Source organism: Polaromonas sp. 39-63-25 (assembly GCF_002278925.1).
Lineage (GTDB): Bacteria > Pseudomonadota > Gammaproteobacteria > Burkholderiales > Burkholderiaceae_C > Polaromonas.
Window position 1 is genome coordinate 1 of record NZ_NCJH01000002.1, and the last position, 56,326, is coordinate 56,326.

General features: G+C 64.0%; 53 protein-coding genes (1 of these 53 cut by a window edge). 26 read left to right on the forward strand and 27 right to left on the reverse strand.

Annotated features, from left to right (window positions below; all coding sequences use genetic code 11):
• Positions 1–383: 383 nt before the first annotated feature.
• Positions 384–1,682, reverse strand: coding sequence for a selenoneine synthase SenA (senA, locus tag B7X65_RS02665; protein ID WP_293592457.1), 1,299 nt, complete (start codon positions 1,680–1,682; stop codon positions 384–386).
• Positions 1,683–1,997: 315 nt separating this feature from the next.
• Between senA and B7X65_RS02670 the strand changes: the two genes are divergently transcribed.
• The 5 genes from B7X65_RS02670 to B7X65_RS02690 all read left to right on the forward strand — a co-directional run bounded on the left by B7X65_RS02670 (position 1,998) and on the right by B7X65_RS02690 (position 8,523).
• A complete protein-coding gene (locus tag B7X65_RS02670; RefSeq protein WP_293592458.1) occupies positions 1,998–3,782 on the forward strand; it encodes a hypothetical protein in 1,785 nt (594 codons plus the stop codon).
• Between the two features lie 53 nt (positions 3,783–3,835).
• On the forward strand, positions 3,836–4,864 hold the full coding sequence (gene senB, locus B7X65_RS02675) for a selenoneine biosynthesis selenosugar synthase SenB (protein WP_293592459.1): 1,029 nt from the start codon (positions 3,836–3,838) through the stop codon (positions 4,862–4,864).
• Complete coding sequence (gene selD, locus B7X65_RS02680) at positions 4,861–5,934, forward strand: selenide, water dikinase SelD (RefSeq protein WP_293592460.1); 1,074 nt, start codon at positions 4,861–4,863, stop codon at positions 5,932–5,934. The genes senB and selD overlap by 4 nt, the downstream gene beginning before the upstream one ends.
• Before the next feature lie 214 nt (positions 5,935–6,148).
• On the forward strand, positions 6,149–6,748 hold the full coding sequence (locus B7X65_RS02685; RefSeq protein ID WP_293592461.1) for a TRAP transporter small permease subunit: 600 nt from the start codon (positions 6,149–6,151) through the stop codon (positions 6,746–6,748).
• Between the two features lie 14 nt (positions 6,749–6,762).
• A complete protein-coding gene (locus tag B7X65_RS02690; RefSeq protein WP_293592462.1) occupies positions 6,763–8,523 on the forward strand; it encodes a TRAP transporter large permease subunit in 1,761 nt (586 codons plus the stop codon).
• Positions 8,524–8,810: 287 nt separating this feature from the next.
• Here the strand turns inward: B7X65_RS02690 and B7X65_RS02695 are convergent, their stop codons facing one another.
• The 6 genes from B7X65_RS02695 to B7X65_RS02720 form a co-directional block, all read right to left on the reverse strand.
• The gene (locus B7X65_RS02695; protein WP_293592463.1) at positions 8,811–9,893 is read right to left on the reverse strand and encodes a TRAP transporter substrate-binding protein; all 1,083 of its coding nucleotides are present in this window, start codon (positions 9,891–9,893) and stop codon (positions 8,811–8,813) included.
• A 181-nt stretch (positions 9,894–10,074) separates the two neighbouring features.
• Positions 10,075–11,154 (reverse strand): TRAP transporter substrate-binding protein, encoded by a 1,080-nt coding sequence (locus B7X65_RS02700; RefSeq protein ID WP_293592464.1) that lies wholly within the window; start codon positions 11,152–11,154, stop codon positions 10,075–10,077.
• 212 nt (positions 11,155–11,366) lie between these two features.
• Positions 11,367–12,185: a GTP cyclohydrolase FolE2 gene (folE2, locus tag B7X65_RS02705; protein ID WP_293592465.1), complete on the reverse strand. Its 819-nt coding sequence runs from the start codon at positions 12,183–12,185 to the stop codon at positions 11,367–11,369.
• Positions 12,182–14,077, reverse strand: coding sequence for a 1-deoxy-D-xylulose-5-phosphate synthase (dxs, locus tag B7X65_RS02710; protein ID WP_293592466.1), 1,896 nt, complete (start codon positions 14,075–14,077; stop codon positions 12,182–12,184). The genes folE2 and dxs overlap by 4 nt, the downstream gene beginning before the upstream one ends.
• A 67-nt stretch (positions 14,078–14,144) precedes the next feature.
• Positions 14,145–15,056 (reverse strand): polyprenyl synthetase family protein, encoded by a 912-nt coding sequence (locus tag B7X65_RS02715; RefSeq protein ID WP_293592467.1) that lies wholly within the window; start codon positions 15,054–15,056, stop codon positions 14,145–14,147.
• A gap of 5 nt (positions 15,057–15,061) precedes the next feature.
• The gene (locus B7X65_RS02720; protein ID WP_293592468.1) at positions 15,062–15,301 is read right to left on the reverse strand and encodes an exodeoxyribonuclease VII small subunit; all 240 of its coding nucleotides are present in this window, start codon (positions 15,299–15,301) and stop codon (positions 15,062–15,064) included.
• A gap of 239 nt (positions 15,302–15,540) precedes the next feature.
• Here B7X65_RS02720 and B7X65_RS02725 point away from each other — a divergent pair, with 239 nt between their 5' ends.
• From B7X65_RS02725 to B7X65_RS02740, 4 genes are all read left to right on the forward strand, one after another.
• A complete protein-coding gene (locus B7X65_RS02725) occupies positions 15,541–16,659 on the forward strand; it encodes an aromatic ring-hydroxylating dioxygenase subunit alpha (protein WP_293592469.1) in 1,119 nt (372 codons plus the stop codon).
• Positions 16,660–16,759: 100 nt separating this feature from the next.
• Positions 16,760–17,683 carry a DMT family transporter gene (locus B7X65_RS02730; protein ID WP_293592471.1) on the forward strand — a complete coding sequence of 308 codons (924 nt, stop codon included), beginning with the start codon at positions 16,760–16,762 and terminating at the stop codon, positions 17,681–17,683.
• Between the two features lie 37 nt (positions 17,684–17,720).
• Complete coding sequence (locus B7X65_RS02735) at positions 17,721–18,638, forward strand: sulfurtransferase (protein WP_293592473.1); 918 nt, start codon at positions 17,721–17,723, stop codon at positions 18,636–18,638.
• A gap of 51 nt (positions 18,639–18,689) precedes the next feature.
• On the forward strand, positions 18,690–21,266 hold the full coding sequence (locus tag B7X65_RS02740) for a PAS domain S-box protein (RefSeq protein ID WP_293592475.1): 2,577 nt from the start codon (positions 18,690–18,692) through the stop codon (positions 21,264–21,266).
• Between the two features lie 55 nt (positions 21,267–21,321).
• Here the strand turns inward: B7X65_RS02740 and B7X65_RS02745 are convergent, their stop codons facing one another.
• Complete coding sequence (locus B7X65_RS02745) at positions 21,322–21,804, reverse strand: hemerythrin domain-containing protein (protein ID WP_293592478.1); 483 nt, start codon at positions 21,802–21,804, stop codon at positions 21,322–21,324.
• 290 nt (positions 21,805–22,094) lie between these two features.
• Between B7X65_RS02745 and B7X65_RS02750 the strand changes: the two genes are divergently transcribed.
• Positions 22,095–23,042, forward strand: coding sequence for a sugar kinase (locus B7X65_RS02750; RefSeq protein WP_293592480.1), 948 nt, complete (start codon positions 22,095–22,097; stop codon positions 23,040–23,042).
• Between the two features lie 143 nt (positions 23,043–23,185).
• On the opposite strand, the gene B7X65_RS02755 is transcribed toward B7X65_RS02750, so the two are convergent.
• The 5 genes from B7X65_RS02755 to polA all read right to left on the reverse strand — a co-directional run bounded on the left by B7X65_RS02755 (position 23,186) and on the right by polA (position 28,576).
• Positions 23,186–23,494 (reverse strand): hypothetical protein, encoded by a 309-nt coding sequence (locus B7X65_RS02755; RefSeq protein WP_293592482.1) that lies wholly within the window; start codon positions 23,492–23,494, stop codon positions 23,186–23,188.
• Position 23,495: 1 nt separating this feature from the next.
• Positions 23,496–23,648, reverse strand: coding sequence for a hypothetical protein (locus B7X65_RS02760; RefSeq protein ID WP_293592484.1), 153 nt, complete (start codon positions 23,646–23,648; stop codon positions 23,496–23,498).
• A 112-nt stretch (positions 23,649–23,760) separates the two neighbouring features.
• Complete coding sequence (locus tag B7X65_RS02765) at positions 23,761–24,567, reverse strand: ZIP family metal transporter (protein ID WP_293592486.1); 807 nt, start codon at positions 24,565–24,567, stop codon at positions 23,761–23,763.
• A 119-nt stretch (positions 24,568–24,686) separates the two neighbouring features.
• Entirely contained in the window at positions 24,687–25,586 is a 900-nt protein-coding gene (locus B7X65_RS02770) for a dienelactone hydrolase family protein (RefSeq protein WP_293592488.1), read from the reverse strand.
• Between the two features lie 170 nt (positions 25,587–25,756).
• Positions 25,757–28,576 carry a DNA polymerase I gene (gene polA, locus B7X65_RS02775; protein ID WP_293592490.1) on the reverse strand — a complete coding sequence of 940 codons (2,820 nt, stop codon included), beginning with the start codon at positions 28,574–28,576 and terminating at the stop codon, positions 25,757–25,759.
• A 329-nt stretch (positions 28,577–28,905) separates the two neighbouring features.
• Here polA and B7X65_RS02780 point away from each other — a divergent pair, with 329 nt between their 5' ends.
• The 4 genes from B7X65_RS02780 (at position 28,906) to B7X65_RS02795 (ending at position 31,948) form a co-directional block, all read left to right on the forward strand.
• Entirely contained in the window at positions 28,906–29,271 is a 366-nt protein-coding gene (locus tag B7X65_RS02780; protein ID WP_293592492.1) for a hypothetical protein, read from the forward strand.
• A gap of 28 nt (positions 29,272–29,299) precedes the next feature.
• A complete protein-coding gene (locus B7X65_RS02785) occupies positions 29,300–30,289 on the forward strand; it encodes a homoserine kinase (RefSeq protein ID WP_293592494.1) in 990 nt (329 codons plus the stop codon).
• A 154-nt stretch (positions 30,290–30,443) separates the two neighbouring features.
• A complete protein-coding gene (locus B7X65_RS02790) occupies positions 30,444–31,232 on the forward strand; it encodes a BPSS1780 family membrane protein (protein WP_293592496.1) in 789 nt (262 codons plus the stop codon).
• Positions 31,229–31,948, forward strand: coding sequence for an iron dicitrate transport regulator FecR (locus B7X65_RS02795; protein WP_293592498.1), 720 nt, complete (start codon positions 31,229–31,231; stop codon positions 31,946–31,948). Before B7X65_RS02790 ends, B7X65_RS02795 begins: the two co-directional genes overlap by 4 nt.
• 154 nt (positions 31,949–32,102) lie before the next feature.
• Here B7X65_RS02795 and B7X65_RS02800 read toward each other — a convergent pair whose 3' ends face one another.
• Both B7X65_RS02800 and B7X65_RS02805 read right to left on the reverse strand, forming a co-directional pair.
• Positions 32,103–32,573 carry a tetratricopeptide repeat protein gene (locus B7X65_RS02800; RefSeq protein ID WP_293592500.1) on the reverse strand — a complete coding sequence of 157 codons (471 nt, stop codon included), beginning with the start codon at positions 32,571–32,573 and terminating at the stop codon, positions 32,103–32,105.
• A 130-nt stretch (positions 32,574–32,703) separates the two neighbouring features.
• On the reverse strand, positions 32,704–33,540 hold the full coding sequence (locus B7X65_RS02805) for an IclR family transcriptional regulator (protein WP_293592502.1): 837 nt from the start codon (positions 33,538–33,540) through the stop codon (positions 32,704–32,706).
• Positions 33,541–33,728: 188 nt separating this feature from the next.
• Between B7X65_RS02805 and B7X65_RS02810 the strand changes: the two genes are divergently transcribed.
• Positions 33,729–34,877 carry an ABC transporter substrate-binding protein gene (locus tag B7X65_RS02810; RefSeq protein WP_293592504.1) on the forward strand — a complete coding sequence of 383 codons (1,149 nt, stop codon included), beginning with the start codon at positions 33,729–33,731 and terminating at the stop codon, positions 34,875–34,877.
• A gap of 5 nt (positions 34,878–34,882) precedes the next feature.
• Here the strand turns inward: B7X65_RS02810 and B7X65_RS02815 are convergent, their stop codons facing one another.
• Entirely contained in the window at positions 34,883–37,318 is a 2,436-nt protein-coding gene (locus B7X65_RS02815; RefSeq protein ID WP_293592506.1) for a UvrD-helicase domain-containing protein, read from the reverse strand.
• A gap of 23 nt (positions 37,319–37,341) precedes the next feature.
• On the opposite strand from B7X65_RS02815, the gene B7X65_RS02820 reads away from it, so the two are divergent.
• From B7X65_RS02820 to B7X65_RS02830, 3 genes are all read left to right on the forward strand, one after another.
• Positions 37,342–38,058 carry a hypothetical protein gene (locus tag B7X65_RS02820; RefSeq protein WP_293592508.1) on the forward strand — a complete coding sequence of 239 codons (717 nt, stop codon included), beginning with the start codon at positions 37,342–37,344 and terminating at the stop codon, positions 38,056–38,058.
• A gap of 259 nt (positions 38,059–38,317) precedes the next feature.
• Complete coding sequence (locus tag B7X65_RS02825) at positions 38,318–39,295, forward strand: GMP reductase (RefSeq protein WP_293592510.1); 978 nt, start codon at positions 38,318–38,320, stop codon at positions 39,293–39,295.
• A gap of 61 nt (positions 39,296–39,356) precedes the next feature.
• Positions 39,357–39,746 carry a tautomerase family protein gene (locus tag B7X65_RS02830; protein WP_293592512.1) on the forward strand — a complete coding sequence of 130 codons (390 nt, stop codon included), beginning with the start codon at positions 39,357–39,359 and terminating at the stop codon, positions 39,744–39,746.
• Between the two features lie 15 nt (positions 39,747–39,761).
• On the opposite strand, the gene B7X65_RS02835 is transcribed toward B7X65_RS02830, so the two are convergent.
• The gene (locus tag B7X65_RS02835; protein WP_293592514.1) at positions 39,762–40,628 is read right to left on the reverse strand and encodes an alpha/beta hydrolase; all 867 of its coding nucleotides are present in this window, start codon (positions 40,626–40,628) and stop codon (positions 39,762–39,764) included.
• Between the two features lie 138 nt (positions 40,629–40,766).
• Between B7X65_RS02835 and B7X65_RS02840 the strand changes: the two genes are divergently transcribed.
• From B7X65_RS02840 to B7X65_RS02855, 4 genes are all read left to right on the forward strand, one after another.
• A complete protein-coding gene (locus tag B7X65_RS02840; protein WP_293592516.1) occupies positions 40,767–41,459 on the forward strand; it encodes a GntR family transcriptional regulator in 693 nt (230 codons plus the stop codon).
• A 35-nt stretch (positions 41,460–41,494) separates the two neighbouring features.
• A complete protein-coding gene (locus B7X65_RS02845; RefSeq protein WP_293592518.1) occupies positions 41,495–42,376 on the forward strand; it encodes a phytanoyl-CoA dioxygenase family protein in 882 nt (293 codons plus the stop codon).
• Between the two features lie 157 nt (positions 42,377–42,533).
• A complete protein-coding gene (locus B7X65_RS02850) occupies positions 42,534–43,892 on the forward strand; it encodes a Gfo/Idh/MocA family oxidoreductase (protein ID WP_293592520.1) in 1,359 nt (452 codons plus the stop codon).
• Between the two features lie 59 nt (positions 43,893–43,951).
• Complete coding sequence (locus B7X65_RS02855) at positions 43,952–44,848, forward strand: NAD(P)-dependent oxidoreductase (protein ID WP_293592522.1); 897 nt, start codon at positions 43,952–43,954, stop codon at positions 44,846–44,848.
• A 66-nt stretch (positions 44,849–44,914) separates the two neighbouring features.
• Here the strand turns inward: B7X65_RS02855 and B7X65_RS02860 are convergent, their stop codons facing one another.
• From B7X65_RS02860 to orn, 3 genes are all read right to left on the reverse strand, one after another.
• Positions 44,915–46,870 carry a DEAD/DEAH box helicase gene (locus B7X65_RS02860; protein ID WP_293592524.1) on the reverse strand — a complete coding sequence of 652 codons (1,956 nt, stop codon included), beginning with the start codon at positions 46,868–46,870 and terminating at the stop codon, positions 44,915–44,917.
• Positions 46,863–47,063, reverse strand: coding sequence for a hypothetical protein (locus tag B7X65_RS02865; RefSeq protein WP_293592526.1), 201 nt, complete (start codon positions 47,061–47,063; stop codon positions 46,863–46,865). Before B7X65_RS02865 ends, B7X65_RS02860 begins: the two co-directional genes overlap by 8 nt.
• A 197-nt stretch (positions 47,064–47,260) precedes the next feature.
• Positions 47,261–47,824, reverse strand: a complete 564-nt coding sequence (orn, locus tag B7X65_RS02870) for an oligoribonuclease (protein ID WP_293592528.1) — start codon at positions 47,822–47,824, stop codon at positions 47,261–47,263.
• 34 nt (positions 47,825–47,858) lie between these two features.
• Between orn and B7X65_RS02875 the strand changes: the two genes are divergently transcribed.
• Genes B7X65_RS02875 through rsgA form a run of 3 tightly spaced genes read left to right on the forward strand, consistent with a single transcriptional unit; the run spans position 47,859 to position 50,406 of the window.
• Positions 47,859–49,145 carry a M48 family metallopeptidase gene (locus B7X65_RS02875; RefSeq protein ID WP_293592530.1) on the forward strand — a complete coding sequence of 429 codons (1,287 nt, stop codon included), beginning with the start codon at positions 47,859–47,861 and terminating at the stop codon, positions 49,143–49,145.
• The gene (locus B7X65_RS02880) at positions 49,142–49,462 is read left to right on the forward strand and encodes a 4a-hydroxytetrahydrobiopterin dehydratase (RefSeq protein WP_293592532.1); all 321 of its coding nucleotides are present in this window, start codon (positions 49,142–49,144) and stop codon (positions 49,460–49,462) included. Before B7X65_RS02875 ends, B7X65_RS02880 begins: the two co-directional genes overlap by 4 nt.
• Positions 49,459–50,406 (forward strand): ribosome small subunit-dependent GTPase A, encoded by a 948-nt coding sequence (gene rsgA / locus B7X65_RS02885; RefSeq protein WP_293592534.1) that lies wholly within the window; start codon positions 49,459–49,461, stop codon positions 50,404–50,406. Before B7X65_RS02880 ends, rsgA begins: the two co-directional genes overlap by 4 nt.
• 6 nt (positions 50,407–50,412) lie before the next feature.
• Here rsgA and hisC read toward each other — a convergent pair whose 3' ends face one another.
• From hisC to rpsP, 7 genes are all read right to left on the reverse strand, one after another.
• A complete protein-coding gene (gene hisC / locus B7X65_RS02890; RefSeq protein WP_293592536.1) occupies positions 50,413–51,483 on the reverse strand; it encodes a histidinol-phosphate transaminase in 1,071 nt (356 codons plus the stop codon).
• Positions 51,484–51,504: 21 nt separating this feature from the next.
• Positions 51,505–52,512: a CobD/CbiB family protein gene (locus B7X65_RS02895; RefSeq protein WP_293592538.1), complete on the reverse strand. Its 1,008-nt coding sequence runs from the start codon at positions 52,510–52,512 to the stop codon at positions 51,505–51,507.
• Positions 52,513–52,739: 227 nt separating this feature from the next.
• Positions 52,740–53,444, reverse strand: a complete 705-nt coding sequence (locus tag B7X65_RS02900) for a CoA pyrophosphatase (protein WP_293592540.1) — start codon at positions 53,442–53,444, stop codon at positions 52,740–52,742.
• Between the two features lie 71 nt (positions 53,445–53,515).
• Positions 53,516–53,881, reverse strand: a complete 366-nt coding sequence (rplS, locus tag B7X65_RS02905; RefSeq protein ID WP_096668567.1) for a 50S ribosomal protein L19 — start codon at positions 53,879–53,881, stop codon at positions 53,516–53,518.
• A gap of 132 nt (positions 53,882–54,013) precedes the next feature.
• Positions 54,014–54,793, reverse strand: coding sequence for a tRNA (guanosine(37)-N1)-methyltransferase TrmD (trmD, locus tag B7X65_RS02910; RefSeq protein ID WP_293592542.1), 780 nt, complete (start codon positions 54,791–54,793; stop codon positions 54,014–54,016).
• Between the two features lie 163 nt (positions 54,794–54,956).
• On the reverse strand, positions 54,957–55,532 hold the full coding sequence (rimM, locus tag B7X65_RS02915) for a ribosome maturation factor RimM (protein ID WP_293592544.1): 576 nt from the start codon (positions 55,530–55,532) through the stop codon (positions 54,957–54,959).
• 15 nt (positions 55,533–55,547) lie between these two features.
• Positions 55,548–55,808, reverse strand: a complete 261-nt coding sequence (gene rpsP, locus B7X65_RS02920) for a 30S ribosomal protein S16 (RefSeq protein ID WP_096668573.1) — start codon at positions 55,806–55,808, stop codon at positions 55,548–55,550.
• A 183-nt stretch (positions 55,809–55,991) separates the two neighbouring features.
• On the opposite strand from rpsP, the gene B7X65_RS02925 reads away from it, so the two are divergent.
• Positions 55,992–56,326: the 5' portion of a GNAT family N-acetyltransferase gene (locus B7X65_RS02925; protein WP_293592547.1), read on the forward strand. The gene runs 223 nt beyond the window's last position; the window shows 335 of its 558 coding nt (coding positions 1–335); it begins with the start codon at positions 55,992–55,994; the stop codon falls past the right edge of the window.

The following is a 56,326-nucleotide window of genomic DNA, read 5'->3' on the forward strand; positions in this document are numbered from 1 at the left end:
TCGACAAAAGCGGGGTCTCGCTCGAACTCGCCTTCGGCTCAGACAATCGCGAGCCCTGATCCGCTTTTGCCTGCGCTCCTCGGCCCAGCCCGACGGGTGGGGCAAGAAAACGGGAGCGAATGCAGATACGGGGAGCCATGACGCGCGCAGCGCGTCATGGCGGACTCAAGCGGCCGTCATGTTTGCACGCGAGTGCAGCACACCTTGCCAAATGAAGTCCCCCTCCATCGCCCAGCGGGGCGAGGGCAGGGGTTAGGGGTGGGAGTGGGGAGTCGCTCCTACTGTCCAGAACAGACCTCAGGCGCAGCGTGACGCCGGATTTAGCATGAAATACACCTCCAACCCTTACACAGAAAGCGTTACCAGCTATCAAACAGATAGCACTACAGAGCGCAGGACCGAAACCCGCAAAAGATGTCGTCCCGCTCGGGCCGGTAGAAGTTGCGGTACTTCGGAGACTTCATACGGGCGCGGGTCGCGAAAGAACCGCCGCGCAACACCTTGTGCGTGCCGAACCAGGGCTGCGAATAATCGGCATACGGGTGCGGCTCGAAACCCGGATAGGGCCGGAAGGTGCTGCCCGTCCACTCCCACACATCGCCCCAGCGAAAACCTCGCCGCGCGGCCGTGTGCGCCGCCACCTCCCACTCGACCTCGGCCGGCAGGCGGCGCCCGGCCCAACGGCACCAGGCGTCGGCTTCCCACCAGCTCATGTGCATGGCCGGCTGGTTGCCCAGCATGCGCATCGGCTTGCCAAAGCGGGTCTGCATCACCGCGCCGCTGGCCACACCGATCTGCTCGACATAACGCGGGCCGCGCCGTCCTTCACTGCTCGCCGTGGCCTGCAGCCAGTCCCAGCCTTCGCTCTGCCAGAACTCGGGCTGGTCGTAGCCGCCGTCATCGACAAACTCCACAAACTGCGCCCAGCTCACCGGCTGGGCGTCGATCTCGAACTCGGGAACGTTGACCTCGTGCTGGGCCAGCTCGTTGTCGAACACGAATCCCGGCGCTGCGGCGCTGCCGAGCATCCAGACGGTGGCCGGCACCAACAGCGGCTCGCGCAGGGCCATGGTGGGCGGCGTGAAGGCTTGCAGCAGCGCCTTGTCGAGGGTCAGGCCCAAAGTCTGCGCCGTGTAGCTCAGGGCTTCGGCATGCATGTCCTCGTGGAACAGGCAGAGGCGGAAAAAATAGAGCGCGTCGTCGTCCTCCCCGGTTTTTTCCAGCAGCTCCAGCGTGCTTTCGAGCGTGTCGAGCAAATAGGCACGGCAAGCCGCGACCGGAGGAAGATCCAGCGTCCAGCGCTGGTGATGCGGCACGTTGCCCGAGTCCCACCAGCGGTCGGCACCCGGTTCGATGGAGGCCAGCCGCGCATGCGCGGGCTCGCAGCGGGCTCCCCGGGCGCGCTGCATGTTGCGCCCGATCCACCACTCCTGGAACCAGCCAACATGCCCGAGCTCCCAGAGCGGCGGATTGAGGACCGTCAACTCAGGAACCACAAAGTTGACGGCCTCCAGCGCCTGCTGGTACTGGCCGAACAGGTGCAAGGTATGGTTGCGCGCATCCATCAGGGCCAGCGACAGCGCATCCCGTCCGGCGCTGCGTATCAGGGGCGAATCAATCAGGCCGGCCTCGTGGGCAGCAGAGGAATGGGGTGATGAAGGGGGTAGCGGATCTGAAGCCAAAACCGTCGTCCTGGTAAGCCGGCTGCAGCATGCCAACCCTGGCAAGTGGCGCACCGCGCATGGGGGAACCCAGAATAGCAGACGGGCGTCTGCCCGGGGCGGCGTCGATCTGCCCGTGTCGCCCGTAAAAAACCCCGACGGGAGAGGGGCCGGAGTCAACCAGTCAACCGGCTCATGCGACCGGTTGTCACTCCGCCCTCCCCCGACCATCGCCAGATCGGCTCGGCCGGGATAGACTCCGCTAGTTTTTCCAGCTCGCTGGTCGCCTCTTTGGGTTTCGAGCGTGAGCACCCTTCATCAACCGGGCCGCCATTTATGCCATCCACCGAGCTGAATGCCTCTTCCGAAGATCTCGACCTGAGCATCATGGACATGAGTCCCCTGGCCTGGGTGCTCGATGAACTTGGCAAATCACTGGACAGTTCGAGCAAGGCGCTGAAACGTTTTGTGCGGGATGCCGAGGTGGCGCAGGGCGCCGAGCTTGCCGCGCTCGATGCGAGCCAGTTGCGCCTCGCCCGCCAGCAGCTGCACCAGGCGGTCGGTGCCCTGGAGATGGTCGGCATGAGTGCGCCGGCACTGGTGCTGCGCGCGATGGAGGCCGCGGTGCAGAAGTTTGTCCAGACGCCCGGTCAATGCACCCCGGAGGCCGCCAACAAGGTCGAACTGGCCGGTTTCGCCCTGACCGCTTACCTCGAAGATGTGCTTGCGGGCAAACCAGCCTCGGCCGTGTCGCTGTTTCCCCAGTACCGTGATGTCCAGGGCCTGGTCGGCGCGGACCGCATCCATCCGGCCGACCTCTGGGCATTCGAGTGGCGCTGGATTGAGCCGGAGCTGGCGTCCGGCGCCGATCCCCTGCCCTACGGCGACGCCAGCCGGGAGCTGCTGGACCGGTGGACCCTGAAACTCGTGCGGAACAGCCATCCCGAGGCGGCGCAACAGCTCTGCGACATGTGCCTGGGTTTCGCGCAGGCGGAAACAGACAGTGAACCCCGGGCCTTCTGGAAACTGGCTGCCGGCTTTTTTGAAGCCCTGGCCAAGGGCCTGCTGAAAGTCGATGTGTATGCCAAAAGAGCCATTTTGCGCATCCTGCTGCAGTATGCGGCCCTGGCAAAGGGCAATGCCCATGCGTCGGACAGGCTCGCGCAGGATTTGCTGTTTCTCTGTACCCAGGCGGTGCCCAGAAGCGCCACGGATGCGCCGGTGCTGTCGGCGGTGCGTGCCAGTTATGGCCTGGACCGCTTCGAGCCCATCGACTACGAGGCCATCCAGTTCGGTCGCTTTGCCCCGGCGCTGATCGCGCAGGCCCGCAAGCGGATCAGTTCGGCCAAGGACATCTGGTCATGGGTGACCTCGGGCGACCTCACCCGGTTCAAGACCATGAACGACCAGTTCAGCCTGGTGACGGACTCGCTGGTCAAGCTGCACCCGCCCAGCGAGCCGCTGGCGCGCGTGCTGGCACGGGTGATCGACACGACGGCACGCTCAGGCCAGGTGCCCGGCCCCGAACTGGCGCTGGAAGTGGCGACGGCCGTGTTGTACCTCGAAGCCGCTTTTGACGACCTCGACCCCAGCGACCCCCAGCTCACGGCCCGCACGGCCCGGCTCGCCGAACGGCTGGACGCGGCCCAGGCCGGCGGGCCGTCGCAGCCCCTGGAGCCCTGGATGGAAGAGCTTTACCGGCGTGTCAGCGACAAACAGACCATGGCCAGCCTGGTGGGAGAACTGCGGGTCACGCTAGGCGGTCTGGAAAAATCGCTGGACAACTTTTCCCGCGCACCCCAGGACAAGACGGTGTTGAGTGCGGTGCCCAGGGAACTGGCACAGATGCGCGGTGTGTTGTCCCTGCTGGGGCTGGACCAGGCCGCGCTGGCGGTGGTGCACATGCGCGAACTCGTCGACCACATGCTGCAGGCCGATACTGACGAACAGCAGCTTCGCGCGGCCGGAACGTTTGACTGCCTCGGCAACAACCTCGGCGCCCTGAGCTTCCTGATCGACATGCTCAACTACCAGCCGGCCCTGGCCAAAAAAGTGTTTGTCTATGACGCGATCAAGGGCGAGCTCAAGGCCGACAGGGATGCCGAAGGCGGGCCGGCCTGAGGCCTGTTAACCTTGTTGCGGGGAGCTCTCCGGCTCGCGAAACAAGGTGGTTCATGGGTAGCGTGTCCAAAACAAAAACCGTGGTGCTGGTCAGTCCGGCCCTGGCCGATGCCAACAATGGCAACTGGCACACAGCCAGGCGCTGGGCGCAATGCCTGGCCGGCCACTGTGCCACCACGCTGGGGGCGCAGTGGCCTGAATCTCCCCATCCGGCCACGTCCCCGGCCGATGCCCTGATCGCGCTGCATGCGCGCCGCTCGGCGCCCTCCATCGAAGCCTGGGCGCGGCAGTGCCCCGGCAAACCGCTGATCCTCGTTTTGACGGGCACCGACCTGTACCGCGACATCCTTGCGGACGCCAGTGCGCAGCAATCGCTGGCGCTGGCCACCCACCTGGTGGTGCTGCAGGAGGCCGGCCTGCAGGCGCTGCCCGCCACCCTGCGCCACAAGGCCCGCGTGATTTACCAGTCGGCCCGCGCCTTGAAGCCTGCCGTCAAACCCGTGCGGCACTTTCGCGCCCTGATGGTTGGCCACCTGCGGGAAGAAAAAGACCCGCTGACCTGGATGCGGGCGGCAGCACGGCTGGCCCCGGGAAGCTCACGCCCGCCGGTGCGCCTGCTGTTCGACCACATCGGGGACGCACTCACACCGGATCTCGCGCTGGCCGTGCGGACAGCGCAGGCCAGCGTCCCCGGCTACCGCTGGCTGGGCGGCCTGCCCCAGGCCCAGACCCGCCAGCACATCAAGCGCGCCCATGTGCTGGTCAACAGCTCACGCATGGAAGGCGGCGCCCAGGTCATTTTGCAGGCCGTCCAGTCCGGCACACCGGTGCTGGCCTCGCGGATCAGCGGCAACATCGGCATGCTGGGCGCCGCTTATGCGGGTTACTTTCCCGTGGGTGACGACGCTGCGCTGGCGGCGCTCCTGCTGCGCTGCGCCACCGATGCAGGTTTTCTGGCCCTGCTCGAAAAACAATGCAGCGAGCGGGCCCACCTGTTCGACCCCGATGCGGAAAAGCGCCTTGTCTTAAACTTGGTGCTCAGCGCACTGTCTGCCGCACCGCCCAGGAAACCCTCCCCATGAACGCACCCGTCCCACTCACACCTGTCGCCCCTCCCCGCCTGACCAGCCTGTCCCATGGCGGCGGCTGCGGCTGCAAGATCGCCCCGGGCGTGCTCAGTGAAATCCTCAAGAACTCCAGCAACATGCCCGGCCTCAACATCCCGCCGCAACTGCTGGTCGGCATCGAAACCGCGGACGATGCCGCGGTCTACCAGCTCAACGACGAGCAGGCGCTGATTGCCACCACCGACTTCTTCATGCCCATCGTGGACGATCCCTACGACTTCGGCCGCATCGCCGCGACCAACGCGATCAGCGACGTCTACGCCATGGGCGGCACACCCATCATGGCACTGGGACTGGTGGGCATGCCGATCAACGTACTGCCGCTGGAAACCATAGGCGCCATCCTGCGCGGCGGCCAGGATGTCTGCCGCGACGCCGGCATTCCGATTGCCGGCGGCCACACGATTGATTCGGTCGAGCCGATTTACGGCCTGGTGGTGATGGGCCTGGTCCATCCCTCGCGGGTCAAGAAAAATTCGGGCGCCCGCGCCGGCGATGTGCTGATCCTGGGCAAGCCGCTGGGCGTCGGCATCCTGTCGGCGGCGCTCAAGAAAGAAGCGCTCGACGCCCAGGGGTATGCCCGCATGATTGCCGTCACCACCCAGCTCAACAAACCAGGCATCGCCCTGGCAGCAATGGAGGGTGTCCATGCCCTGACCGACATCACCGGATTCGGACTGCTTGGCCATGGGCTGGAGCTGGCGCGCGGCGCGAACCTGAAGATGGAGTTGCAGATGGACAGCATTCCGCTGCTGCCAGACGTGCTGGATCTGGCAGGACGCGGCATGGTCACGGGTGCCTCCGGCCGCAACTGGGCCGCTTATGGCCATGAAGTGCAACTGCCGGCGAACCTGGGTGCGGCGCAGCAGGCCCTGCTGTCCGACCCGCAAACCAGCGGCGGGCTGCTGGTGTCCTGCGCACCGGAGATCGCCAACGAGGTTCTGGCCTGCTTCCACGGCCAGGGGTTTTCGGACGCCCGCGTCATAGGCCGCATGCTGGAGGGCAGCGGCGTACAGGTCGTCTGAACCCGGCCTGCCCGCCGCACGACGCACCTTTTTGGGGTCGAATCCGCCGCGCCAAACGCCCTTCGCTACGGGATAACACCGTCACGAAGCTGTCAGCTTGGCTTCTATAGTCCTCTATAGAATCCCATCCGCGCCAACCAGTATCCGGCACGCCCTCCACCAGAAGGCCTGCCGGATGATTTTTATGCGTGGGTTCTTTTTTCCTGGAGACAAAATGCGCGCCTTACTGAAGTTTTCCAATGCCGTGGACTGGGTCAATGCCCAGATCGGCAAATACGTGATCTGGCTGATCCTTGCCTCCACTGTCATCAGCGCGGTCAATGCCGTGATCCGCAAGGCCTTCAACATGAGTTCGAACGCCTACCTCGAAGTGCAGTGGTACCTGTTTGCCGCCGCCTTCCTGCTCGCCGCGGGCTACACCCTGCTCCACGGCGAACACGTCAAGATCGACGTGGTCTCCAGCAAGCTGTCCAAACGCGGGCAGATCTGGATCGACATCATCGGTTTTTCTGTTTTCCTGACGCCTGTGTGCCTGACCATCCTGTACTACGGCATTCCGTTTTTCCTGCAGGGCTACCGCTCCGGGGAAGTCTCGGCCAATGCTGGCGGGCTGATCCGCTGGCCGGTGTACGCCATGATTCCGCTGGGTTTTGGCCTGCTGCTGCTGCAGGGCTGGTCCGAGCTGATCAAGCGCATTGCTTTCCTGAAGGGCCTGATCGAAGACCCGACCGCCAAGAAGGTCGAGAAGACCGCCGAAGAAGAGCTGGCCGAGGCGATACGCCGCCTCGCCGAATCCAAAACCAGCGCCGGCTGATCGGGAACATCATCATGGAATTTTTTATCGCCAACCTCGCCCCCATCATGTTCATGGGGCTGATCGTATTCCTGCTGATGGGCTTTCCGGTGACCTTCAGCCTCGGCGCCTGCGGCCTGTTTTTCGGCTTTGTGGGTGTTGAACTCGGCGTCTTGCCAGAAGCCCTGATGCAGGCCCTGCCGCTGCGGCTGTTCGGCATCATGCAGAACGACACCTTGCTGGCCATCCCGTTTTTCACGCTGATGGGCCTGGTGCTGGAGCGCAGCGGCATGGCCGAGGACCTGCTGGACACCATCGGCCAGCTCTTCGGTCCGCTGCGCGGCGGCCTGGCCATTGCGGTGATCCTGGTCGGCGCCCTGCTGGCGGCGACCACCGGCGTGGTGGCCGCTTCGGTGATCTCCATGGGCCTGATTTCACTGCCCATCATGCTGCGCTACGGTTATGACCGGCGTATCGCCTCGGGGGTGATTGCCGCCTCGGGCACCCTGGCGCAAATCATCCCGCCCTCGCTGGTGCTGATCATCCTGGCCGACCAGCTGGGCCGCAGCGTCGGCGACATGTACAAGGGCGCCTTCGTGCCCGGCTTCATCCTGACCGGCATGTATGTTGGCTATGTGTTTGTTCTGGCCTTCTTCAAGCCGCAGTGGGTCCCCGCCCTGCCGGCCGAAGCGCGCACCATCCGCGAGGACAACGGCAAGGCCGGCCTGCTGTCACTGCTGCTGCTGACCATCGCCTCTGCGGGCAGCGCCGTCTACTTTGCCAAACACTACGCCGAGGTGCAGACCTGGTGGAAAGGCGAAACCGTCACCTCGGTGCCGCTCGATGAAACCATCGTGGTGTCCATGTGCCTGGGTGTGATCCTGGCCTTCGTGATCGCCGTGGTCAACAAGGTCACCCGCCTGGGCCTGCTGTCGCGCATGGCCGAGCGTGTGACCTTTGTGCTGATCCCGCCCCTGCTGCTGATTTTCCTGGTGCTGGGCACGATTTTCCTCGGCATCGCCACGCCCACCGAAGGCGGTGCCATGGGGGCGATGGGCGCGCTGATCATGGCGTTTGCGCGTCGTCGCCTGAACTTCTCGCTGCTCAAACAGGCGCTCAATACCACCACCAAGCTGTCATGTTTTGTGGTCTTCATCCTGATCGGTTCGACCATTTTCAGCCTGGTGTTCCAGGGCGTGGACGGACCGAAATGGGTCGAGCACCTGCTCAGCGGCCTGCCCGGCGGCCAGGTCGGCTTCCTGATCGTGGTCAACGTGCTGATCTTCTTCCTGGCCTTCTTCCTGGACTTCTTCGAGCTGTCTTTCATCGTGGTGCCGCTGCTGGCACCAGTGGCCGAAAAACTGGGCATCGACCTGATCTGGTTCGGTGTGCTGCTGGCTGTGAACATGCAGACTTCCTTCATGCACCCGCCCTTCGGTTTTGCGCTGTTCTACCTGCGCAGCGTCGCGCCCATCAAGGAATACACCGACAAGGTCACGAAGAAGCTGATCCAGCCGGTCACCACCATGCAGATCTACTGGGGCGCCGTGCCCTTTGTGCTGATCCAGGTCGTCATGGTCGGCCTGATCATTGCCTTCCCGGGCATTGTCTCCAGCGGTCTCGACAAGGTTGAAAAAATCGATCTCGACAAGGTCATCCTGCAGGTTCAGGAAGAACCGGTGGAAGCCGTACCTGTCCCGGGTAGCGCCGCTGAAGCTGACGCCGAGCAAAGGCTCGCTGACGACGACCCGATGAAAGCCATGCAGGACGCCATGGCCAAGGACAAGAAAAAATAGGCCGCAGGGCCAGGCGCGCCCCCTTGACGGGCGCGCCACACACCAAGCCCCGGCATGCCGGGGCTTTTTTTTGGCATGCCACCCGCAGGCGGCCGTGATGACCGCAGACGCTTGCAGGACAATCTGACCTGCTTCGCCCAGCCCCGGCGTCCAGCCTGAGGCCATCACGCGCCGAGAGGGTGGCGGACCTCGGGCCCAGTGCCGAACGCCGGCACACAAGCTGGACAACTCAGGCCGCAAAAAAAAGCCCCGCAGAGCGGGGCTTTGGACAGCAAACCTGGAAGCGATTACAGCTTCTGGGATTGCATGAAATTGTCGAAGCGTGCTTCGGTGAAGCGGAACCAGAGGTTCTGGTCGCGGCGGAAGTTGGCGTAGTCGTCGTACACTTTTTTCCAGGCCGGGTTCCGTGCACTGATTTCGGAATACAAGGCCATGGACTCCTTGAAGGCCAGGTCCAGCACGTCCTTGGGGAAAGGCAGGACCTTGGTCTTGCTGCCCACCAGTTGCTTGAGCGCGGTCGGGTTCTTGGCATCGTACTTGGCTTGCATCTCGACGTGAGCGTAAGAAGCAGCTGCCTCGACAATCGCCTTGTTCTCCGCAGACAGGCCGTCGTAAGCCTTGTTGTTGACAAACACGTCGAGCTGCGGACCACCCTCCCACCAGCCGGGGTAGTAATAGAACGGAGCGACCTTGTTGAAGCCCAGCTTCTGGTCGTCGTAAGGACCGACCCACTCGGCTGCATCAATCGTGCCTTTTTCCAGCGCCTGGTAAATCTCGCCGCCGGGGATGTTCTGCGGCACGGAGCCCATGCGTTCGAGCACCTTGCCGCCGAAGCCGCCGATGCGCATCTTCAGGCCCTTCATGTCCTTGACCGACTTGATCTCCTTGCGGTACCAGCCGCCCATCTGGCAACCCGTGTTGCCAGCCGGGAAATTCACGATGTTGTACTTGGCATAGAACTCACGCATCAGCTTCATGCCGTTGCCCTCGTACATCCAGGCGGTCATCTGGCGGCTGTTCAGGCCGAAGGGGATGGCACAACCGAGGGCAAAGGTCTCGTCCTTGCCGAAGAAGTAGTAGGGCGCCGTGTGGCAGCACTCCACGGTGCCATTCTGCACACCATCGACCACGCCGAATGCAGGCATCAACTCGCCGGCGGCATGGGTCGAAATGGTGAATTTGCCGCCGCTCATTTCGCCGACTTTTTTGGCAAAGGTCTCTGCGCCGCCAAAAATGGTGTCCAGCGATTTGGGGAAGCTCGATGCCAGGCGCCAGCGGATGGCTGCACCCTGGGCCTGGACGGCTGGCGCAACGCCAGCAGCCAGGACACCGGCAATACCGGCATTTTTGATAAGAGAACGACGATCCATGAGCAAACTCCTCAGTTATAGATAGATTAAAAGGATTACTGACACCCCGCGAGTCTAGGAGGAGGTCAATCTATAACTATTGGGAGTTACCCCCTCAGGGCTTCACCTGATGGAGAAACGCAACAGGGCGCCCCCTCCCCTCGCAAGGGGAGTGGCGCCCTGTCTGGCCGGCCGTGGCGGCTTACAGTTTCTGCGACTGCATGAAGCTGTCGAAACGCGCTTCGGTGAAACGGAACCACAGATTCTGGTCGCGCCGGAAGCTGGAGAAATCATCGTAGATTTTTTTCCAGGCCGGATTCCTGGCGCTGATTTCGGCGTACAGGGCCATGGACTCCTTGTAGGCACGGTCCATGATGTCCTTGGGGAAGGGCAGGACCTTGGTTTTCGAGGCCACCAACTGCTTCAGGGCCGTCGGGTTTTTGGCGTCGTACTTGGCCTGCAATTCAGTGTGGGCGTAGGCAGACGCCGCAGTCACAATCGCCTTGTTTTCGGGCGACAGGGCTTCGTACGCCTTGGTGTTGATGAAGAACTCCAGCTGCGGACCACCTTCCCACCATGCGGGGTAGTAGTAGTAAGGTGCCACCTTGTTGAAACCCAGCTTCTGGTCGTCATAGGGCCCAATCCACTCGGCAGCGTCCAGCGTGCCTTTTTCGAGCGCCTGGTAGATCTCGCCGGCCGGAATGTTCTGCGGCACCACGCCCATACGCTCGAGTACCTTGCCGGCAAAACCGCCGACGCGGAATTTCAGGCCCTTCATGTCGGCGACCGACTTGATTTCCTTGCGATACCAGCCGCCCATTTGCGCGCCGGTGTTGCCGCCCGGGAAGTTCATGATGTTGTACTTGGCGTAGAACTCGCGCGTCAGCTTCAGGCCATTGCCCTCGAACATCCAGGCAGTCATCTGACGGCTGTTCAGACCAAAGGGAATCGAGCAGCTCAGCGTGAAAGCGTCGTCCTTGCCGAAGAAATAGTAGGCGGCGGTGTGGGCCATCTCGACCGTGCCGTTCTGCACACCATCGACCACGCCGAAAGCCGGCATCAACTCGCCGGCCGCGTGGGTGGAAATGACAAATTTCCCGCCGCTCATTTCGTTGACCTTTCTGGCGAAAGTCTCTGCACCGCCGAACACCGTGTCCAGCGACTTGGGGAAGCTCGATGCGAGGCGCCAGCGGATGGCAGCCTGGGCGTGTACGGCCGGTGCAACACCAGCGGCAAGCACACCGGCGATACCGGCATGTTTGATGAGGGAACGACGATCCATTGAAAAGACTCCGGGAGTTGATAAAACGGTGGGTTCTTGTACAGCGCCGCTCCATGCGGCCTTGACTGTTAGCATGCTTATTGTAGAAAGCGGGAAGGCTTGACCATTGGGGGTTATCCCGTCAAAACAGCTCTCACATCGCATGTCTTCAGGCTACTGTCAGGAATGAAAATCAGGAATGAAAACGGCGGTGCAAGCGCTTGCGCAGGCGTTCAAACGATGCCGCGCTCGATCACCGCATAGGCGTCGTGGGCGTGGATCGATTCGAAGTTGGTGACCGCTACCCGGTAGCCGGCGATGCGATCGTCGGCATCGAGCGCCAAGGCCACGTCGCGAATCAGGTCCTCGACAAACTTGGGGTTGGCATAGGCCCGCTCGGTCACCCATTTTTCGTCGGGTCGTTTGAGCAGACCCCAGAGCTCGCAGGACGCGTTGTCCTCGGCAAAACGCACCAGTTCGCTCCAGTCGATGGCCCCGGTGAGCCGGACGAGCAGCTTGATGTGCGAACGCTGGTTGTGCGCGCCGTCATCGCTGACCTCCTTGGAGCAGGGACACAACGACTTGACCGGCACCGTGGCCTGCATGCTGATGCGGGTCGCGCCGTCCTGGCGCCGGGCCAGCCAGGCGCCGTCGTACTCCATCAGGCTTTGCTGACCGCTGATCGGCGCCGACTTCCGGATGAAAAACGGAAACGTCACTTCAATGTGCCCGCTGTCGGCTTCCAGCAAGCGCAGCATGCTCTCGATTTCGGAGCACAGCAAGTCTGCCGTCAGGGCCTCGCCGCGCAGCGTCAACGCGTCCAGCCAGGCAACCAGGCGCGACATGTGGGCGCCCTTCTGGTCGGCGCGCAGGCCCACATCGAGTGTCCAGGTGCCCACCGTCGGCTGCACCTTGCCCGCCACCACCACACTCAGGGGGTAACGCAGCGAGGTGATGCCGACGCGCTGGATCGGCAGGCGGCGCAGGTCGGCCCGGCCCTGCACATCGGGCATGACCGATGGCCCGGCCCCGCTTTCCGTGGACGCTGTCATGCCACGGATTTGAGCGTGCGCTTGGCCGGTTGGGCCGGCGCAGGCAGGACGCCAAAACGCGTGACGATGGACTGTTCGATCCCTGCCGCGTCCAGCCCCTGCAGGGCCAGCAGCCTGGCGGGGTCGCCATGCTCGGTGAACTCGTCGCGCAGGCCCAGGTGCAGCAAGGGCTTGACGACGCCCGCAGCAGCCAGCGCTTCCGCCACGGCACTGCCGGCGCCACCCATGATTGAGCCCTCTTCCACCGTGACCAGGGCCTCATGGCTGGCCGCCACCCGCAACAGCAATTCGGTGTCGAGCGGCTTGGCCCAGCGCATGTTGACCACCGTCGCGCCGAGTTTTTCGGCAGCTTCGAGAGCCGGATGCAGCAAGGTGCCAAAGGCCAGAATCGCCACGCCCGAGCCCTGGCGGCGCAGCTCACCCTTGCCAAAGGGCAAGGCCTCCAGGTGGGACTGCGTTGCCACACCGGCACCGGCGCCGCGCGGGTAACGCACGGCCACCGGATGGTTCTGTTCATACGCGCTGCTCAGCAGCATGCGGCACTCGTTCTCGTCGGCCGGACAGGCCACACTCATGTTGGGGATGCAGCGCAGGTAGGCGATGTCATAGGCGCCCGCATGGGTGGCGCCGTCGGCCCCCACCAGCCCGGCGCGGTCGAGTGCAAACACCACGGGCAGATTTTGCAGCGCCACATCGTGGATCAGCTGGTCATAACCGCGCTGCAAAAAGGTCGAATAAATCGCCACCACCGGCTTGAGGCCTTCGCAGGCCATGCCCGCGGCAAACGTGACCGCGTGTTGCTCGGCGATGCCGACGTCGTAATAACGGTCGGGGAAGCGCTGATGGAACTCGACCATGCCCGAGCCTTCGCGCATGGCCGGCGTGATGCCGACGAGCCGGCTGTCCTTTTCAGCCATGTCGCACAGCCAGTGGCCGAACACCTGGGTGAAGGTCTGTTTCGCCGGTGCGGTGGATTTCTGCAGCCCCATGGCCGGATCGAACTTGCCGGGGCCGTGGTAGGCCACCGGGTCGGCCTCGGCCAGCTTGTAGCCCTGGCCTTTTTTGGTCACCACATGCAGGAACTGCGGGCCCTGCAGATGTTTGATGTTTTCCAGGGTCGGGATCAGCGACTCGAGGTCGTGGCCGTCGATGGGGCCGATGTAGTTGAAGCCGAAATTCTCGAACAGCGTGGCCGGCACCACCATGCCCTTGGCATGGGTCTCGAGCCGCTTGGCCAGCTCGAACAGCGGCGGCGCGACCTTGAGCACCTGCTTGCCGACGCTTTTGGCCGAGGCATAGAACTGCCCGCTCATGAGCTGCGCCAGGTAGCGGTTGAGGGCGCCGACCGGCGGGCTGATGCTCATGTCGTTGTCGTTGAGGATCACCAGCAGATTGCAGTCGCAGACACCGGCATTGTTGAGCGCCTCGAAGGCCATGCCCGCGCTCATGGCGCCGTCGCCGATGATGGCCACCGCATGACGCTCTTCCCCCTTTTGTTTGGCCGCCATCGCCATGCCCAGGGCGGCAGAAATCGAGGTCGATGAATGCGCGGTGCCAAAGGTGTCGTATTCGCTTTCATCGCGCCGCGGAAAGCCGCTGAGGCCGCCGAACTGGCGCAGGCTGGCCATGCGTTCGCGCCGGCCGGTCAATATCTTGTGCGGGTAGGTCTGGTGGCCCACGTCCCAGACCAGCCGGTCCTCGGGCGTGTTGAACACATAGTGCAGCGCCACCGTGAGTTCGACCGTGCCCAGGTTGGAGCTCAGGTGGCCGCCGGTCTGCGACACGCTGTGCAGCACATAGGCGCGCAACTCGTCGGCCAGCGTCCTGAGCTGGGGACGCGGCAGCAGGCGCAGGTCGGCGGGGCTGTTGATGGTTTCTAGCAGTGGGTACATCGTGGTGTCTTGTTTCTGATGTCTCGTTTCCTGGAAGTGCCGGTCGCTTTTTTTCTCGAGTCTGTGCTCAAGTTGTCCGGTTGACCAGCATGTCGGCCAGCGCGCTGAGCGCGGCGGTGTTCCCGAGCTCGCTGGCCTTCAGGCTGTGATGCGCCTGGGACAGCAGCTCCTGCGCGTAATTGCGCGAGGCCGGCAGGCCCATCAGCGACACAAAGGTGGGCTTGTCCTGGGCCGCGTCCTTGCCCGCGGTCTTGCCCAGCGTGGCCGAATCGGCCGTGACGTCCAGGATGTCATCGACCACCTGGAAGGCCAGCCCCACGGCGGCACCGTAGTCGCACAGCGCGCTTTGTGCCATGGCCGGGGCAGCGCCGCAGACGGCGCCCATCAGCACGCTGGCCTGCAGCAGGGCGCCGGTCTTGAGCCGGTGCATGTCATGCAGCTCAGCCGAGGTCAGCGCCTTGCCGACACTGGCCAGGTCGATGGCCTGCCCGCCGGCCATACCCTGGTAACCCGCAGCTTGGGCCAGCATGCGGCACAGGGTCGCCTGCGTCGCGGGCTCGATGGAGCCATCGTCCGGTGTCAGCAACTCGAAGGCCAGCGCCTGCAGCGCATCGCCTGCCAGCAAGGCCTGCGCCTGGCCGAATTTCACATGCACCGTCGGTTTGCCGCGCCGCAGGATATCGTTGTCCATGCAGGGCATGTCATCGTGCACCAGCGAATAGGCGTGAATCAGTTCCACCGCACAGGCCACGCGCAGCGCCGCAGCGGGACTGCCGTCCACCGCCTCGCAGGCCGCCATGACCAGTAGCGGACGCAGCCGTTTGCCACCATCGAGCACCGCGTAACGCATGGCATCGCCGAGCCCGGCCGGTGCGGGCCGGGGTTCGGGGGGGGCCACCCAGCGGCTCAATGCCTGCTCGACGGCGGCGAGTTGGCGGGTGCTCCAGGCGCCCAGCACAAAATGTGTTTGTTCAGTCAATGGGCTTACTCTTGGTTCCAGGGCTTGATCTCATTGCCTTCCAGCACCTTGATCTGGTTTTCCACGGCCTCGAGCTTGCTGCGGCAGAACTTGAGCAGTTCGGCGCCGCGCTGGTAGCCGGTGAGCAACTGGTCCAGCGGCAACTGGCCGGATTCGAGGCGGGCCACCAGGGTTTCGAGTTCTTCCAGCGCAGCTTCGTAACTGGCGGGGGCGGCGGGGACGGGGGAAGAGGAAGTTTTGGCCATGGGTATTTGGTTGAGGACTGATTTTAGGCCGTTGTGCGCCGTTTTCCCGCCGGACGGCATTGTCCCCGCGGCAAGCCACCTGTTTATGGGGTGACGCGAACCCGCACGGGAGGTGCGCTGCGGCACAAAGCGGGACCTGCACGGTACAATCAACAGGCTTCACGCCCTGACGCCCCGCCTGCCCTACAGGGCTGTCTGCCCCTTCATCCACCCCCGAAACTGCCTGTTTCGGAAATTGCATGTCTGATCTAAGCCTCCGTCTCCTGCAGGCCACCAGCCAGCTCCCCGTTTCCAGCTACTTTGACGCCGGCCTGTATCAGCGGGAGCAGCAAAAGCTGTTTGCCCGCGGCCCGCGTTACGTGGGGCACGAGCTCTCCGTGCCGAATCTGGGCGACTACTACGCCCTGCCCCAGGAGCTCGGCGGCCGGGCTCTGGTGCGCAATGCCACCGGGGTCGAGCTGATCTCCAATGTCTGCCGGCACCGCCAGTCCACCATGCTGCAGGGCCGCGGCAACACCGGCAGCAACATCGTCTGCCCGCTGCACCGCTGGACCTACAACACCACCGGCGAGCTGATAGGCGCGCCGCATTTCGAGGTTGACCCCTGCCTGAACCTGAACCGTTACCAGACCAGCAGCTGGAACGGCCTGGTGTTTGAAGACAACGGCCGCGACATCGCCTCTGACATGGCGCCGCTGGGCGCCATGCCCGACCTCGATTTTTCGGGTTACCAGCTCGACCGGATCACACTGCACGAGTGCAATTACAACTGGAAGACCTTCATCGAGGTCTATCTGGAGGACTACCACGTCGGCCCCTACCACCCCGGCCTGGGCGCCTTCGTGACCACCGACGACCTGCGCTGGGAGCTGGCACCGAACTACTCGGTGCAAACCGTCGGTGTCTCCGACAAGCTGGGCAAACCGGGCACCGACGTCTACAAGAAATGGCACGACGTGGTGCTGCAGTACCGCAAGGGCGTGCCGCCCAAGTACGGCGCGATCTGGCTGACCTATTACCCCAACGTGATGGTCGAGTGGTATCCGCACGCGCTGGTGGTCAGCACCCTGCACCCGCAGGGACCGGACAAGACGCTGAACGTGGTGGAGTTTTTCTACCCCGAGGAGATCTGCGCCTTCGAGCGCGAGTTCATGGATGCGCAGCAGGCCGCCTACATGGAGACCTGTGTCGAAGACGACGAGATTGCCCTGAGCATGGACGCCGGCCGCAAGGCCCTGATGCAACGCGGCGACAACGAGTTCGGCCCCTACCAGAGCCCGATGGAAGACGGCATGCAGCACTTTCACGAGTGGTACCGCCGCGAGATGGGCGCCAGCAAGACCACGCAAATGCTTTGACGCGGCCCCTCCATGCAGCCACTGCTATTCATTCGATAGCTGCCACCGCAGGAACCGCCTGGGCTGCAATCACTTTTTACTTCTAACAACGAGCTCCGCCATGCAAGCCCTCTGGATGTTGGCCGCCGCCTTCTTCTTTGCCACCATGGCGGTCTGCGTCAAGTTCGCGTCGGAGCATTTCAACAGCGCGGAGCTGGTGTTTTACCGCGGCCTGCTGGGCATGGTTTTCATGTGGGCGCTGGCCCGCACACGTGGCGTGGCGCTGGCCACCCGGTATCCCGGCATGCACATGTGGCGCAGCCTGGTCGGCGTGATCTCGCTGGGTGCCTGGTTTTACGCCATCGCCCACCTGCCCCTAGCCACCGCGATGACGCTGAACTACATGAGCAGCGTCTGGATCGCCACCTTTCTGGTCGGCGGCGCGCTGCTGATGGGGCTGCTGCCTGCGCGCGGCCAAGCCCCGGCAGGAAACATCTCGTCTCAGGGACCGCTGGTGCTGACCGTCATCACCGGCTTCATTGGGGTGGTGATGATGCTGCGACCGACGATAGAGCAAAACCAGGCCTTCGCCGGCCTGATCGGCCTGATGTCCGGCCTGCTGGCCGCCTTTGCCTACATGCAGGTGATGGCGCTGGCACGAGTCGGCGAACCCGAAACCCGCACGGTGTTTTATTTTGCGGTCGGCTCGGCTGTCGCCGGCGGCCTGGGCATGCTGGTGGCCGGCGTCTCCGAGTGGCACTGGAAACCGGCGTTGTGGCTGCTGCCCCTGGGCGTGCTGGCCTCGCTGGGCCAGCTGTGCATGACGCGGGCCTACAGCATGGCGAAAACCCGCAGTGCCACGCTGGTGGTGGCAAACTTGCAATACTCCGGCATTGTGTTTGGCGCGATCTACAGCCTGGTGCTGTTTGGCGACCAGATTCCGCTGCTGGGTTGGGCCGGCATGGCGCTGATCGTGGCCAGCGGCATCGCGGCCACCGTGCTGCGCGCCCGGGCCGCACCGGGCGCGCCTGCCGAAGAACACTGAATCGATTTCACGGGCTTATTTTTCAACCGGAGCCGCCATGTACACCACCCTGATTTCTGCCGAACAGCTGCAGGCCCTGGCGCGCAGCGGCCAACCCTATCGCGTATTTGATTGCAGCTTTGAGCTGATGCAGCCACAGGCTGGCAGACAGCTGTACCTGGATGCCCACATCCCGGGTGCGGTGTATGCCCACCTCGACACCGACCTGAGCGCCAAACACGGCGTTCCTGGTGCCCACGGCGTGCTGACCGTGCACAGCGGCGCGGACCAACCCGCTTCCGGCGGGCGCCACCCGCTGCCGAACCGTGAAAAATTTGCCACCTGGCTGTCCAGCGTGGGCTTCAGCAATGACATGCAGGCGGTGGTTTATGACCGCAACGGCGCCAACTACTGCGGCCGCCTGTGGTGGATGCTCAAGTGGGCCGGCCACGAGGCGGTGGCCGTGCTCGACGGCGGACTGCAGGCCTGGCAGGCCGCAGGCGGCGCGGTCAACCGCGGCGAAGAGCCTTCGCACTTCCAGTCCATCTTTTTCCCCGGCCCGGAAAAGGCGCTGCTGGTCGACGGCAAAACCGTGGCCAACCGGCTCGGCCAACCCGGCCAGACCCTGGTGGACGCCCGCGCCCCGGCACGTTTTCGCGGCGAGGTCGAGCCGCTGGACCCGGTGGCCGGCCACATTCCCGGCGCGCTGAACCGGCCCTTCGGCGACAACATCGGTCCCGACGGCAGGTTCAAGCCTGCCGACCAGCTGCGGGCGGAGTTTGAAGCCCTGCTGGCGGGCCGCGACCCGGCCGGTGTGGTGCACCACTGCGGCAGCGGCGTCAGTGCCGTGCCCAACCTCCTGGCCATGGAAATTGCCGGCCTGGGCCGCACCGGCCTCTACGCCGGCAGCTGGAGCGACTGGTGCAGCGACCCCGGCCATCCCGTCGCCAGGGGGGCTGAGGCCGCCAACAAATAATCGCTGGCGTGTGGTGCAGTGCTTTAGTATTCATCAAACCTGCGCCCCGTCATGCTCGACACCACCTCTCCTAACGAATCCACTCGCCAGCTGGCCGCAGCGCTCATAGAACAACGGTACTCGCGCGGGCTGCGCTCCCTGTTGCTGATGCTGCTGGCCAGCCTGCCCTTGGTGCTGGGCCTGTCCCTTGCCCAGGAAATCGGCGACGTGCAAATCATGGTGATTGCCGTCGCGCTGACACTGACCGCGCTCGGCTACTGGCTGCTGCACCGTGGGCACTACCAGTGGACCGGCTACCTGCTGGTTTATTCCCTGATCGGCCTGTCGGCGGCGGGCATGGTGGCCTACGGGTCGGTCCGCAGTGGGCTGCTGCTGGGTTTTGTCGGCGCGGTGGTCGCCGCGGGAATGATGCAGGGGAAAAAGTCCCTGATCTTCGCGGTCGTGTTGAGTGCCCTGGTCCTGGGCCTGCTGAGCTGGGCTGATCAGGCCGGCCTGCTGGGCAAGGCCGATTTCACGGTGAACCTGCGCTTCTGGCTGGTCACTGTCCTGCTGCTCACCGGCATTGCCGGCAGCGTGTACACCAGCCGCCAGGTGGTGCTCCGGGCGCTGCGCGAGCAGCATGCCGAACTGCGCCGGCGCGAGAAGGCCGAAGACGAGCTGCGCCTGAGCGAAGACCGGTACACCCGCATCTTCCGCAGCAGCCCGGCGGCCATCATCGTGCAGGCGCTTGAAGACAGGACGGTACTCGACGTCAACCCTGCCTTCGAGCGGCTGTATGGCTACTCGCGCAGCGAATTTGTGGGTGGAACCGACGCCCCCCTGTGGGACGATCCTGCGGCCCGCCGCCTTTTCCAGCAGAAAATGGAGGTGGCCGGGCGGGTGATCAACATGCCGCTCGATGCGCGCACCAAGACTGGCAAGCTGATCCACATCCTGCTGTCGTGCAAGGTGGAGGGCTCGGGCCCGGCACGCATTGTGGTGTCCACCGTCACCGACGCAACCGCGGAAACGCATGCCCGGCAGGCGGCACGCCAGTCGGCCGAACTGTTCTCCAAGGCTTTTGATTTCAGCCCCATCAACATGACCATCACGCGGGTTGCCGACGGCACCTTCCTGGCCGCCAACGCCTCGGAAGACCGCATCCACGGCTTTGAGCCGGAAGAACTGGTGGGGCGCACAGCGGTCGAGATCGGGGCCTGGGCCAGCGAAGCAGAACGCAGGCGGTTTGTCCAGGACCTGCAGGCCGGAGGTCGGGTGCTGAGCCGCGAACTGCGGATGCGCCACAAAAACGGCAGCATGGTCGACTGCCGGGTCTGGTCGGCGATCATCGATATCGCCGGCGAGCCCTGCATGCTCAACTCGACCATCAACATCAGCGAACAAAAGCGCCGCGAAGCCCAGCTGATCGATGTCGCCAAGGCCCTGTCGAGCGGCACCGGCGAAGCCTTCTTCCGTTCCGTGGTCCAGCATCTGGCCCTGGCCATTGGCGCGGATCTGGTGATCGTGGGTGAAACCATGGCCGACCAGAGCGTCGCCTCCCTGGCCATGGTTCAGGACGGCGAGTTGCAGCCCAATATCCGGTACCCTCTGGCCGGCACCCCCTGCGACAAGGTCCTCAGCCAGTCCGACCTGTGTGTCTACAACGAGGGCGTGCAACAGCTTTTCCCGCACGACCGGATTCTGGTGGAGGGCAACTTCCACGCCTACGTTGGTGCGGCGCTGCGCGATGCCGACGGCACGCCCATCGGTGTCGTCAACGCCTTGTGGCGAAAGCCCCAGGCCCGCTCCGCCGACCGGGATGCGTTGATGCAGATTTTTGCCAGCCGCATCACGGCCGAGCTGGTGCGGCTGCGGCGCGACCGTGAAATTTCGCGCTTTAACGAAACCCTGGAGCAACGCGTCAACGAGCGCACCGAGCAGCTCATGGCGAGCAATGCCGAACTGGAGTCTTTCGGTTACTCGGTCTCGCACGACCTGCAGTCCCCGCTGCGCAGCATCGAGGGGTTCAGCGTGCTGCTGGCGCGGCGCCTGAAGGGCCGGCTCAGCGACGAGGAGCAACGCCTGTTCGACCGGGTTCGGGTCAACGTCGTGCGTATGCATGAGCTGATCAACGACCTGCTGGCGCTGGCCCGTGTCAGCAAGGGAAAACTGGTGCTGGAAGATGTCGACCTCAGCGTCATGGCGCAGCAGGTGGTCATGCAGGAAAGGCAACGCGACCCCAAACGCCCGGTGCAGGTCATCATCCAGCCGGGCATCCGCGGCCGCTGCGACAGCAAGCTCGCACGCATCATCCTGGAAAACCTGATCGGCAACGCCTGGAAATACTCGCGCCAGCAGCCCGACGCGATGATCGAATTCGGCCAGATGCCGGCGCGCGAGGGCGGGCGCAAGATGCTGTTCGTGCGCGACAACGGCGCCGGCTTCAACATGGCTTATGCCGACAGCCTGTTCAAACCTTTCCACCGGCTGCACCATGACACCGAATTCGAAGGCAGCGGCATCGGACTGGCCACCGTGCACCGCATCCTGGAGCGGCACGGCGGCCTGATACGCGGCGAGTCGTCCGAGGGCAAGGGCGCGTGTTTCTATTTCTCCTTCGATCCCCGGGTCGGCGCCATCGCAACCTGAGTGGTAGCGGGCTTTCAGCCCGGCCCCGCAGGGCGGGGACGGGCTGACGTTCCCATCAGGCGGGCGTTTCGTAGCTGGCCAGCAGCTCTTCCTTGAGTGCCTTGATGTCCTCGACCATGGCCTTGAGGTCCATGTCGCTCTTGCGGGCTTTGGGGAACATCTCTTCCCGCTCTTCTTCCACGTGGTGGTCGATGTATTCACCCAGCACGATGACCTTGGCGTCGAACAGCTCTTCGTCGGCATCCATGCCCGAAATCTGCGCAATCAGATCCTTGGCGCTGGCATGCTCGACCTCGGCTTCGTTGAGCAGGTCATCGTCACCGATGGCCTCGCGCGCCGCGGGGTAAAAAATCTGCTCTTCGATGTCGGCATGCACGGTGAGCTCCTTGCAGATCCTGTCGGCAATCGCCTTGCGCTCGTCGGCGGGCGCCTTGGCTTCGCTGAGTTTTTTGAACTGGGTGAACAGCTTCTTGACGGCAACGTGGTCGGCATCGAGCAGGTCGACGGCGTCATTCATCTTGGGAGGTGCTTTGCTCATGGTGGGTTTCCTGGTGATGGTTGGGTTGGTCATTCACAGCGCCGGTGGTGCTGCATGCATGGCGGAGGGCCAGACACAAAACGACTCTAGGCAGCGCTCCCGGGCGCCTGTGTCAGACGCCGTTGATGTTTTTGTAGGACAGCACGAAAGTGACAAGCCGTTGCGGTTGGTCCGGCCGCCGCATCAAATCGTTCTCCAGCCCATGTCCGACAAGCGCCAACAGCTATCAATAAAATAGCAAACTGGAGGTGCTACGATTCGCGCACCCTGCACTCTCCCGGTAAACACCCATGACCAGCGCGCTGGATGTCGTAACTTTTGGCGAAGCCATGATGCTGCTGGTGGCCGACCGGCCGGGCCCGCTCGAAGACGCCGCCTCTTTTTACAAACACACGGCAGGCGCTGAAACCAATGTGGCGATCGGCCTGGCACGCCTGGGGCTGAAGGTCGGCTGGGCCAGCCGCCTGGGCACCGACATGATGGGTCGCTACCTGATCCGGGCGATGTCGGCCGAAGGCATCGACTGCTCGCAGGTGGTGCTCACGGCGGCGCAGCCCACCGGTTTCATGATCAAGGGCCGTGTGCTGGACGGCAGCGACCCGCCGGTCGAATACCACCGCCAGGGCTCGGCCGCCAGTCACATGGCCCTCAGCGACATCGATGAAGCCTGGCTTCTATCGGCGCGCCACCTCCATGCGACCGGCGTGTTTCCCGCCCTTTCGGCGACCACCCTCCCCGCCGCACACCGCAGCATGGAACTGATGCGCAGCGCCGGACGCAGCGTGTCGTTCGATCCCAATCTGCGACCGACGTTGTGGGCCACGCCCGGGCAGATGCGCCAGGCCATCAACGACCTGGCCACGCGGGCCGACTGGGTGTTGCCTGGCCTCGAAGAGGGCCGTTTCCTGACCGGCGAAAACACGGCCGAAGGCATTGCCGCCTTTTATCGCCGGCGGGGCGCTGCGCTGGTGGTGGTGAAGCTGGGCGCCGACGGCGCCTGGTTCGACAGTGCCAGTGCCGGCACCGGCCATGTGCCGGCTTGTCCGGTGGACAAGGTGGTGGACACGGTCGGCGCCGGTGACGGCTTTGCGGTCGGGGTGATCAGCGCGCTGCTGGAGGGACGCAGCGTGGCGGAGGCCGTCCGGCGCGGCGCCTGGATAGGGGCGCGCGCCGTGCAGGTGGCGGGCGACAGCGAAGGCCTGCCCACCCGCGCGCAACTGGCGCAAGCCGGGCTCTGACAGCCTGCGCGCGTCCGTGTTACATGGGTTGCGGTGTGGGCTGCACCTGGCCGGGGTTGGGCGGGGTGGCGATGGGCTGCACCGGTTCGGGCGGCGGCACGTTGGGGTCGGTCGCCATGCCTGGCATTTGTTCGGACAAGTTCTTACTCCCTTTCCGGTTTAGCGGCGGGGGAAGGCTCCACCGGCTTGTCGAGCTCGCGAATCATGCCCTCGCCTTCCAGGTCGCGACCGTCGGACGGAATGTCGCGCTCGTTGCCGATCTCGGGCTCTTCCGTCGGCAGTGCAGGTTCGGTGTCATTGGCCGCCCTGTCCACCGCCGGATTGCGCTGCGGCGTGCCGCTCGGGTCCACCGGCAGCGGCGGCGTGGGGTCGTCGTTGCTGTCGTCGCCCGGCGTCACCGCCGGCTCTTCTGGCGCTTCTTCTTCGGGAATGACCTTCGGTTCGGCATGCATCTCAGAACCCTCCCAGCGTCAGCGGCACGGTCTCGGTCACCACGGCAGCCGCCGCAGCCATGCTGGCGCAGACGCTGGTGAAGTAGGCGATGTAAGCCGCAGCAATGCGGCGGACCCGGCGGGGTTTGAAAGGGGTGGGGGTCAGCAGGTTCATGGCAGCGTCCTCGAAGAATGCCTCCATGATGGCGGCCCCCGGTCGCCGCGCCTATAGGCTGCCATGCCCTGTGTCTGTCAGTGTCCGGCTGACATGGCCGGCCTCCAGCTGCTCAATGCGAGGAATGCGCCAGCCCGCTGACCCCCATGACCAGCGCCATTCCCACGCCCAGCCAGGCAATCTGCGCAAGCGTTTCGCGGGCTGTCAGCCGTTTTTGCAGCTGCGGAATCAGGTCGGCCAGCGCCACATACACAAAGCTGCTGGAGGCCACCACCAGGAAATAGGGCAGCCAGTCGTGCAGCATGTCGACCAGGGCGTAACCGACCAGGCCGCCCAGGGCCGTCACGGCGCCGGCCAGCGACACCTTGATCAGGGCCATGCTGCGGTTGCCGGAGGTATGGCGCAGCACCACCAGGTCACCCATGTGGTGTGGCACCTCATGCGCCAGCACGGCCAGCGCGGTGATCACGCCCAGGCGCATGTCGGCGACGAAGGCGGAGGCAATCAGGATGCCGTCACCAAAGGCATGCACGCTGTCGCCGGTCAGCACGGCCCAGCTGCCGGACCTGACGGGCTGGCCGTGATCGTGGCCGTGATGGTGATGATGCGGATGGCCCGCATCGTCCCCGCCCTGCGGGTCATGGTGCTCATGGCCGTGGTGATACAGCTCGGCCTTGTCGAGCAGGAAGAAAAACACCAGCCCGACCAGCAAGGTGGCAAACAGCTCCTGCGCGCCGGCCTGACTCTCGAACGCCTCGGGCAGCAGGTGCATGAAGGCAGTCGCCAGCAGCGCACCGGCGGCCAGGCTGAGCATGTGGTTGGTGTAGCGGGCCAGCACCCCAAAACTGAGCAGCGCCGCCAGCCACACGCTGCCTATGCCGGCGGCCAGGGTGCCGGTCAAAATTGCTATCAATGTCATAGCTGCTCACGCCCGATCTATATGGGCTGAAGCCCGAAAAGGTTGTAAAAACTCGCCTGAAACGCAAAAAAGCCGCCGCACATTGCTGTGGGGCGGCTCCATGCCGGGCGGGCTTGAATTTAAGCGACGCCGTTGGCCTTGAACCACGCCAGAGCGCGTTTCCAGCCGTCTTCTGCCGGCTCCTTGCGGAAGCTCGGGCGGTAGTCGGCGTGGAAAGCGTGCGGGGCATCAGGGTACACCACAAACTGCGAGGCCTTCGCCGCGGGACTGCCGCCGGCAAGGGCCGCTTTCATCTTATCAACCGTGTCAAGGGGGATGCCGCCGTCCTGCCCGCCATACAGGCCGAGCACCGGGCCGTTGAGGATGGGAGCGATGTCGACCGGGTGTTTGGGCGTGAGCGGCGTGCTGGCACCGACCAGGCGGCCGTACCAGGCCACGCCGGCCTTGACGCCGGGGTTGTGCGCGCTGTACAGCCAGGTGATGCGGCCACCCCAACAAAAGCCGGTGATGCCCACCTTGGCGGTATCGCCGCCGTTGGCACCCGCCCACTTCACCGCGCCGTCCAGGTCGCCCATGACCTGGGCGTCAGGCACCTTGGAGACGACCTCGGCCATCAGCTTGGCCATTTCGCCATACTGCGTGGGGTCGCCCTGACGGGCATACAGCTCGGGCGCAATCGCCAGGTAACCGGCCTTGGCAAAGCGGCGGACGGTGTCGGCAATGTATTCATGCACACCGAAGATTTCCTGGATCACCAGGATCACGGGCAGGCCGGTTTTACCGGCGGGCGCGGCGTAATAGGCCGGCACCTTGAACCCGTTGACTTCAAACGAGGTTTCGCCGGCCTTCAGGCCCTCGGCCGACGTCTTGATCGCGGTCTGCGCCATGATGGGCAGGGCTGTGGCGGCATAACCGACACCGAGCGCGGCCTTCAGCGCCGCGCGGCGGGTCGCACCGGCTTCGGTGCTGTGGCCGGGGAGCAGGGAATCAAACTCGGATTTCTGGTCGCTGTTGAGCATGGCGGTTTCCTCAATATCTGGGTTGAAGGGACGTGAAAGGGACGTTGAAAGAGGCTGGGCTGATTAAGCAGTCGGAGTCTAGGCGGTCATGGAAGTTCTTGCCGGTGCGGGGAATTACCAGGGGGTATTCCCCCCGTCCCACCGCGGTCATGCCGCCCCTGCCTGCGGATTCAGTGCGCCTTTTCCCAGTTCGGACCGATGCCGATCTCGGCCAGCAGCGGCACCTTGAGGTCCGCCACCCCGGCCATCAGGCGCGGAATTTCGTGGCGCACCCATTCGACCTCGGCCTCGGGCACCTCGAACACCAGTTCGTCGTGCACCTGCATGATCATTTTGGTGGCGCGCTTTTCAGCGTCGAGCACGTCCTGCACCTTGACCATGCTGAGCTTGATCAGGTCGGCCGCCGTGCCCTGCATGGGCGCGTTGATGGCCTGCCTTTCCAGACCAGCCAGACGCGGGCCTTTTTCGTTTGCAATTCCTGGGAGTTGCAAGCGCCGCCCCAGGACGGTTTCTACATAACCGTGCTTCTTGGCGAAAACCCGGGTTTCATCCATATATCGCTTCACCCCCGGGTAACGCTGGAAATACTTGTCGATGTAAGCGGCCGCGGCCTTGGTCTCTATGCCCAGGTTGCGCGCCAGGCCGAAGCTGCTCATGCCGTAAATCAGGCCGAAGTTGATGACCTTGGCGTAGCGGCGCTGCTCGCTGCTGACCTGATCGAGTTCCACACCGAACACCTCGGCGGCGGTCGCGCGGTGCACGTCCAGGCCATCAGTGAAGGCGCGCAGCAACGCTTCGTCGCCGCTCAGGTGGGCCATGATGCGCAGCTCGATTTGCGAGTAGTCGGCGCTGGCGATCAGGCAACCGGGCGGCGCCACAAAGGCCTCGCGCACGCGCCGGCCCTCCGGCGTGCGCACCGGGATGTTCTGCAGGTTGGGGTCGTTGCTGGACAGGCGTCCGGTCACGGCGACGGCCTGCGCGTAGTGCGTGTGCACCCTGCCGGTACGCGGCAGCGCGAGCTGGGCCAGCTTGTCGGTGTAGGTGCCCTTGAGTTTGCTCAGCGAGCGGTGCTCCAGCAGCTTGGCTGGCAGCGGGTAATCCTCGGCGAGTTTTTCCAGCACTTCCTCGTCGGTGCTGCGTGCGCCGCTCGGCGTTTTCTTGATCACCGGCATGCCCAGCTTGTCGAAAAAAATCTCGCCTAGCTGCTTGGGGCTGCCCAGGTTGAAGGGCTGGCCGGCAATCTCGTAGGCCTCGGCCTCGAGTTGCAGGATGCGCTGGCCCAGTTCGTGGCTTTGCGTGGCCAGCATGGGCGCGTCGATCAGCACCCCGTTGCGCTCGATCCGGTACAAGGCTTCGCTGCTTTTCATCTCGAGCTCGTAGATGAAACGCAGCTTGTCGTCGGCCTGCAGCCGCGGCCAGAGCACGCGGTGCACGTCCAGCGTCTGGTCCGAGTCTTCGCACGAGTATTCGGCGGCCTTGGCGATGTCGACCTGGTTGAACTTGATCTGGTGCGCGCCCTTGCCGCACAGATCTTCGTAGTTGATGCCGCTGCGGCCCACATGGCGCTCGGCCAGGCTGGCCAGGCCGTGCGGCTTGTGCACTTCCAGCACATAACTCTGCAGCATGGTGTCGTGGGCGTAACCCTGGACCTCGATGCCGTGGTTGGCAAACACGTGGCGGTCGTACTTGATGTGTTGGCCGAGCTTGGCTTTGGCCGGGTTCTCCAGCCAGGGTTTCAGGCGCGCCAGCACTTCGTCCCGCGACAGCTGCGCCGGCGCGTCGGGGTAGTCGTGGGTCAGCGGAATGTAGGCGGCCTCGCCCGGCGTGACGCTGAAACTCAGGCCGACAATCTGGGCCAGCATTTCGTCGAGCGAGGTGGTTTCGGTGTCGACCGCCACCAGTTCGGCGGCTTCTATTTTTGCCAGCCAGGTCTCGAACATCGCCCAGTCCAGCACGGTGTCGTAACGCAGGTTGGTCGCCCGCTCGGCCAGCGGGGTGGCCAGAAAGTCCGGCTCGTCAAAAAGTCCCGGCTCGTCGGACGAGGCCGCCGCACGGCCCTGGCGGTGGGTGTCGGGTCCGGCCGGCAGCTCGGCCGGCGCATTCTGGGCGTCTATGCTGCGAACCAGGCCCTTGAAGCCGTACTTGTCATAAAAATCCTTCAAGGCCTCCATCTGCTGGGCGCCGACAGCTATGGATTCCATAGCAGGCAAGCCTTCGATGTAGTCCTGCAGTTCGCAGTCTTTCTTGATGGTCAGCAGCTCACGGCCCTTTGGGAGCCAGTCCAGGGTCTGGCGCAGGTTGTCGCCGACCACGCCCTTGATCTCGCCGGCGCGTGCCACCAGCGCGTCGAGCGAACCGTATTCGAGCAGCCACTTCACGGCCGTCTTGGGGCCGACCTTGGGCACGCCGGGCACATTGTCGACCGCGTCGCCCACCAGGGTCTGGTAGTCCACCATCAGGCGCGGCGGCACGCCGAACTCGGACTCCACACCAGCCAGATCGCGCCGGCGGTCGTTCATGGTGTCGATCACCGTGATGTTTTCATCGACCAGCTGGCTCAGATCCTTGTCGCCGCTGGAGATGATGACCTCGATGCCCTGCTGCGACGCCATGCAGGCCAGCGTGCCGATCACGTCGTCAGCTTCCACCCCGGGCACATCCAGCACCTTCCAGCCAAGCAGGCGCACCACCTCGTGGATGGGCTCGACCTGGCTGCGCAGGTCGTCGGGCATGGGTGAACGCTGGGCCTTGTAGTCGGGGTAAAGCGCATCGCGAAAGGTCGGGCCCTTGGCGTCGAAGACACAGGCGGCAAAGTCGGCACGTACGTCCTTGCGCAGCTTCTGCATCATGTTGACCATGCCGCGAATGGCGCCCGTGGCCGGGCTTTGCGGGTTGCCGGGGTCGGCGCGCAGGTCGGGCATCGCATGGAAAGCGCGGTAGAGATAGCTGGAGCCATCCACCAGCAGCAGTGTTTTTTTGTCGGTGCTCATGGCAAGGGCCTGCTCACACTATTGATGCAAGTGCGAACGTGGTTAAAACAGCGCCAATCCAGGCGCGCGACGACGCTCAGCCTGGGCGGCTGAGCCAGGAGTGCAACAACGAGTGGTGCTGTTTTAACCATATTCCCTTCGGGTTGCGGCCAAAAAGGCCATGCGCAGCGTTGCAAAGCCTTGCCGGGTGTCAGCCCGGCTGCATTCTGCGCCTCGCGCATGACCTTTTTGACTCGCAACGCATCTTCCATAAATAGTGTGAGCAGGCCTAGATTGTCACCGTTTTGCCGGCCCTATCCACGGGGGTGCCGGCCCCCTACAATGCAGGCATGCAACACCCCCTTCGCTCCCTTCTGTTCGCCGCCACGGCTGTTCTGGCCTGTGCCCCCGTGTTGGCCCAGACAGCGGCGCCTGCCCCGGCAGCTGCACCTGCGCAAGCACTGCCGCCCGGCACCAACCCCGCCAGCAGCCGGCCCGAACCGGCCATCCAGCGCATCCGCACGGAAGACGCCGGTTCGCGCATCGACGAAGTGCGTGTGGGTGGCGAGACACAAAGCATCACCGTGCAGCCCAAAGCCAATGTGCCGGCCTACGAGGTCCTGCCTTCCGACGCCACCAAGGGCGGCGGCACCGCACCATCCACCTCGGGCGCCGGCAGCACCGGCAAACGCGTCTGGAACGTGCTCAAGTTCTAGTTTCTCCCCTTCAGTTTCCGTTTCAGGCATGGCCGTTTACACCGAAGTCTCGTTTGACGAGGCCGCTCCCCTTTTGCATTCGCTCGGTCTGGGGCAGTTGAAGACCCTGGACCCGTGCTCGGGCGGCATCGAGAACACCAACTATTTCGCCGACACCGATCAGGGTCGCTACGTCCTGACGCTGTTCGAACGCCTGGGTTTCGAGCAGTTGCCGTTTTACCTGTACCTGATGCAGCATCTGGCGCAGCGCGGCATTCCCGTGCCTGAGCCACATGCAGCCATGACGGCCGGCGCAGGCAGCTGGCCCGGCGACCTCCTGCACAAGCTCAAGGGCAAACCCGCCGCCGTGGTGGACCGCCTGCGCGGCCGCAGCGAACTGGCGCCCACACCCGCCCACTGTGCGGCGGTGGGCGACATGCTGGCGCGCATGCACCTGGCGGGGCAGGACTTCGACCGCCAGCAGGCCAACCTGCGCGGCCTGGCCTGGTGGAATGAGACCGTGCCGGTGGTGCTGCCCTACCTCGACCCCGAACAAGGCAGCCTGATCCGCTCGGAACTCGCCTACCAGAACCATGTCGCCGCCTCCTCGGCCTGGCAGGCGCTGCCGCGCGGCCCGGTGCATGCCGACCTGTTTCGCGACAACGTGATGTTTGACGGCGAAGGCAGCAGCCTGCGCCTGACAGGCTTTTTTGATTTTTACTTCGCCGGCTGGGACGCCCTGCTGTTTGACGTCGGCGTCAGCCTCAACGACTGGTGTGTGGACCTCGCCACCGGTGAACGCGACACAGCACGCACCTCGGCCTTCCTGGCGGCCTACCAGGCCGTGCGCCCCCTGAACGCCCAGGAACGCAGCCTGTTGCCGGCCATGGAGCGCGCCGGCGCCCTGCGTTTCTGGATCTCGCGGCTGTGGGACTTTTACCTGCCGCGCGAAGCCGCACTGTTGCAGGCGCACGATCCCGGCCATTTTGAACGGGTGCTGCGCCAGCGCGTGGCCCATCCCGGCGGCCTGTCGCACTGAAGCGGGCCGCCATCACGCGCCGGCGAAAAGTTACTGGCGCGCCTTCTTTTCAAGCAAACTTGACCGCTGGCGTTAAATTGTTCACCCCATCGCCCTTTTTCCACGGTTCCGGTGAACCCCGACGGTCCGAACCCCTCAACATGCAACCCAAGCAATGAAACTAAATATCGTTCCCGCGCGTACTGGCATCACATGGGTCAAACTCGGCATACAAACCTTCTTCAAGCAGCCGCTGGCGTTGGCCGGCCTGTTTTTCATGTACATGGCGGCGGCTACGCTGGCATCGCTGATTCCCTTCGTTGGCGTGGTGCTGGCGCTGGCCATCGTGCCAGCGGCCACCCTGGGCCTGATGGCCGCGACGCTGGAGGCCACCAAGGGCCGTTTTCCGATGCCCGCCATTCTGGTCAGCGCCTTCCGCGCCGGCCAGCAGCGCGCCCGCGCCATGATGGTGCTGGGTTTTCTGTATGCGGCCGCCTGCCTGCTGATCGTGTCCGTGGTACCGCTGTTTTTCGATGTGCCGGTCAGCCGCGAAAGCGCCATGGCGCCCGAAATGCAGGGGGCCATGCTGGCCATCATGGTGCTGTACCTGCCGGTCTCCATCCTGTTCTGGCATGCACCCGCGCTGGTGCACTGGCACGGCGTGACGCCGGTCAAGAGCCTGTTTTTCAGTGCCGTCGTTTGCTTCAGGAATGCCGGCGCCTACGCGCTGTTCGGCCTGACCTGGATGGTGGTGCTGATGCTCATCGGCCTGGCCGTGAGCCTGCTGGCCGGCCTGCTGGCCAGCCCCGAGGCCGCGGCCGCGCTGGTCATGCCGGCCGCCCTGCTGATGGCCGCGATGTTTTCAAGCTCGCTGTATTTCACCTTTCGCGACAGTTTTGATGCCACCCCGCCCGACAGCCCCGTCAATAACGACAACAACCCCATCCCAGGAGACACGCCATGACACAGCACCTGCTGCAAGGCCGGCAAGAAAAGGAAATCTTGTGGTTCCAGAGGCGTGACGCGCTCAAGGCCGCCGCGGCCTGGGTGGCCATGGGTGGCCTGCCGGCCGCGATGGCGCAGCAGCGCAGCAACATCGTGCAGCTGACCGGCGACGCCACCCTCAACGGCAGCCGCCTGAGCCCGGAGCACACGATTCAGACCGGCGACGAGATCCAGACCGGACCGGGCGCCAACCTCGTGTTTGCGATCGGCAACTCGGCCTTCCAGGTGCGCCAGAACTCGCGCCTGTCGGTGGAACGTGGCACGACGCTCAATGCGGTCAGCCTGCTGCGCCTGCTGACCGGGGCGGTGGCCAGCGTCTGGGGCAAGGGCGTGAACCGCGCCATCGTCATGCCTACGCTGACTGCGGGCATACGCGGCACCGGGGTGTACGCAGAAATTTTTGCAGAACGGGACAATCGGAACTATTTTTGCAATTGCTACGGCACGGTCGATATGGATGCAGGCAACCAGAAGCTGGTTTCGCAAGCCGACTACCACCAGTCTTTCTGGGCTGACGCGGAGCCCAAAAACGGCGTCTTCCTGACGCCGGCGCAGGCGCTGAATCACACCGACGAAGAGCTGGAGTTCCTGGCCCGCCTGATTGATCAACGCACCACCTGGCAGATTGCCGGCAGAAAAGGCAACAAGGACGGCAGCGGCAAGATGACCTACTGAGCGGCAGCGACTCTTTCCACTGCGCGAGCCGGTATGGGCTCCTGCGGTGCTCGCCGTACGCTGGTACGGTCCCGCTGCTCGAAGCCACCCGGGTCCGCTCGCTACGGCATCTTCAAAGCCCCTGTGGGGCCGTGACTGCTCCCGATGGTGCTGCTCAGTTCTTCGCTTTGTAGTCAGCGATGGATTTGCTCAGATCGGCGTACTCCTCGCAGGTCTTGTTGCCGCAGATCTTTTCCAGCTCGGCCAGGTGTTTCTCGGCTTCCAGCGGGCGCTTTTCCATCAGGTAGGCCTCGCCGATGTACTCGTGCGCACCTTTGTGGCGAGGGTCAATTTTCAGCGCCGTGTAGTAGTGCTCGAAGGCCTTGGTGATGTCGGGCGTGGCGCGTTTTCTGTAGCTGTAGCCGAGCAGGTTGTGCACATCGGCGTTGCGCGGCTCCTCCCGCGCGGCTGCACTGAGCTCGGACATCGCGCGGCTCCAGTCCTTGGCGGCAATGGCTGTGCGGGCAGTGCTGAGCCGGTCGCTGACCGAGGTGCGCGGCATGTTGGGAATGCTGCCTGGGGAATCGACCGCATGGGCCAAAGAAGCGCAGGCCGCCAGGGCCATCAGTAAAGGCTTGAAGTTCATCGCGAATTCTCCGGAAGTCGGCGTTGTTGCCGATTGTAGTAACGCCACAAAACGCCAACTGGATGCGGCACAAAGTCACGACTCGGCGGCCCGCATGGATGCGGCCGCAAAAAGCCGCAGCCAGGAGCGCTTAGAAAGTCTCGCCGGAGGCGCTTTGCAGCTTTTTGACCAGCACCACCAGTTGCGGCCGTACCTGGGTCATCAAAAACTGGGGTGAAAGCTGGAACCCCGGACCACCGCAATTGATCACCATCACAGCGCGCCCGCCCGGCGGTCGGAAAGCCGCGGCGATGGCATTGACATCTTTTTGCCACTCGCCAAACGAGGCGCAGCAGCCGTGCTCGCGGTAATGCGCCAGGGCCAGCTCCAGCGCGTCCCGGGTCTGCGGCCAGTTTTTTTCGTCCTGGGCCCGGATGCGTTCCATCAGCACACTGCGCTCGCTGTCGCTGCAGCCGGCCAGGTAGGCCCGCCCCATCGCCGTGCTGGCCAGCGGAATGCGTGATCCAACGTCCAGGCTCAGCGTGAGGGCCGATTCGCTGCGGCAGTTCTCGACATAAATCATGCTCAGGCGGTCGCGTATGCCCAGCGAAACCATGGCCTGCGAACTGTCGGCCAGCTCCTGCATCATCGGCCGCGCCAGCTGGCGCATGTCCATGCGGGCCAGCATGGCACTGCCCAGCGCCAGCACCGCACTGCCGAGCCGGTAGCCCGGATTGCCGCTGCCGTCCTGGGCATGTTCGAGGTAACCCTGTTTGGTCAACGTGTAGGTCAGTCGTGAAATGGTTGACTTGGGCAGGCCGCAACGGCGCGCCAGTTCCTGGTTGCCCAGGGTGCGGTCGCGCGAACGGAAGGCACTGAGCACGTCGAGTCCGCGCGCCAGCGCGGTCACAAAATGCCGGTCTTCCTTCGCATTCCCGGCGCCGGGTCTGGCCGAAGCGACGTGTTCTGACGTGAGTACTTTTTTCATATTGTTCTGCAATGCGGAATATGGGAATTTTATCAGGCCATGTCGCTTGAGAGACTAAATCCCCAATGTAATACGGGAATTCCATAGCGTCGTCCGGAGCTCGCAGTCACACAATTCATCAGCATTGCAACTTCAATATTCTGCAGTGCAGAACCATGAAAACACAACAGCAACGAGGAGAACTTCATATGTCGAGCAAAAAAATTCATGTCCTGGCGCTGGCGCTGAGCCTGGCCGCCACCGTGTTTTCGGCCCATGCCGCACCCGGCCGGGAGGATCTGGTGATCGGGCAGGTGGCGCCGCTGACCGGCACCATCGCCGGAACCGGCAACGAATACGTGGCCGGCGGAGCGGCCTATTTCGCCTGGGTCAACGACAACGGCGGCATCTACGGCCGCAAGATCCGCGTCACGCTCAAGGACGACAGCTACAAGCCGGACCAGACCCTGGCCCTGACGCGGCAACTGCTGGCCGAGGACAAGCCGCTGGCCCTGTTCGGTTTTGTCGGCACCGGCAACGTGCTGGCGCTGAACAAAAACAGGGTGCTCGAAGATGCCGGCATCGCGCTGCTGGCGCCCTACACCGGCGCGCAGAACCTGCGCGAGCCGATGAACCCGAACATCTTCCACATCCGCGCCAGCTACACCGACGAAACCGCGCGTATGGTGGAGCACCTGCACACGATCGGCCTGCGCCGCTTTGCCGTGATGTACCAGGACGACCCGTTCGGCAAAAGCGGACTGGCCGGTGCGGAAACAGCGCTGCAGAAACTGGGCATGTCGGCGGTGGCCAAGGGCGGTTATGACCGCACCAAACCCGAAGACGTGGATGCCGCCGTGGCCGCCATCGCGCCGGCCAACCCCGACGCCATCATCATGGTCTCGGTCAACCGGGCTTCCGCCGCCTTCATCAAGAAAATGCGCGCCCAGGGCAACAAGGCGCGCCTCTTCAGCATCTCGGTGGTGAACTTCAAGGAACTGCTGAAAAACGCCGGCGAGGACAACGCGCGCGGTATCGGCATATCCCAGGTCATGCCCTACCCCTACTCCACGCTGGCACCGGTGGCACGCGAGTTCCAGACCCTGATGGCCAAGTACCAGCCCGGCAAGGTGGTGTCTTACGCCAGCATGGAGTCCTTCATCGCGGCCAAGATCCTGGTCGAAGCCATCCGCCGCAGTGGCGCCGACCCGACACGCGCAAAAATCATGGCCCAGCTCGAAAAAATGAACAGCTACGACGCCGGTGGTTTCAAGGTGAGCTTCTCGCCGGAAAACCGCGTCGGCTCGAAGTTTGTCGAAGTGACCGTGATCGGCCGCGACGGCAAGCTGCTGCGCTGACCGGGTCAGACCACTGGGGTCAGCTTGGCGACGCTCAGCGCCAGCCACTTCACGCCATGCCGCGTGAAGTTGATCTGCGCCCGCGCGTCGTCGCCGCTGCCTTCGAGCATCATGACCTTGCCTTCACCGAACTTGTTGTGAAACACGTTCATGCCGTTTTTCAGCCCGTGCGCCGGCGCATCGCGCTGCACCGGCACCGCCGGGTTGGGAAACCGGTCGCCGCCCAGGTTTTTTGAAGCAAAAGCGGCCTTGGCCCAATCGCCACGGGCGCCACCAGCTCCTGAATTCGTAGCACCCCAGGCGCCGCTGCCGCCGCCGTAGGCTGACGAAAAGCCCTGGTTTTTCGGTGTGATCCATTTGAGCGCCGCCTCCGGCAACTCGTCGAAGAAGCGGCTTTTCAGGTTGTAACGCGTCTGGCCGTGCAGCATGCGCGTCTGCGAGTGGCTCAGGTACAGGCGCTGGCGCGCGCGTGTGATGGCCACGTACATCAGGCGGCGCTCTTCCTCGATGCCGCCGGCGTCGCTCAGGGAATTTTCATGCGGGAAGATGCCGTCTTCCAGGCCGGAGATGAACACGCAGTCGAACTCCAGTCCTTTGGAGGAATGCACGGTCATCAGCTGCACCGCGTCCTGCCCGGCCTGCGCCTGGTTGTCGCCGGACTCGAGCGCAGCGTGTGTCAGGAAGGCGGCCAGTGGCGACAGCGTCTCGCCGGTTTCCTGGTTCGGTGCGAGCAGCTCCGGCAGCGGCTCGTCGCCCAGCGGCGCCGAGGGATCGAGACCCTGGCTGGCGGGCGACTGCGACAAGGGCGCACCGAGTTCATCGACCGGCAGCGCCACGGCATCGCGCCCAAACCCTTCCATGCTGACAAAGGACTCGGCGGCGTTAACCAGCTCGCCCAGATTCTCGAGACGGTCCTGTCCTTCCTTCTCGAGCTTGTAATGCTCTTCGAGCCCGCTGTGCTGCAGCACCAGCTCGATGATTTCGCGCAGGCTCAGGCCCGGTGTCTGCTCACGCAGCACATCGAGCTTGGCGACAAAGGCGCCGAGGTTGGCGCCGGCCTTGCCGGGCACGGCACTGACCGCGTCATGCAGCGAGCAGCCGGAGCTGCGTGCGATGTCCTGCAACTGCTCGATGCTGCGCGCACCAATGCCGCGCGGCGGGAAGTTGACCACACGCATGAAGCTGGTGTCGTCGTTGGCGTTCTCGATAAGGCGCAAATAGGCCAGCGCGTGTTTGATCTCGGCGCGCTCGAAAAAGCGCAGACCACCATAGACGCGGTAAGGAATGCCGTTGTTGAACAGCGCGGTTTCCATGACCCGGCTTTGTGCATTGCTGCGGTAAAGCAGCGCAATTTCCTTGCGCGCCATGCCGCCGCGCACCAGCTCACGCACCTCGTCGACAAACCACTGCGCTTCGGCAAAGTCGGACGTAGCCTCGAAGACGCGCACCGGCTCGCCGGGGCCAGCCTCGGTGCGCAGGTTTTTCCCCAGGCGTTTGCTGTTGTGGCTGATCAGCTCGTTGGCCGAGTCGAGGATGTTGCCGAAGCTGCGGTAATTGCGCTCGAGCTTGATCTGGTGCAACACATGGAACTCGCGCACGAAGTCGGCCATGTTGCCGACACGCGCACCACGAAACGCGTAAATGCTCTGGTCGTCGTCGCCGACCGCGATCACCGAGCCGCCCGGCATGGCACCGGGGGCGGCATCGTCGCCCTGGCCAGCCAGCATCTTGATCCAGGCGTACTGCAGCTTGTTGGTGTCCTGGAACTCGTCGATCAGGATGTGGCGGAAACGCCGCTGGTAATGCTCACGCACCGGCGCGTTGTCACGCAGCAGCTCGTAGCTGCGCAGCATCAGTTCGCCGAAATCGACCACCCCTTCGCGCTGACACTGCTCTTCGTAGAGCGCATAGATCTCGGCCTTCTTGCGCGTCTCTTCGTCGCGCACCACGACATCCTTGGCGCGCTGGCCATCTTCCTTGCAGCCGGCGATGAACCACATCAGCTGCTTGGGCGGGAAACGTTCGTCGTCAATGTTGAACTGCTTGCACAGGCGCTTGATCGCCGAGAGCTGGTCCTGCGTGTCCAGGATCTGGAAGGTCGAGGGCAGGTTGGCCAGCTTGTAGTGCGCGCGCAGGAAACGGTTGCACAGGCCGTGGAAGGTGCCAATCCACATGCCGCGCACATTGACCGGCAGCATGGCCGACAGGCGTGTCAGCATCTCCTTGGCCGCCTTGTTGGTAAAGGTCACGGCCAGAATGCCGCCGGGCGACACCTGCCCGGTCTGCAGCAGCCAGGCGATGCGGGTGGTCAACACACGGGTCTTGCCGGAACCGGCGCCAGCCAGGATCAGCGCGTGCGTGTTGGGCAGGGTGACGGCCGCGAGTTGCTCCGGATTAAGATTCTGTAAGAGTGGGGAGCTTGGGACGACTTCTGAGAACATCTCCCCATTGTAGAAAGCCTCCGATGCCCCATCCCCTTGCCGCCCGAGTAACCGTGTTATCGGCCCTTCTGCTGGCCGCCGGCCTGGCCCAGCCGGCCCTGGCCCAGTCTTCCTGCGCCAGCGATGGCCAGCCGCGCCCGGTGGCCCTGGTGGAGCGTTTCATCAATGCCGACTGCGCCACCTGCTGGACCGACCCGGCCACCCCGCCCGCCGCCCGCGGCGCCGTGGCGCTGGACTGGGTCTTGCCCGGCGGCCAGGGCGAGGACGCCCCGCTGTCTGCGGTGGCCACGCGTGATGGACTCAAGCGCCTGGGGGCGCTGGGCACGGCGCTGCCGGCGGCCAGCCAGACCCTCCGCACGCCGGTGCAGGGCCGCGCGGGCGCGCTGCGTGTGGCGCACGGCCTGCCGGTTTCCGGCTACATCGGCGCGTCCATCGCGTTCAAGGGGGCGGCAGCACGGGCCACCGGCCAGCCCTGGACGGGCTGGCTGGCCCTGGTGGAAACGCTCCCGGCCGGTACCGAAGGCTCACCCGTACCTCGCCATCTTGTACGAAACCTGCTTCAAGTCCAATGGGATGGGCGCAACCAGCTATCAAAACAGGAGCAACTGCGATTCATCGAGTCGCGCTCCATGGATGTGCCGGCGGGCACGAACACCGACCGGCTGCGGGTCATCGGCTGGGTGCAGGACGCCAGTGGGCGCATCGTCGCGGCGGCACAATCGCGCTGCGCCGGAAAATAGCGCCCTCCCTCTCTCCATCTGCCTGGCCGTATAACGGCTATACGCCGCCGCAACTCCGCGCCCCCCGCACAAGCGCCTAGAATCAATCACCGGGCCCAAGCAATTGCGCCCGGTTTTAGCTTCGGCATGACAAGCCCTGCGGGCACGTCAGCCTCCGCTGAAACTCTCTTGCGAGAGTTTTTTGTTGCCGTCCAGGCAGCGAAAGCCGGTCCAGTCCAAGTGCCTTCTGTTCCCAACAGTTTTTAAAGGCTTGGAATCCATGGAAATCTTCGACTACGACAACATCCTGCTGCTGCCGCGCAAATGCCGCGTGGAAAGCCGCTCCGAATGCGACGCCGGCGTTACGCTGGGCAACCGGCGCTTTCGCATCCCGGTGGTGCCGGCCAACATGAAGACGGTGATCGACGAATCGATCAGTGTGTGGATGGCGCAAAACGGCTATTTCTACGTGATGCACCGCTTCGACCTGGACAACCTGGCTTTTGTCAGAAGCATGGCGGCCCGGGGGCTTTACGCATCGATCTCGCTGGGTGTCAAACAGGCCGACTACGACACGGTGGACCAGCTGGTGGCCGAAGGCCTGGCGCCCGACTACATCACCATCGACATCGCCCATGGCCACGCCGACACGGTGCAGCGCATGGTGGCTTGTCTGAAAGAAAAACTGCCCACATCGTTTGTGATTGCCGGCAATGTGGCCACGCCCGAGGCGGTGATTGACCTGGAGAACTGGGGCGCGGACGCCACCAAGGTCGGCATCGGCCCCGGCAAGGTCTGCATCACCAAGATGAAAACCGGCTTTGGCACCGGCGGCTGGCAGCTGTCGGCGCTCAAGTGGTGCGCGCGTGTGGCGACCAAACCCATCATTGCCGACGGCGGCATCCGCGAACACGGCGACATCGCCAAGTCCATCCGTTTCGGCGCGACCATGGTCATGATCGGCTCCATGCTGGCCGGCCTGGAGGAAAGCCCGGGCAAAACCGTGGAGGTCGATGGCCGGCTTTTCAAGGAGTATTACGGCAGCGCCTCGGACTTCAACAAGGGCGAGTACAAACACGTCGAAGGCAAACGCATCCTCGAGCCGGTCAAGGGCAGCCTCAAGGACACGCTGCGCGAGATGGAGGAAGACGTGCAGAGCGCCATCAGTTATTCAGGCGGCACCCGGTTGATGGACATCCGCAAGGTCAACTACGTCATCCTGGGCGGCGACAACGCCGGCGAGCACCTGCTGATGTAAGACTTTGTGCGGCAAGGTTGCGGGCAGTACAGTGGTCACTCCCCATTGAAAACCAGCATCCGTGCCCACTGCCGCCATTGAAATCCGTCGCAACTATTCCCCGGACGAAGAAACCGCGCTGATTGCCGCCGTGCAAACCGCGGTGATCGAGGCCTTGAAGGTCCCGCCCTGGACGATTTCGGTCCGGCTATTTGTCCACGAAGCGCGGCGCTTTGCCGGCCCGGCAGACAAGGGCGAGCGCTACACCCTGGTTACCCTGGACTGTTTCACCGGGCGTTCGCTGGCAACCAAACGCGTGTTGTACCAGGCCATCACACACAGGCTGGGCCTGTGCGGTATTCCAGCCGACCATCTCAAGGTTTTGCTGCGCGAGGCGCCGCGTGAGAACTGGGCCATTCGCGGCGGCCAACCGGCATCTGATGTGGCGCTCGGTTACGACGTGGCGATCTAGCCGCGCCGGTTGGTATCAGGCTGTCGCGGCAACCAGTTGCAGCGCCAGCTGGTGCAACCGGTGGCCGGGCTGCACCAGCGCCTCGACGATGCTGAAATGGTTGAGCCCCAGCAGGGCTTCGCGCACCGGCACCACGCGCGGCCCCCAGGCCTTCTCGATCAGCGCGTTGTGGCGCAGGAATTCTTCGCTTTCATCGGCACCGGCCACGGTATAGAGCACGCCCTGTTTGGGCGGCGGCAGCCAGGCCGGGCTGGCCTGCGCGACCTGCGCGGGTGTCAGCTGAAGCGCGTCTTTGAGGAAAGGCGTGTGCATGACGGAGTCGAGCTCGTACAGGCCCGAAATCGACAGCGCGTTTTTCACCAGATCGGCCGGCAGGTCCTTCGCATGCACCGGCCACAGGCAGGCCAGCAGCATGGCCGCGAGGTGGCCGCCCGCCGAATGCCCGATCACCGTGATGCGTTTCGGATCGCCGCCGAAACGCGCCACGTTGCGGTACGTCCAGGCCAGCGCCCTGACCATTTGCAGCGTGATCTCGGGAATCGTCACCGCCGGGCACAGGTCGTAATTGGGAACCACCACACAGGCGCCCGCCGCCGTGAAAGCCGGCGCCACAAACGAATGCTCGGACTTGTCGAGTGAGCGCCAGTAGCCGCCGTGCACAAACACCAGCACCGGCGCGCCGCCCGGCGTGGCCCGGGCTGCAGGAAACACATCGAGTTTCTCGCCGGGGCTCGCGCCGTAAGCCAGGTCCAGCGTACAGGGCTGACTGCTGCGCGCCTGCGCGGACGTCTGGGCCCAGCGGGCGAAATGCGCCGCGTGTTCGGGGACCAGGGCGCGGTTGTTGTACATGCGGTCCAGCCAGGCGGGATCGGGTCGGGTCATGAGGGCTCCTGAAGAATCGGCATAAAGAACTTGTTCCGCCCGTCATCTTGGCACAGTCGGACGCGCCCATCAGGCCCTCGGGTAAACCCGCTTCAGCTTGACCGTCAATCATCGTATTCTGTATACAGAATTAAAACCATGACACCCCAGCTCATCAAAATCGAATCCAGCCCCGACCTGGTGGACCAGGTCTACCGAAGCCTGCTCGACGCGATCAGTGAGGGCTCGCTGGCGCCGGGCGCCCGCATCACGCAGGAGGACATTGCCGAGCAGCTGGCCGTGTCGCGCCAGCCGGTGCTGCAGGCCTTGCGGCTACTGAAAAAAGATGGCTTTGTGCTCGACGCCCCCGGCCGCGGCGTGCTGGTCGCACCGCTGGATGTGGGCTGGCTGATGCAGGTGTACCAGGTGCGCAGCGCGCTCGATGCACTGGCCGCCCGGCTGGCCGCGCGGTCCCGCTTCCAGATCGCGCCGGCGCTGATCAGCCAGGGGCGCGCCGCCGCACGCAGCCACGATGTCAAGGCCATGATGGCCGCCGACGCGGAATTTCACGGCGCCATTTATGCATCCTCCGGCAACCCCCTGATCGCCCAGAGCGCGCAACTGCACTGGCACCACATCCGCCGTGCCATGGGCGCGGTGCTGCAGGTGTCCACCATGCGCGAATCGATCTGGGACGAACACGAGGCCATCGCCCAAGCCATAGGCGCTGGCGATGAGGCCACCGCCGAAAATCTGATCCGCCAGCACGGTGAAGACGCCAGCCACAACCTCTCGAGCCTGCTGTCCAGCGCCCTGCACCCGACGCCCCCGTCCACCGCCCTGCCCGCCTGAGAACACCGCCTGACCACCACCCCAAGGAGACACCCGTGAACCTGACTGCTGAACAACTCGCCCAATTCGACCGCGACGGTTACCTGTTTTTCCCCGGCCTGTTCACGCCGGAAGAAACACAGACCCTCAACGACGCCGTGCCCGAGCTCTACAGCCGGCGCGAGGACTACAACGTGCGCGAAAAAGGCAAGGACGCGGTGCGTACCAACTTCGCGGCCCACATGTACAGCGAGCCTTTTGCCAAACTGGGCCGGCACCCGCGCATGATCGAGCCGGTCGAAGACCTGCTCGGTGAAAAGCTCTACATGCACCAGTTCAAGATCAACGGCAAGATGGCTTTTGAAGGCGACGTCTGGCAGTGGCACCAGGACTACGGCACCTGGCTCAACGACGACATGATGCCGACCGAACGCGCGATGAACGTGGCGATTTTTCTCGACGATGTGACCGAACACAACGGCCCGCTGATGTTCATCCCCGGCAGCCACAAAAAAGGCGTGGTCGATGCCAAACACGACCTGACCACCACCAGCTACCCGCTGTGGACGGTGGACAACGACCTGATCCGCCAGCTGGTGCAGCGTGCCGGCGGCAAGCAAGGCGGCATTGTCAGCCCCAAGGGCCCGGCCGGCTCCATGATCCTGTTCCACTCCTGCCTGGTCCACGCTTCGGGCAGCAATCTGTCGCCCTTCAACCGGGTCAGTGTCTACCTGAGCCTGTGTGCGGTCAGCAACCACATCCGCCGCCACAAGCGCCCGGAATACATCGCGCACCGCGACTTCACACCCATCGAATGCCTGCCGGACGACTGCCTGCTGAAGGACTACCCGATGGACCTGCCGTGGAAAGACGGCGTGCCGGCCACCGCGCTGCAGACCTCGATGGAAGAAATCGTGCCGGAGCGCAAGGCGGCCTGAAATCGACGACTTCGGGTGCTTCCGGAAATTCAGAATTTCGGGATGAAGTGCAAGGCGCCCGGAGAACAGCAACCGGAATGTACTTCCTGTACATGAGGATTGCGAGCACCGCACAACGACGCAATTCGCCCGAAAAATGGATTTACGGAAGTACCCAATGAATCTCTATACAAAACTCCAGCAACGCGCGGCCGACAACAAACCCATCCGCATCGGCCTCATAGGCGCCGGCAAGTTCGGTTCCATGTACCTGGCGCAGATTCCGCGCACGCCCGGCGTGCACTTGGTCGCGATTGCCGACCTGTCGCCAGCCGCCGCCCGCACCAACCTCGCCCGTGTAGGCTGGAATCCGGCCCTTACCCAGGCTGCTTCTGCGCAGGAAGCTATCAAAACAGGAGCGACCTGGATCACCGACGACTGGAATGCAGTGGCCACCCATCCGCAGATCGACATCATCGTCGAGTGCACCGGCAACCCGGTCGCCGCGGTCGAACACTGCCTGCAGGCGTTTGCGCACGGCAAACATGTGGTCAACGTCACGGTGGAAGCCGACGCCTTTTGCGGCCCGCTGCTGGCGCGCAAGGCGGCGCAAGCCGGTGTCGTGTATTCGCTGGCATTCGGCGACCAGCCGGCGCTGATCTGCGACCTGGTGGACTGGGCGCGCACCTGCGGTTTTCCGGTGGTGGCGGCAGGCCGCGGTCACAAGTGGCTGCCGCATTTTTCCGAATCGACACCCGAGACGGTCTGGGGCAACTACGGCCTCACGCCGGAGCAGGCCGAGCGCGGCGGACTCAACCCCAAGATGTTCAACAGCTTTCTCGACGGCTCCAAACCCTCGATCGAATCGACCGCTGTGGCCAACGCCACCGGCCTGACGGTGCCCAGCAATGGCCTGCTGTATCCGCCGGCCAGCGTCGAGGACATTCCCTTCGTCACCCGACCGATCAGCGAAGGCGGCGTGCTTGAGCGCAAGGGCATGGTGGAAGTGATCTCCTCGCTGGAAGCCAACGGTCGCAAGATCCCCTACGACATCCGCATGGGCGTCTGGGTCACGGTCGAAGCCGAGACCGACTACATCAAGAATTGCTTTGAAGAGTACAACGCGCACACCGACCCGAGCGGACGCTACTTCACGCTCTACAAGCGTTGGCACCTGATCGGGCTCGAAGTCGGCGTGTCGGTGGCCAGCGTCGCGCTGCGCGGCGAACCCACCGGCGTCGCGACCTGCTGGAACGCCGACGTGGTGGCCACCGCCAAACGCGATCTGAAACCCGGCGACATGCTGGACGGCGAAGGCGGCTACACCGTCTGGGGCAAGCTGCTGCCGGCCGACACCTCGGTGAAGATGGGCGGCCTGCCGCTGGGCCTGGCGCACAACGTCAAGGTCGTGCGCGCCGTCAGGAAAGGCCAGAGCCTGAGCTGGGCCGATGTGGCCATGGACACCTCCACCCCGGCGTACAAGGTGCGCAACGAGATGGAAACCATGTTCTCGCCGGCCGTGAAGAAAGCTGCCTGACAGCCTTTTTTCTGCCGTGTGCCGCATGATGGTGGCCACCCCACAGCCCGGAACATTTCATGAGCCCCAGCAGCAAGACAGTCATCCCCCGCATCGCCTTTCTGGGCACCGGCAGCATGGGCCTGCCCATGGCCAGGCGCCTGTGTGAGGCCGGCCATGCCCTGCAGGTGTGGAACCGCACGCCGGCCAAGGCCGCTTCACTGACGGCATTGGGCGCGACCGTTCATGCACAGGCCAGCGCGGCGGTAACGGGCGCCGACATCGTGGTCGGCATGCTGGAAAACGGCCTGGTGGTGGAAGAGGTGCTGTTCACCCAGGGGGTCGCTGCAGCGATGAAGCCGGGCGCCCTGTTCATCGACATGGCCTCGATCAAGCCGCGCGAGGCGCGCGACCATGCCGCACGCCTGGGCGCGCTCGGTGTCGCGCACCTCGATGCGCCGGTGTCCGGCGGCACGGGCGGCGCCGACAGCGGCACGCTGGTGATCATGGTGGGCGGCAAGGCGGCAGATTTTGAACGTGCCCTGCCGGTGCTCCAGGTCTTCGGGCGCGCCACCCACGTCGGTTCCCATGGTGCGGGCCAGCTGACCAAGCTGGCCAACCAGATGATTGTCGGCATCACGATAGGCGCCGTGGCCGAGGCCCTGCTGTTTGCCACCAAGGGCGGCGCCGACATGGCCAAGGTCAAGGAAGCCATCACCGGCGGTTTTGCCGACAGCCGCATCCTGCAGGTCCACGGTCAGCGCATGGTCGAGCGCGACTTCACCTCCCGCGCCCGACTGGCGATCCAGCTCAAGGACATGCGTAATGCGCTGGCCACCGCGGAGGAAATCGGCTTCGAGGCGCCGGTCACCAGGCTGTTCGAGCAGCTGTACGCCGAAGGCATAGCCCACGGCCTCGGCGAGCTGGACCATTCGGGCCTGTTTGTCGAGCTGGCCAGCCGCAACGGCATGAGTTGAAGCCTCAAGCTGACGCCCATAAAAAAAGGCCCGCAAAGCGGGCCTTTTTTGTTGCCTGAACAACGATCAGCGTGCAGGGCGTGCCGGACGCTTGTGGGCGTCACGCGGAACAAACACCTTGCCGGCAGGTTTGGCAAACGCCGGTTTGCGGTCTGCGAAATCGCCGCGGGGGGCTGATGCAAAACCTTCCGGACGGCCGCCGAAACTGCGCTCGCCGCCACGCTCGTCGCGCTGGGCAAAACCACCGTTGTTGTTGTTGCCGAAGCCGCGGTCGTCACGACGCGAGCCGCGGTTGTCACGGTCGTTGAAGGCACCACCAGCCGGTGCCTGGAAAGGCGCACGGTCATTGCGGTTGTTGGAGAAACCGCCGCGGTCACCGCCACGGTCATCACGGTTGCCGCCAAAACCACCGCGATCGGCGCCGAAGGCTGGCTTCTTGCCGGCGTAACCGCCGCCAGCGCCGCCACCGAAACCGCCCGAAGGCGCACGGTCGTTGCCGAAACGGCCGCCGCCACCGCCGCCGAAGCTGCGCGGACCGCGGTCATTGCGGTCACCACCGAAATTGCCGCGCGGGCGATCGGAGGTGGGTGCAAAACGCTGCTGCGGCTCCAGGCCGGCGATCACGCTGGGCTTGAGGTTCTGCTGGGTGTAATGCTCGATGTCCTGGATCTTGCGGCGGTCGCGGAACTCGGCAATCGTGATTGCCTGGCCTTCGCGGCCCGCACGGCCGGTACGGCCAATGCGGTGCACATAATCTTCGGCTTTCATCGGCAGGCCGTAGTTGATCACGTGGGTGATGGTCGGAACATCCAGACCACGGGCAGCGACGTCGGTCGCGACCAGGATCTGCACGCGGCCGTCACGGAAAGCCATCAGGCGGCGGTTGCGCAGGCCCTGGCCCAAGGCGCCGTGCAGCGCCACGGCGCTGAAGCCCTCTTGCACCAGATCGTTGGCCAGGCCATCACACTCGACCTGCGTGCATGCAAACACGATGGCCTGGTTGATGGTGGTGTCGCGCAGCCAGTGGTCCAGCAGCTTGCGCTTGTGGGTCATGTTGTCGGCCCACAGCAGCGATTGCGTGATGGACGCATGTTTTTCGTGCGGGGAGTCGATCTCCACGCGCTGGGGCTGGCGCATCACGCGCGTGGCCAGCTGCATGATGCGCGGCGCAAAGGTGGCGCTGAACATCATGGTCTGCTTGCGCTCGATGGTGAGCTGGTTGACTTCGGTCAGGTCGTCGGCAAAGCCGAGGTCCAGCATGCGGTCGGCTTCGTCGACCACGAGGAATTGCACCTGATCCAGCTTGATCTGCATGCTGCGCTGCAGGTCCAGCAGGCGGCCAGGGGTGGCCACCACGAGGTCGGCGTTTTGCAGCTTGGCAATTTGCAACTGGTAAGGAATGCCGCCAACGACGTTGGCAATACGCAGGCCGCGGCAATGGCGCACCAGGTCAATCGCGTCGGCGCAGACCTGCTGGGCCAGCTCGCGGGTCGGGCACAGGATCAGGGCGCCAGGGGTGGCAGCCTTGAAATTGCGCGCGTTGGTCGGGTCCTTGCGCTTGGGCTTTTTCAGCGGGGCTTCGCCGCGGGCGACGGCCTCGGCGCTCAGGCTTTCAAATTCGGCGCGTTCGTTGCGCTCGGCCTCTTCCTGCTGCTTGAGCAGGGTGTGCAGCACGGGCAGCAGGAAAGCGGCGGTCTTGCCGCTGCCGGTCTGGCTGGAAACCAGCAGATCGGTGAATTTGGCTTTGGGGTCGGCCTTGACGTCAGCATCCAGCGCCTGCATGGCTTTGGGGATGGTTGCCATCTGCACGGCGGTCGGCTGGGTGAAACCCATGTCGGCCACGGCTTGCAGCAGTTCCTTGGCCAGACCCAGCTTCACAAAGCCGTTGGGCTCGGGAGCGATGGCGTCGAGCGAAGTTTCCTCGGCGGCAGGCGCGTCGGAAAAATCCGCAACCAGGCTGGTCTCGGTGTCGATGTTTGCTTCGGCCATAAAGTCGCCGCGAGCTTCAAAAGAATCAGTCATGTTTTTTCTCACAAATCACTTGCGCGCTGCTCCACTTGTGGTTTGAGCAGGCGAACAAGAAACGACCACCTGCCGCGCTGCGGAAGGCTTCGTTTGTGGTTAATAAAACATCAACCATCAAACGAATATTTCGGTTCGGGCGACTTCCGGAAAAACCGGTGCCTGAAGCGATGGCTCTGTTGGTAGAGCCCAAAAGTGTGAGGTAGATGTACAAATGCGGTGCACCCCGTGCATCCGTCAAGCCGCTGATTATGGCATGGTTTACGGGTTTACACCAGTCCCCCATCTCCGAAAGTCCTTCAAACCTGCCGGCAACCGCCGGGGACACCGGTTATTTGCTCTCTTTTTAATAGCCGCCAGCACCCGCCCGGCAAGGGCCGGAGGCCTGAATCACTTCAGGAAGTGGGTCCGGTAATGCTCCAGCTCGTCGATGGATTCATGCACATCGGCCAGCGCGGTGTGGCTTTGCTGCTTCTTGAACGCGCTGTACACCTCGGGCCGCCAGCGTTTGGCCAGTTCCTTGAAGGTGCTGACATCGACATTGCGGTAATGAAAAAACGCCTCGAGTTTGGGCATGTACTTGACCAGGAAGCGCCTGTCCTGGCTGATGGTGTTGCCGCACATCGGCGAGGTGCCCTTGGGCAGGTAATGCGCCAGGAAGGCCAGCAGCTGTTTTTCGGCATCGGCTTCCGTCACGGTGCTGGCCTTGACCTTGTCGATCAGGCCGCTGCGGCCATGTGTGCCCTTGTTCCAGTTGTCCATCTGCGCCAGCAGTTCGTCGGACTGCTTGATCACCAGCACAGGACCCTCGATACGCGGCGTCAGTTGCGGGCCGGTGACGACCACGGCAATTTCGATCAGCCGCTCTTTTTCCGGGTCGAGACCGGTCATTTCACAGTCGATCCAGACCAGGTTGAGATCGGATTTTTTCAGCAGGGTTTCGTTTTCAGCCATCTTGCGATTCTCGCTGATCGCCTAAACTTCCCCCATGGCTGACTATTCCCTTGTCTTTACCCTGGTGTTCTCGAGCGCCCTGGTGCTGGTGCTGCTCACGAAGTTCTACCTCGCCTCGCGCCAGATCCGCCATGTGGCGCGGCACCGCGACCAGGTGCCTGCCGCCTTTGCCGCCACGATTTCGCTGGCGTCGCACCAGAAAGCCGCCGACTACACCATCACCAAGGCGCGCTTCGGCCTGCTCGAGCTGGCTTTTGGAACGGCCGTGCTGGTCGGCTGGACGCTGCTTGGGGGCATCGATCTGCTCAACCAGACGTTGATGAATTCCGGGCTGGCCGCTTACGGCCCCCTGGTGCCCCAGCTTGCACTATTGGCTGCCTTTGGGCTGATCAGCGGGCTGCTGGATTTGCCCTTCACGCTGTACAGCACCTTTCGCATCGAAGAACGCTTCGGCTTCAACAAGATGACGTTCAAGCTGTGGCTGGGCGACCTCGTGAAGTCCTTGGTGGTCGGCCTGGTGATCGGCCTGCCCATCGTGGCGCTGATCCTCTGGATCATGGGCAGCACCGGTGTCTGGTGGTGGCTCTGGGCCTGGGGCGTGTGGATGGGTTTCAACCTGCTGGTCCTGGTGCTTTACCCCACAGTCATTGCGCCGCTGTTCAACAAGTTCCAGCCGCTCGAAGATGAAAGCCTGAAGGCGCGCGTCACCGCCCTGATGCAGCGCTGCGGCTTTGCCGCCAAGGGCCTGTTCGTGATGGACGGCAGCAAACGTTCAGCCCATGCCAACGCCTATTTCACCGGCTTCGGCGCGTCCAAACGCGTGGTGTTTTTCGACACCCTGCTCAAACAGCTGAGCCCCGCCGAAGTCGACGCGGTGCTGGCCCACGAACTCGGCCACTTCAAACACAAACACATCATCAAGCGCATCGCCGCCATGTTTGCCATGAGCCTGGCCGGTTTTGCGCTGCTGGGCTGGTTGTCCACCCAGGTCTGGTTTTACACGGGTCTTGGCGTGCGGCCCAACATGACCGGCAGCAACGACGCGCTGGCCCTGCTGCTGTTTTTGCTGGTGGTGCCGTTGTTCAGTTTTTTCATCTCGCCACTGTTTGCCCAGCTCTCGCGCAAGCACGAGTTTGAAGCCGACGCCTATGCCATCGCACAGACCGACGGCCGGGATCTGCAAAGCGCCCTGCTCAAGCTCTACCAGGACAACGCCAGCACACTGACGCCCGACCCGGTGTATGTGAAGTTTTATTATTCGCACCCACCGGCCTCGGAACGGCTGTCCCGCATGGGTGCACCCACCGGAACCTCCGCATGAGCAACCCCATCCACCAGAACCGCCGCGCGCTGAGCGCCACCGAAATCGTCACGCAGCTGAGCCAGCTCAACGGCGAGCAACCGCAGGGCTGGCGTCTGATCGACGGTTCGCTGGAAAAAACCTTCAGCTTCAGGAACTTCCACGAGACCATGGGTTTTGCCAACGCCGTGGCTTTCATTGCCAATGCCGAGGACCATCACCCGGACCTGGCGCTCAGTTATGGCAAATGCACGGTGCGTTTCAACACACACGACGTGAACGGCATTTCGGTCAGTGACTTTTTCTGCGCGTCCAAGGTTGACGCGCTGCTGGCTTGACCACTGTTTCTTCCGCCGGGACCCTGCCCGGCCTGGTGGTGGCCGGTTTCGGCCGGCATTGCCTGGTGGAAACGCCCGACGGCCAGCGCCTGATCTGCCATCCACGCGGCAAGAAAAGCCAGGCCGTTGTCGGCGACCGCGTGTTGTGGCTGCCCTCTCAGGACGAAGGCACGATAGAGAAGGTGGAAAAACGCAGCAACCTGTTTTACCGACAGGATGACATGCGCACCAAGTCGTTTGCGGCCAACCTCGACCAGGTGCTGATCCTGATCGCGGCCGAGCCCGAGTTCTCGGAGAGCCAGCTGACCCGCGCGCTGATCGCGGCCGAGGCCGAGCGCATCACGCCCATCATCGCGCTCAACAAAAGCGACCTGACCGAACCCTTTGCACGCGCCTGGACCAAGCTGGCGCCCTACCGCGCCATGGGTTACCAGGTGGTGCCGCTGGCGGTGAAGCCGAAAACCGACACCCCCATTGCCAACGACGCGCAAACCGCCCAGCTGCGCGAGCTGCTGCGCGGCAAAAAAACGCTGGTGCTGGGCCCCTCCGGTGCCGGCAAGAGCAGCCTGACCAACTTGCTGATTCCGGGCGCCCAGGTGCTGACCGCCGAAATATCGCAAGCGCTCAATTCAGGCAAACACACGACCACCAGCACCACGCTGTACTGGCTCGACGACGCCAGAACCAGCGCGCTGATCGATTCGCCGGGCTTTCAGGAGTTCGGCCTGCACCACATCGAGCCGATGCAGTTGGCCAACTACATGCCCGACCTCAAGGCCCATGCGCAGGACTGCAAGTTCTACAACTGCACCCATTTGCACGAACCCGGTTGTGGCGTGATTTCAGAGGTCAAATCAGCCTCTGGCCCAAGCGAAATAAGCGCTAGCCGCTATCGTTTGTATAGCGAACTTTTCGCCGAGCTGTCGCAGCCCCCGCGTTACTGAAAAGGTTCAACCGCTCACCAGCGCGCGGCAGGCCTGCACCAGCGCTGCGCACTGTGCGGGCGTCCCCACACTGATGCGCAGGTACTGCTCGATACGCGGCAGCCTGAAATGGCGGACCAGGATGCGCTGCTCGCGCAAGCCCGCGGCCAGTGCCGCGGCGTCATGCGCGGGATGGCGGACCATCAGGAAATTAGCCTGTGACGGCAGCACTTCAAAACCCAACGCCTGCAGATCACGCGCCAGGTCTTCGCGGCTCGCGATGACGGCTGCACGCGTGGTTTCAAACCAGGCGTGGTCCTCGTACGCGGCCATCGCACCCGCCAGTGCGAGGCGGTCCAGCGGGTAGGAATTGAAGCTGTCCCGCACGGTCTCCAGCGCCTCGATCAGGTGGCGCTGGCCGGCGGCAAACCCCACACGCAGCCCCGCCAGCGAACGTGATTTGGACAAGGTTTGAACCACCAGCAAATTCGGGTAGCGGGCGATCAGGCCGATGGCGCTTTCGCCGCCGAAATCCACATAGGCTTCATCGACCAGCACCACACACTGGCTTTGTTGTTGCAGCAGCTGCTCGATTTCGGCCAGCGGCAAACCTGTGCCGGTTGGCGCGTTCGGGTTGGCGATGACCACGCCACCGCAGGAAGACCGGTAATGCGCCACCTGGACGCGCATGGCCGCATCCAGCGGGACCAAGGCGGATTCAATACCGTACAGGCCGCAGTAAACCTTGTAGAAGCTGTAGCTGATGTCCGGCATGAGCACCGGGCGGGCTTGCCGGAAAAAAGCGAAGAAAGCATGCGCCAGCACCTCGTCCGAGCCGTTGCCGGCAAATACCTGGCTGGCAGCGATGCCGTGAAAATCCGCAATCGCCTGCCTGAGCCCGGCAGCCTGCGGATCGGGGTAGAGCTGCAGTCCCTCCTGCGCGACGGCGGTGATGGCCGCAACAACCCGGGGCGATGGTGGATACGGATTTTCGTTGGTGTTGAGCTTGACCAGGCCTTCGATGACAGGTTGCTCGCCGGGTGTGTAAGGGGTCAGCCCTCGCAGGGCCGGGCTCCAGAAGGAGGTCTGGGAAGTCACGGAGAACCTCTGCTGCAGCGTTCAGCCCAGCAGGCGCGCCAGCGTCAGCAGCGCCAGCAGCATCATCCAGAGCACCACGGAGCGCCAGACCAGGCCCACGATGCTGCGCAGGTGCCCCACCTCCGGCTCACGCCCCGGCGTACTCTCGGTGGCCTGCGGGCCGCTTGCGTCGATGCCGTCGGCCTGGAAGCCCTGGGAGGCGTCGGGAGAAAACGCAGCTTTCAACGCTTCGCCGCCCAGGCGCACGTTGACCGCTCCCGAGGTCGCGGCCAGGATCACGCCGTCGTTGCGGTTTTCCGGCCCCGCGGGCGCACGCTGCATGTAGTTGCGCCAGCCGTCGATCGCGTCCTCGAAACTGCCCACGACCGCGAACCCCAGTGAGGTCAGGCGTGCCGGCACGTAGTCGATCACGCCCCAGGCCCGCGCAGCGGCCTGCTGCAGGGCCGGGCTTGTCTCTTCGCCGGTCGAGTTGGACTTGTAGGCCCAGTAGCGCGAGACAAACTCGGCCATGCGGTACAGCACGGCACCGGCCGGCCCCAGGCCCAGCGCAGCCAGCACCGAAAACCAGGCCAGCACGCCAAACACGTGGCGGTGCGCGGCCAGCACCGAATACTCGATCACATGCCGCACGATTTCGCTGCGCGGCAGTTCGCTTGCATCGACCTGACGCCACTGCGCCAGCAGCTCGCGCGCGGTCGCTTCGTCGCCGTCATCCAGCGCATCGCGTATGTCGGTGAAATAGTGGCTGAACTGGCGAAAGCCGAGCGTCACATAAAGCACGGCCACGCTCCAGGCAAAAGCCAGCACACCGTTGACGCTCCAGAGCAACCAGTGCACCACCAGGGTCAGCAGGGCCGGGCCCACCACCGCCGTGGCCCAGGCGACCCAGCCGTGTTGCGGCTTGCCGGCGTCCAGGCTGCGGCTGGCCCAGCGCGCCCAGCGGCGCAAGCCGGCATGAACCGGGTTGCCGCGCGCCAGCGGCCTGGCCTGTTCAATGATGAGTGCAAACAAAACAGCAAAAAAACTCATGGCAAATCATAACTGCCCCCACGGTCGCGCACTGCGTGTCGCGCTCAGCCCCCAAAGGGGCGCTGCGCCTGCGGACCGGCGGAGCCGGACCCGCGGCCCATGCTGGGTTGAAGAGTTCAGTGAACGCAACCAGCAGGGGCCGCGGGACTGGCTTTGCCAGACCGCAGGCGCCGCCCCTTGAGGGGGGAACAGGCTACACGCAGTGAGCCTGGACGGGGGTGGCTTGTCTATGCGCTCAGAAAGCGGTAGAGGTTGCGCAGCATGCCGGCCGTCGCGCCCCAGATGTAGCGCTCCTTCGCGTCCGCGCCCTCATCCCCCATGTAGGGCATGGACAGCCACTGGCGCAGCACACCATCGAACTCAAACTCATGGCGCTGGTGGTTGGACGGGTCCATCAGGTAACGCAGCGGCACTTCAAAAATGTCGGCCACCTCGGACGGGCTGGGCTGCAGCGCAAAACCGAGCCGCACCAGCGCGACGACCGGCGTGATGATGAAGGCCGTGCCGGTGACATAGGTGGGCAGGATGCCCAGCACCTCCACATGCTCGCGCGTCAGTCCGATTTCTTCGTGCGCCTCGCGCAGGGCCGTGTCCACCGCATCGTGGTCGGTGTCGTCGGTCTTGCCGCCGGGCAGCGCAATCTGGCCGGAATGGGTGGACATGTTGCCGGCCCGCTCCGTCAGCAGCAGCGTCAGTTCATCACGCATGACCAGTGGCAGCAGCACCGCCGCCAGTGCCGGTTCACGGTTGGAAAACTTCTTTTCAACACTGTGTTCCGGCGTCCAGACCGGCGGGTGCCGGAAACGCTGGCGCAGGGCCTGCGGCGTCAGTTCCTGTGCCGGCACGCCCGACAGGTGCGTGTCCACCCCGATCACCGGGATGCTGCGGGGATCAAAGGTGGGCAAAGGCGTGGTGAACCGGGGCGTCGTCATGAGAACGCAAGATTAACAGGGCATAAAAAAAGCCGCTCCGGAGAGCGGCTTTTTTTTGCGGGCCGGCTGTTTTATGCAGCTTTGGCGCCCAGCTTTTCCTTGATACGGGCCGACTTGCCGCTGCGGCTGCGCAGGTAGTACAGCTTGGCACGACGCACGTCACCACGGCGTTTGACTTCGATCTTGGCGATCAGCGGGCTGTAGACCTGGAAGGTCCGCTCGACGCCTTCGCCGTTGGAGATCTTGCGCACGATGAAGCTGGAGTTCAGGCCGCGGTTGCGCTTGGCAATCACGACGCCTTCAAAAGCCTGCATACGCTTGCGGGTACCTTCAACCACGTTGACGCTGACAATCACGGTGTCGCCGGGGGCGTACACGGGGATGGTCTTGTTCAGGCGGGCAATTTCTTCCTGCTCTAGGGTCTGGATCAGATTCATGATTTATTCCATCTAACTTTTTCGTTCATACACGCGCTACGCTAAAGACCGCAAATCCATGGACACATCAGGGGATGGTCAAGATGGTTGCAGTGGCCGCCAGAGGACCGAAAAGCCTTTGATTATAGCCATTTATGGCTTCGGGGCCTTTTGCGACGGCAGATCGCTCAAAAAGGCCTCATCGGCGGCAGTCAGGCTGCCGGCTGCGCGGGCCTTGTCCAGCAGTTCTGGCCGGTGCTGCCGAGTCAGGGCCAGGCGCTGCTCGCGGCGCCAGCGCTCGATGTGGCCGTGGTTGCCCGACAAAAGCGTCTCCGGGGCCGTCTGGCCGCGCCAGGTCTCGGGCCGGGTGTAATGCGGGCAGTCGAGCAGGCCATCCAGCGCCGGGTTGAAACTGTCGAACTGGTGGCTGCCCTCGTCATGGAGCACGCCCGGTTGCAGGCGCGCCACCGCGTCCAGCAAGGCCATCGCGGCAATTTCACCACCGGACAGCACAAAGTCGCCCAAGCTGATCTGCTGGTCCACATAGGTGTCGATAAAACGCTGGTCGAGCCCTTCGTAGCGGCCGCAGATCAGGACCGCACCAGCGCTGGCCGACCACGCAGCCACGCCGCCATGGTCGAGCGCACGCCCGATCGGCGAAAACAGGACCACCGGCGCCTGCTGGCCGGCCGGTTCGGCGCGGTCCTCGCGGATTTTTTCAAGACAGCGCGCCAGCGGCTCGGCCAGCATCACCATGCCGGGGCCGCCGCCGAAGGAACGGTCGTCAACCCGGCGGTAGTTGCCCTCGGCAAAATCGCGTGGGTTCCACAACTTCACCTCGACCAGGCCGGATTCGTAGGCACGGCGCGTCACGCCGCTGGTCAGAAACGGCGCAAACAGCTCGGGGAAAAGTGTGATGACGTCAAAACGCATGGTTCTACTATTTTGCGTCATGAACCGCCTAGCGACGCTGCCAGGGAAGGTTTAGACCAGCCGGGGCAGCGGAACCGGCTTCGCCGGGCCGCAGGCGTAGCGCCCCCTCGGGGGGCAGCGCAGTACGCGAAGCGACAAGCGTGGGGGCTCTACCTCGGGGGCTTTAATAGTCAGGCTGCCAGTCCACCGTGATGCTCTTGCCCGGCAGATCGACGGCATCCACATAGGCGGCCACAAAGGGGATCATGCGCTCCAGTATCTGCTCGCCTTCGGTGTATTCGACACACAGCACCGAATGCGGTCCGGTGGCCATCAGGTCGCGCACCTTGCCCAACACCACACCTTCGCGGTTGACGACGTTCAGGCCCAGCAGGTCGACCCAGTAATACTCGTCCTTGCCGGCCTTGGGAAAACTGCTGCGCGGCACAAAAATGCGCGCGCCGCGCAGGGCCTCGGCCGGCGTACGGTCGTCGATGCCCTCGAACTTGGCCACCACGGAGTCGGAATGGGTTTTGGATTCGCTGACCGTCAGCACCACGGTACCGGAGAAAGCGTCAAAACCGGGCCGGTGTTTGGTATCCGGCGGCTGCAGAAACCAGCGGCCGGAAGAAAAAAGCGCCTCGGAAGAGGCGCTGTGGGCCAGGATTTTCACCCAGCCCTTGACGCCCCAGGCGTCAAGAATGCGCCCGACTTCAACCGCATCGTCTGGCAGGCCAGACGGCTCAAGGCCGGGCAACATTCAGGAACCCGACAATCAGGCAGCCTTGGGAGCTGCAGCAGCGCCCTGCTTGACCAGGCGCAGCACGGTGGGGGACGCTTGTGCGCCCACGCCGAGCCAGTGGGTCAGGCGGTCCTGCTCGATACGCAGGCCTTCTTCGCCACCTTTGGCAATCGGGTTGTAAAAACCGATGCGTTCGATGAAACGGCCATCGCGGCGGACGCGTTTGTCAGCCACAACAATATTGAAAAATGGACGGTGCTTAGAACCGCCGCGCGAGAGTCGGATGACGACCATGATTTATCCTTCGGGTGGTGAGGTGAAAAAAAATCACCCCAAAATGTTCCTGCAGCGCTTGAGACACACGACATGGCACCCGGCCAGCGAAATGCTGCAAAGCCGCAGATTATAACCCGCGGCCTGCCGCTGTCCCGTCCGCTGCGTTTCCCCAACGTCCTTCCAACCCATTTTTGGCACGCCATGACCCTCCTGAGAGCCAGCCTTGACACCGATTTGCCGGCCATCACCGCCATTTACGCCCACCATGTGCTGGGCGGCACCGGCACCTTTGAAACCGAACCGCCCAGCGTGACGGACATGGCCACGCGCCGTGCCGACGTGTTGTCCAAGGGACTGCCCTACCTGGTCGCCGAAGTGGGCGGCGAGGTGGTCGGCTTTGCCTACGGCAACTGGTTCAAGCCCCGGCCGGCCTACCGCTATTCGGTGGAGGATTCGATTTACCTGGCACCCGGCCAGCAGGGCAAAGGGCTAGGCCGCGCCCTGCTGACCGAACTGCTGGCGCGCTGCGAGGCCGC

Coding starts and splice junctions, on each gene's coding strand:
- B7X65_RS02670 (WP_293592458.1), top strand. CDS start 1,998: ATGCCATCCACCGAGCTGAATGCCTCTTCCGAAGATCTCGACCTGAGC.
- senB (WP_293592459.1), top strand. CDS start 3,836: ATGGGTAGCGTGTCCAAAACAAAAACCGTGGTGCTGGTCAGTCCGGCC.
- selD (WP_293592460.1), top strand. CDS start 4,861: ATGAACGCACCCGTCCCACTCACACCTGTCGCCCCTCCCCGCCTGACC.
- B7X65_RS02685 (WP_293592461.1), top strand. CDS start 6,149: ATGCGCGCCTTACTGAAGTTTTCCAATGCCGTGGACTGGGTCAATGCC.
- B7X65_RS02690 (WP_293592462.1), top strand. CDS start 6,763: ATGGAATTTTTTATCGCCAACCTCGCCCCCATCATGTTCATGGGGCTG.
- B7X65_RS02695 (WP_293592463.1), bottom strand. CDS start 9,893: ATGGATCGTCGTTCTCTTATCAAAAATGCCGGTATTGCCGGTGTCCTG.
- B7X65_RS02700 (WP_293592464.1), bottom strand. CDS start 11,154: ATGGATCGTCGTTCCCTCATCAAACATGCCGGTATCGCCGGTGTGCTT.
- folE2 (WP_293592465.1), bottom strand. CDS start 12,185: ATGACAGCGTCCACGGAAAGCGGGGCCGGGCCATCGGTCATGCCCGAT.
- dxs (WP_293592466.1), bottom strand. CDS start 14,077: ATGTACCCACTGCTAGAAACCATCAACAGCCCCGCCGACCTGCGCCTG.
- B7X65_RS02720 (WP_293592468.1), bottom strand. CDS start 15,301: ATGGCCAAAACTTCCTCTTCCCCCGTCCCCGCCGCCCCCGCCAGTTAC.
- B7X65_RS02725 (WP_293592469.1), top strand. CDS start 15,541: ATGTCTGATCTAAGCCTCCGTCTCCTGCAGGCCACCAGCCAGCTCCCC.
- B7X65_RS02730 (WP_293592471.1), top strand. CDS start 16,760: ATGCAAGCCCTCTGGATGTTGGCCGCCGCCTTCTTCTTTGCCACCATG.
- B7X65_RS02735 (WP_293592473.1), top strand. CDS start 17,721: ATGTACACCACCCTGATTTCTGCCGAACAGCTGCAGGCCCTGGCGCGC.
- B7X65_RS02740 (WP_293592475.1), top strand. CDS start 18,690: ATGCTCGACACCACCTCTCCTAACGAATCCACTCGCCAGCTGGCCGCA.
- B7X65_RS02745 (WP_293592478.1), bottom strand. CDS start 21,804: ATGAGCAAAGCACCTCCCAAGATGAATGACGCCGTCGACCTGCTCGAT.
- B7X65_RS02750 (WP_293592480.1), top strand. CDS start 22,095: ATGACCAGCGCGCTGGATGTCGTAACTTTTGGCGAAGCCATGATGCTG.
- B7X65_RS02755 (WP_293592482.1), bottom strand. CDS start 23,494: ATGCATGCCGAACCGAAGGTCATTCCCGAAGAAGAAGCGCCAGAAGAG.
- B7X65_RS02760 (WP_293592484.1), bottom strand. CDS start 23,648: ATGAACCTGCTGACCCCCACCCCTTTCAAACCCCGCCGGGTCCGCCGC.
- B7X65_RS02765 (WP_293592486.1), bottom strand. CDS start 24,567: ATGACATTGATAGCAATTTTGACCGGCACCCTGGCCGCCGGCATAGGC.
- B7X65_RS02770 (WP_293592488.1), bottom strand. CDS start 25,586: ATGCTCAACAGCGACCAGAAATCCGAGTTTGATTCCCTGCTCCCCGGC.
- polA (WP_293592490.1), bottom strand. CDS start 28,576: ATGAGCACCGACAAAAAAACACTGCTGCTGGTGGATGGCTCCAGCTAT.
- B7X65_RS02780 (WP_293592492.1), top strand. CDS start 28,906: ATGCAACACCCCCTTCGCTCCCTTCTGTTCGCCGCCACGGCTGTTCTG.
- B7X65_RS02785 (WP_293592494.1), top strand. CDS start 29,300: ATGGCCGTTTACACCGAAGTCTCGTTTGACGAGGCCGCTCCCCTTTTG.
- B7X65_RS02790 (WP_293592496.1), top strand. CDS start 30,444: ATGAAACTAAATATCGTTCCCGCGCGTACTGGCATCACATGGGTCAAA.
- B7X65_RS02795 (WP_293592498.1), top strand. CDS start 31,229: ATGACACAGCACCTGCTGCAAGGCCGGCAAGAAAAGGAAATCTTGTGG.
- B7X65_RS02800 (WP_293592500.1), bottom strand. CDS start 32,573: ATGAACTTCAAGCCTTTACTGATGGCCCTGGCGGCCTGCGCTTCTTTG.
- B7X65_RS02805 (WP_293592502.1), bottom strand. CDS start 33,540: ATGAAAAAAGTACTCACGTCAGAACACGTCGCTTCGGCCAGACCCGGC.
- B7X65_RS02810 (WP_293592504.1), top strand. CDS start 33,729: ATGTCGAGCAAAAAAATTCATGTCCTGGCGCTGGCGCTGAGCCTGGCC.
- B7X65_RS02815 (WP_293592506.1), bottom strand. CDS start 37,318: ATGTTCTCAGAAGTCGTCCCAAGCTCCCCACTCTTACAGAATCTTAAT.
- B7X65_RS02820 (WP_293592508.1), top strand. CDS start 37,342: ATGCCCCATCCCCTTGCCGCCCGAGTAACCGTGTTATCGGCCCTTCTG.
- B7X65_RS02825 (WP_293592510.1), top strand. CDS start 38,318: ATGGAAATCTTCGACTACGACAACATCCTGCTGCTGCCGCGCAAATGC.
- B7X65_RS02835 (WP_293592514.1), bottom strand. CDS start 40,628: ATGACCCGACCCGATCCCGCCTGGCTGGACCGCATGTACAACAACCGC.
- B7X65_RS02840 (WP_293592516.1), top strand. CDS start 40,767: ATGACACCCCAGCTCATCAAAATCGAATCCAGCCCCGACCTGGTGGAC.
- B7X65_RS02850 (WP_293592520.1), top strand. CDS start 42,534: ATGAATCTCTATACAAAACTCCAGCAACGCGCGGCCGACAACAAACCC.
- B7X65_RS02855 (WP_293592522.1), top strand. CDS start 43,952: ATGAGCCCCAGCAGCAAGACAGTCATCCCCCGCATCGCCTTTCTGGGC.
- B7X65_RS02860 (WP_293592524.1), bottom strand. CDS start 46,870: ATGACTGATTCTTTTGAAGCTCGCGGCGACTTTATGGCCGAAGCAAAC.
- orn (WP_293592528.1), bottom strand. CDS start 47,824: ATGGCTGAAAACGAAACCCTGCTGAAAAAATCCGATCTCAACCTGGTC.
- B7X65_RS02875 (WP_293592530.1), top strand. CDS start 47,859: ATGGCTGACTATTCCCTTGTCTTTACCCTGGTGTTCTCGAGCGCCCTG.
- B7X65_RS02880 (WP_293592532.1), top strand. CDS start 49,142: ATGAGCAACCCCATCCACCAGAACCGCCGCGCGCTGAGCGCCACCGAA.
- B7X65_RS02895 (WP_293592538.1), bottom strand. CDS start 52,512: ATGAGTTTTTTTGCTGTTTTGTTTGCACTCATCATTGAACAGGCCAGG.
- B7X65_RS02900 (WP_293592540.1), bottom strand. CDS start 53,444: ATGACGACGCCCCGGTTCACCACGCCTTTGCCCACCTTTGATCCCCGC.
- rplS (WP_096668567.1), bottom strand. CDS start 53,881: ATGAATCTGATCCAGACCCTAGAGCAGGAAGAAATTGCCCGCCTGAAC.
- trmD (WP_293592542.1), bottom strand. CDS start 54,793: ATGCGTTTTGACGTCATCACACTTTTCCCCGAGCTGTTTGCGCCGTTT.
- rimM (WP_293592544.1), bottom strand. CDS start 55,532: ATGTTGCCCGGCCTTGAGCCGTCTGGCCTGCCAGACGATGCGGTTGAA.
- rpsP (WP_096668573.1), bottom strand. CDS start 55,808: ATGGTCGTCATCCGACTCTCGCGCGGCGGTTCTAAGCACCGTCCATTT.